The organism is Pseudomonas thivervalensis (assembly GCF_001269655.1).
Lineage (GTDB): Bacteria > Pseudomonadota > Gammaproteobacteria > Pseudomonadales > Pseudomonadaceae > Aquipseudomonas > Aquipseudomonas thivervalensis.
Genome location: NZ_LHVE01000009.1, coordinates 56,763 through 114,433, shown reverse-complemented (window position 1 = coordinate 114,433; position 57,671 = coordinate 56,763). Strand labels below are relative to the sequence as shown.

The 57,671-nt window shown below is 59.9% G+C and carries 49 protein-coding genes (1 of these 49 only partly in view); 18 read left to right on the top strand and 31 right to left on the bottom strand.

Features of this window, described 5'->3' with window-relative positions; all coding sequences use genetic code 11:
• On the top strand, window positions 1-202 hold the 3' portion of the coding sequence (locus tag AD659_RS12890) for a hypothetical protein (protein ID WP_053121740.1). It extends 503 nt beyond the left edge of the window; the window shows 202 of its 705 coding nt (coding positions 504-705); its start codon lies off the left edge, out of view; the stop codon is at window positions 200-202.
• An 87-nt stretch (window positions 203-289) separates the two neighbouring features.
• Here AD659_RS12890 and AD659_RS12885 read toward each other — a convergent pair whose 3' ends face one another.
• The 3 genes from AD659_RS12885 to AD659_RS12880 form a co-directional block, all read right to left on the bottom strand.
• Window positions 290-1,456: an alpha/beta hydrolase gene (locus tag AD659_RS12885; RefSeq protein WP_053121738.1), complete on the bottom strand. Its 1,167-nt coding sequence runs from the start codon at window positions 1,454-1,456 to the stop codon at window positions 290-292.
• A 47-nt stretch (window positions 1,457-1,503) separates the two neighbouring features.
• Window positions 1,504-1,668 carry a hypothetical protein gene (locus tag AD659_RS30220; RefSeq protein WP_248842654.1) on the bottom strand — a complete coding sequence of 55 codons (165 nt, stop codon included), beginning with the start codon at window positions 1,666-1,668 and terminating at the stop codon, window positions 1,504-1,506.
• 263 nt (window positions 1,669-1,931) lie between these two features.
• Window positions 1,932-3,155 (bottom strand): LysR family transcriptional regulator, encoded by a 1,224-nt coding sequence (locus tag AD659_RS12880; RefSeq protein WP_053121736.1) that lies wholly within the window; start codon window positions 3,153-3,155, stop codon window positions 1,932-1,934.
• 153 nt (window positions 3,156-3,308) lie between these two features.
• Between AD659_RS12880 and galB the strand changes: the two genes are divergently transcribed.
• The 13 genes from galB (at window position 3,309) to fnr (ending at window position 20,746) form a co-directional block, all read left to right on the top strand.
• Window positions 3,309-4,043 carry a 4-oxalmesaconate hydratase gene (gene galB, locus AD659_RS12875; RefSeq protein ID WP_053121734.1) on the top strand — a complete coding sequence of 245 codons (735 nt, stop codon included), beginning with the start codon at window positions 3,309-3,311 and terminating at the stop codon, window positions 4,041-4,043.
• Window positions 4,040-4,756, top strand: coding sequence for a 4-carboxy-4-hydroxy-2-oxoadipate aldolase/oxaloacetate decarboxylase (locus AD659_RS12870; protein ID WP_014338902.1), 717 nt, complete (start codon window positions 4,040-4,042; stop codon window positions 4,754-4,756). Before galB ends, AD659_RS12870 begins: the two co-directional genes overlap by 4 nt.
• Before the next feature lie 5 nt (window positions 4,757-4,761).
• Window positions 4,762-5,853, top strand: a complete 1,092-nt coding sequence (locus AD659_RS12865; RefSeq protein ID WP_053121732.1) for a 4-oxalomesaconate tautomerase — start codon at window positions 4,762-4,764, stop codon at window positions 5,851-5,853.
• Entirely contained in the window at window positions 5,850-6,776 is a 927-nt protein-coding gene (locus AD659_RS12860; RefSeq protein ID WP_053121730.1) for an NAD(P)-dependent oxidoreductase, read from the top strand. Before AD659_RS12865 ends, AD659_RS12860 begins: the two co-directional genes overlap by 4 nt.
• Before the next feature lie 28 nt (window positions 6,777-6,804).
• The gene (locus AD659_RS12855) at window positions 6,805-7,689 is read left to right on the top strand and encodes a LysR family transcriptional regulator (RefSeq protein WP_053121728.1); all 885 of its coding nucleotides are present in this window, start codon (window positions 6,805-6,807) and stop codon (window positions 7,687-7,689) included.
• Between the two features lie 113 nt (window positions 7,690-7,802).
• On the top strand, window positions 7,803-8,666 hold the full coding sequence (locus AD659_RS12850) for an amidohydrolase family protein (RefSeq protein ID WP_014338898.1): 864 nt from the start codon (window positions 7,803-7,805) through the stop codon (window positions 8,664-8,666).
• Between the two features lie 53 nt (window positions 8,667-8,719).
• Window positions 8,720-10,033, top strand: a complete 1,314-nt coding sequence (locus tag AD659_RS12845; protein ID WP_044059285.1) for a dicarboxylate/amino acid:cation symporter — start codon at window positions 8,720-8,722, stop codon at window positions 10,031-10,033.
• An 84-nt stretch (window positions 10,034-10,117) separates the two neighbouring features.
• Complete coding sequence (locus AD659_RS12840) at window positions 10,118-11,347, top strand: OprD family porin (RefSeq protein ID WP_053121726.1); 1,230 nt, start codon at window positions 10,118-10,120, stop codon at window positions 11,345-11,347.
• A gap of 1,035 nt (window positions 11,348-12,382) precedes the next feature.
• Window positions 12,383-13,456, top strand: a complete 1,074-nt coding sequence (locus AD659_RS12835) for an HlyD family secretion protein (RefSeq protein ID WP_053121723.1) — start codon at window positions 12,383-12,385, stop codon at window positions 13,454-13,456.
• On the top strand, window positions 13,453-16,197 hold the full coding sequence (rbbA, locus tag AD659_RS12830; protein ID WP_053121721.1) for a ribosome-associated ATPase/putative transporter RbbA: 2,745 nt from the start codon (window positions 13,453-13,455) through the stop codon (window positions 16,195-16,197). Before AD659_RS12835 ends, rbbA begins: the two co-directional genes overlap by 4 nt.
• 2 nt (window positions 16,198-16,199) lie before the next feature.
• A complete protein-coding gene (locus tag AD659_RS12825) occupies window positions 16,200-17,324 on the top strand; it encodes an ABC transporter permease (protein WP_053121718.1) in 1,125 nt (374 codons plus the stop codon).
• A gap of 356 nt (window positions 17,325-17,680) precedes the next feature.
• Window positions 17,681-19,840, top strand: a complete 2,160-nt coding sequence (locus AD659_RS12820; protein ID WP_053121717.1) for a methyl-accepting chemotaxis protein — start codon at window positions 17,681-17,683, stop codon at window positions 19,838-19,840.
• Window positions 19,841-19,993: 153 nt separating this feature from the next.
• Window positions 19,994-20,746: a fumarate/nitrate reduction transcriptional regulator Fnr gene (gene fnr / locus AD659_RS12815; protein WP_053121715.1), complete on the top strand. Its 753-nt coding sequence runs from the start codon at window positions 19,994-19,996 to the stop codon at window positions 20,744-20,746.
• Between the two features lie 45 nt (window positions 20,747-20,791).
• Here the strand turns inward: fnr and AD659_RS12810 are convergent, their stop codons facing one another.
• The 3 genes from AD659_RS12810 to AD659_RS12800 form a co-directional block, all read right to left on the bottom strand.
• Window positions 20,792-22,222 (bottom strand): MBL fold metallo-hydrolase RNA specificity domain-containing protein, encoded by a 1,431-nt coding sequence (locus AD659_RS12810; RefSeq protein WP_053121714.1) that lies wholly within the window; start codon window positions 22,220-22,222, stop codon window positions 20,792-20,794.
• A gap of 92 nt (window positions 22,223-22,314) precedes the next feature.
• A complete protein-coding gene (locus tag AD659_RS12805) occupies window positions 22,315-23,205 on the bottom strand; it encodes a universal stress protein (RefSeq protein WP_053121712.1) in 891 nt (296 codons plus the stop codon).
• A gap of 123 nt (window positions 23,206-23,328) precedes the next feature.
• Entirely contained in the window at window positions 23,329-24,222 is an 894-nt protein-coding gene (locus AD659_RS12800; protein WP_053121710.1) for a universal stress protein, read from the bottom strand.
• Window positions 24,223-24,470: 248 nt separating this feature from the next.
• Here AD659_RS12800 and AD659_RS12795 point away from each other — a divergent pair, with 248 nt between their 5' ends.
• Window positions 24,471-25,034 carry a GNAT family N-acetyltransferase gene (locus tag AD659_RS12795; protein ID WP_053121708.1) on the top strand — a complete coding sequence of 188 codons (564 nt, stop codon included), beginning with the start codon at window positions 24,471-24,473 and terminating at the stop codon, window positions 25,032-25,034.
• A gap of 49 nt (window positions 25,035-25,083) precedes the next feature.
• Here the strand turns inward: AD659_RS12795 and AD659_RS12790 are convergent, their stop codons facing one another.
• Together AD659_RS12790 and AD659_RS12785 are read right to left on the bottom strand one after the other, a co-directional pair.
• Entirely contained in the window at window positions 25,084-25,995 is a 912-nt protein-coding gene (locus AD659_RS12790; protein ID WP_053121706.1) for a universal stress protein, read from the bottom strand.
• Window positions 25,996-26,100: 105 nt separating this feature from the next.
• A complete protein-coding gene (locus tag AD659_RS12785; RefSeq protein ID WP_053121704.1) occupies window positions 26,101-27,345 on the bottom strand; it encodes an MgtC/SapB family protein in 1,245 nt (414 codons plus the stop codon).
• 479 nt (window positions 27,346-27,824) lie between these two features.
• Here AD659_RS12785 and AD659_RS12780 point away from each other — a divergent pair, with 479 nt between their 5' ends.
• Both AD659_RS12780 and AD659_RS12775 read left to right on the top strand, forming a co-directional pair.
• Complete coding sequence (locus AD659_RS12780) at window positions 27,825-28,748, top strand: universal stress protein (protein ID WP_053121702.1); 924 nt, start codon at window positions 27,825-27,827, stop codon at window positions 28,746-28,748.
• 60 nt (window positions 28,749-28,808) lie between these two features.
• Window positions 28,809-29,954 (top strand): HAD-IC family P-type ATPase, encoded by a 1,146-nt coding sequence (locus AD659_RS12775; RefSeq protein ID WP_053121700.1) that lies wholly within the window; start codon window positions 28,809-28,811, stop codon window positions 29,952-29,954.
• A 188-nt stretch (window positions 29,955-30,142) separates the two neighbouring features.
• Here AD659_RS12775 and AD659_RS12770 read toward each other — a convergent pair whose 3' ends face one another.
• The 8 genes from AD659_RS12770 to AD659_RS12735 all read right to left on the bottom strand — a co-directional run bounded on the left by AD659_RS12770 (window position 30,143) and on the right by AD659_RS12735 (window position 39,410).
• Entirely contained in the window at window positions 30,143-31,324 is a 1,182-nt protein-coding gene (locus AD659_RS12770) for a hypothetical protein (RefSeq protein WP_053121697.1), read from the bottom strand.
• Window positions 31,325-31,490: 166 nt separating this feature from the next.
• Window positions 31,491-32,729, bottom strand: coding sequence for a serine hydrolase domain-containing protein (locus AD659_RS12765; RefSeq protein ID WP_053121695.1), 1,239 nt, complete (start codon window positions 32,727-32,729; stop codon window positions 31,491-31,493).
• A 6-nt stretch (window positions 32,730-32,735) separates the two neighbouring features.
• A complete protein-coding gene (locus tag AD659_RS12760) occupies window positions 32,736-33,692 on the bottom strand; it encodes an ABC transporter ATP-binding protein (protein ID WP_053121693.1) in 957 nt (318 codons plus the stop codon).
• Window positions 33,693-33,716: 24 nt separating this feature from the next.
• Complete coding sequence (locus tag AD659_RS12755) at window positions 33,717-34,748, bottom strand: ABC transporter ATP-binding protein (protein WP_053121691.1); 1,032 nt, start codon at window positions 34,746-34,748, stop codon at window positions 33,717-33,719.
• The gene (locus tag AD659_RS12750; RefSeq protein ID WP_024616670.1) at window positions 34,748-35,632 is read right to left on the bottom strand and encodes an ABC transporter permease; all 885 of its coding nucleotides are present in this window, start codon (window positions 35,630-35,632) and stop codon (window positions 34,748-34,750) included. Before AD659_RS12750 ends, AD659_RS12755 begins: the two co-directional genes overlap by 1 nt.
• A complete protein-coding gene (locus tag AD659_RS12745; protein ID WP_053121687.1) occupies window positions 35,629-36,645 on the bottom strand; it encodes an ABC transporter permease in 1,017 nt (338 codons plus the stop codon). The genes AD659_RS12750 and AD659_RS12745 overlap by 4 nt, the downstream gene beginning before the upstream one ends.
• Window positions 36,646-36,814: 169 nt before the next feature.
• The gene (locus AD659_RS12740; protein WP_053121685.1) at window positions 36,815-38,359 is read right to left on the bottom strand and encodes an ABC transporter substrate-binding protein; all 1,545 of its coding nucleotides are present in this window, start codon (window positions 38,357-38,359) and stop codon (window positions 36,815-36,817) included.
• A 223-nt stretch (window positions 38,360-38,582) separates the two neighbouring features.
• Entirely contained in the window at window positions 38,583-39,410 is an 828-nt protein-coding gene (locus tag AD659_RS12735; protein ID WP_003173151.1) for a helix-turn-helix domain-containing protein, read from the bottom strand.
• A gap of 347 nt (window positions 39,411-39,757) precedes the next feature.
• Between AD659_RS12735 and AD659_RS12730 the strand changes: the two genes are divergently transcribed.
• Window positions 39,758-40,492: an EthD domain-containing protein gene (locus AD659_RS12730; RefSeq protein WP_053121683.1), complete on the top strand. Its 735-nt coding sequence runs from the start codon at window positions 39,758-39,760 to the stop codon at window positions 40,490-40,492.
• Between the two features lie 41 nt (window positions 40,493-40,533).
• On the opposite strand, the gene AD659_RS12725 is transcribed toward AD659_RS12730, so the two are convergent.
• From AD659_RS12725 to AD659_RS12655, 15 genes are all read right to left on the bottom strand, one after another.
• Entirely contained in the window at window positions 40,534-41,667 is a 1,134-nt protein-coding gene (locus AD659_RS12725; RefSeq protein WP_082343552.1) for an FAD-dependent oxidoreductase, read from the bottom strand.
• A 314-nt stretch (window positions 41,668-41,981) separates the two neighbouring features.
• Window positions 41,982-43,451 carry an NAD-dependent succinate-semialdehyde dehydrogenase gene (locus tag AD659_RS12720; RefSeq protein ID WP_053121682.1) on the bottom strand — a complete coding sequence of 490 codons (1,470 nt, stop codon included), beginning with the start codon at window positions 43,449-43,451 and terminating at the stop codon, window positions 41,982-41,984.
• A gap of 16 nt (window positions 43,452-43,467) precedes the next feature.
• Window positions 43,468-44,484, bottom strand: a complete 1,017-nt coding sequence (locus tag AD659_RS12715) for a dihydrodipicolinate synthase family protein (RefSeq protein WP_053121680.1) — start codon at window positions 44,482-44,484, stop codon at window positions 43,468-43,470.
• A gap of 28 nt (window positions 44,485-44,512) precedes the next feature.
• Window positions 44,513-45,523, bottom strand: coding sequence for an ornithine cyclodeaminase family protein (locus AD659_RS12710; RefSeq protein WP_053121678.1), 1,011 nt, complete (start codon window positions 45,521-45,523; stop codon window positions 44,513-44,515).
• 99 nt (window positions 45,524-45,622) lie between these two features.
• Complete coding sequence (locus AD659_RS12705; protein ID WP_082343551.1) at window positions 45,623-46,573, bottom strand: LysR family transcriptional regulator; 951 nt, start codon at window positions 46,571-46,573, stop codon at window positions 45,623-45,625.
• The gene (locus tag AD659_RS12700; protein ID WP_053121675.1) at window positions 46,570-47,301 is read right to left on the bottom strand and encodes a FadR/GntR family transcriptional regulator; all 732 of its coding nucleotides are present in this window, start codon (window positions 47,299-47,301) and stop codon (window positions 46,570-46,572) included. The genes AD659_RS12705 and AD659_RS12700 overlap by 4 nt, the downstream gene beginning before the upstream one ends.
• A complete protein-coding gene (locus AD659_RS12695) occupies window positions 47,298-48,083 on the bottom strand; it encodes a cyclase family protein (protein WP_053121673.1) in 786 nt (261 codons plus the stop codon). The genes AD659_RS12700 and AD659_RS12695 overlap by 4 nt, the downstream gene beginning before the upstream one ends.
• Window positions 48,070-49,077: an NAD-dependent epimerase/dehydratase family protein gene (locus AD659_RS12690; RefSeq protein WP_053121671.1), complete on the bottom strand. Its 1,008-nt coding sequence runs from the start codon at window positions 49,075-49,077 to the stop codon at window positions 48,070-48,072. Before AD659_RS12690 ends, AD659_RS12695 begins: the two co-directional genes overlap by 14 nt.
• Entirely contained in the window at window positions 49,068-50,060 is a 993-nt protein-coding gene (locus AD659_RS12685; protein ID WP_053121669.1) for a fumarylacetoacetate hydrolase family protein, read from the bottom strand. Before AD659_RS12685 ends, AD659_RS12690 begins: the two co-directional genes overlap by 10 nt.
• Entirely contained in the window at window positions 50,057-50,629 is a 573-nt protein-coding gene (locus AD659_RS12680; protein WP_053121667.1) for a cupin domain-containing protein, read from the bottom strand. Before AD659_RS12680 ends, AD659_RS12685 begins: the two co-directional genes overlap by 4 nt.
• Window positions 50,630-50,692: 63 nt before the next feature.
• Window positions 50,693-51,646: a PDR/VanB family oxidoreductase gene (locus tag AD659_RS12675; protein WP_053121665.1), complete on the bottom strand. Its 954-nt coding sequence runs from the start codon at window positions 51,644-51,646 to the stop codon at window positions 50,693-50,695.
• Window positions 51,646-52,689, bottom strand: a complete 1,044-nt coding sequence (locus AD659_RS12670) for an aromatic ring-hydroxylating oxygenase subunit alpha (RefSeq protein WP_053121663.1) — start codon at window positions 52,687-52,689, stop codon at window positions 51,646-51,648. The genes AD659_RS12675 and AD659_RS12670 overlap by 1 nt, the downstream gene beginning before the upstream one ends.
• Window positions 52,686-53,759, bottom strand: a complete 1,074-nt coding sequence (locus AD659_RS12665) for an aromatic ring-hydroxylating oxygenase subunit alpha (protein WP_053121661.1) — start codon at window positions 53,757-53,759, stop codon at window positions 52,686-52,688. Before AD659_RS12665 ends, AD659_RS12670 begins: the two co-directional genes overlap by 4 nt.
• Window positions 53,760-53,807: 48 nt before the next feature.
• Window positions 53,808-55,010: an MFS transporter gene (locus AD659_RS12660; protein WP_053121659.1), complete on the bottom strand. Its 1,203-nt coding sequence runs from the start codon at window positions 55,008-55,010 to the stop codon at window positions 53,808-53,810.
• A gap of 126 nt (window positions 55,011-55,136) precedes the next feature.
• On the bottom strand, window positions 55,137-57,668 hold the full coding sequence (locus AD659_RS12655) for an efflux RND transporter permease subunit (protein WP_053121658.1): 2,532 nt from the start codon (window positions 57,666-57,668) through the stop codon (window positions 55,137-55,139).
• Window positions 57,669-57,671 lie beyond the last annotated feature (3 nt).

Genomic DNA, 57,671 nt, shown 5'->3' with positions numbered 1-57,671 from the left:
TTTTGATCCAACCCTCGGCGATACCCGGCCTGACCCTGCCTATCGCACCCGTTGGCCACTCGTCTCATGGCTACCAGAACAGATCGCGGTGCACCTGATCAATCCCACCGGGGCTCCCGAAGCCGAACAGCCCAGCCAGACCAGTTACGCACCTGTTGCCCGGGCCTTGTGCAATGCGATTTCGAGCAACGCACGGATGTAACGGCCGGCCCGCCATCGCGAAACGAGCGCGCCGGCGATATTGCGGGAGCTATGGCTGGCTGGGAACCGCGATCAAATGTCAGGCGCCCTACTCAGCCGCCGCCAACACCTCACGAAGGACATTGGATTGCCACCGAAAATAAGGGTTGTAGGTCAGCCGCGCATGGATTTTCCCTGGCTCGCTGTAGCCCCAATCCGAATACCAGACCTCTTCGCCCGCCTCGCACCGGGCCACTTCGTCGGCGTTGCGACTGTTGCGGCAGAACCGCAAGGAGCCTGAGCGACCGTAGAGCGGGTTCGTTGGCGAAAACAGGATGCCCATGTGGGAGAATTGGCTGATTCGTTCATCGACGATGCGGTCGGTACGCGCCAGGATGCGCGGGTCAGAGGCCGCCCCGCTGCTTCCGGCCGGCTCCGCCTGGCCATACCAGATCAACCGGCTGGCGGCATGGGTAAATCGGTGTTTGAACAGCTCCCGCACGTAGCGCACGTCGACCACTGAGTCCTGTTCGGTCAGGACAATGACGACGGGACGGTCAAAGTCTTCGTGTTCGATGAGCCGGCGAACCGCGACGCTGCTGCGGTAGAACTGGGCGAAGCCGTTGGTGGGGACGTTGTGGTAGCGCACCGCCGATTGTTGTGGCTGGAAATTATCGGGGGCCAGTATCCAGGTTTTGAAATGCGCCAGCCAAGGCGTGGCCCAGTCGTAGGATTCACTCGATCGAAAGGCCGGGGAAAACAGCAAGAGGCCCCTGATGCTCGGATCTTTGACGGAGTAAGCCAGCGCCAGATTGGCGCCAGTTGAGAAACCGCCCAGGTAGACGTCTGGAAATTCCTTGTGCAGCAGCGCGACTTGCTCTTCGACCAACTGCTGCCATTGTTCCAGTTGCACATCGATCAAGTCAGCCGGCTGGGTGCCGTGCCCCGGCAACAACGCAACGCGCACCACGAAGCCTTGTGCAGCGAGGTCCTGGGCGATGTCGACGAACGACCAAGGTGAATCCCCCAGACCATGCAGCAAGAGAATGGCTTTGCTGGAGGGCGCATCGGGGCGCACTTCGTAGGGCGCGTTCCAGGCCAGTTCGTCGCTGCGGTTGGCGGTCTGGAACACCCGCCGCGCCTCGATCCATGCCCGTGACGCCTGCGTGTAATCTTGAAACGTCGCAGGCTCCGTCCGGGCGTCGGTCGCGCTGGGTTGCCGGGCACACCCTGCCATCAGCGCCAGGCACGCCACGGTGGCGGCGACGCCCAACATGAGCGGACACCACGACGGAAAAACATTGCTGATCTTTGCTGAAACCTTCAACGGTCACTCCCCGCTTCGCTGCCCAAACCGTTCGCCTCGTCACGTTCATCACCGGGCGAGAGAACGCCATGGTCGCCATCGGCAAAACGCAGTACCCGGCCCGACTCATCCGCCAGCAGGACCGAGCCATCATCAAGACGCGGGACGTTGGTCAACGTCACCGGCTGCAGGTGTCGAGACGCTTCCAGGTCTCGCCGCGATCCCGGGACTCGAAGGCCTTGCCACGCAGTCCGAACGCCAAGATCGAATGGTTGTCGGTCGCTGCAAGACCGAAGATCGTTCCTATAGACGCTTACAAACGATCTATATGGAACTCATGGATAAGTAGGCTTTATTCATGAGTAAGCGGTGTACTTACAAGGCAGCGTCAGCAAAATCGAATCCAATGGGCGCTCCGGGCAGTGCTGCGAGGACTACTTCGGTTTCAAATCGAAGCGTTGACTCTCATCGAGGTCTCATTCACGACCTGCCGAATCCTGTCCATTAATGCCAGCGCCGCTGGCGATTGAAGTGCCTCGGCCCTGGAGATCAGACCGATCGGTCGCGTCGTGTGGTCAAGGGCAAGCGGCAGACGTACCAAATCACCGCTGGCCATTTCATGTTCCAACTGATGAGCCGAAACGGCGGCGAGCATGTCTGAGCGCAACAACACCCCTCGCAGGATTGCCAGATCGGCCGTTTCGATCACAGGGCTGGGGGCGGCGATGCCGACGTGGATGAAAAATGCGTCCAGCAGCTGTCGTGCCGGAGAGCCTGCACGAGGCAGGATCCAGCGGGCGGCGCTCAAGTCGTCATAGCCAAGAGATCGCGTCAGCCAGGGGTGGTCACGGCGTACCAGAATTACCATTTCTTCTTGCAGCAAGGCCTCGCTATGCAAGTCACTGGCGTAGGCCGACGGGCGTAGAGCACCCAGGATGAAATCCACATCCCCCGCGCGCAACTCCCCGGCCAACAGATCGAACGGGCTTTCGTTGGTCACGATCCGTATATGGGGGTGCTCCGAAGTCAGGCGCACCACGGCTTCAGGCAATATTCCCGTGCGTCCAAGCGGCAATGCCCCCACGTGCACGGCGCCTTGAAGGGAACCACCCAGCGCGGCGATGTCAGCGTCGATATGACGAAGTTCGTTCAGTGCTCGACGCACCCGCAACAACATCGCCTGGCATGGACGGGTCGGCAGCAAACCATGGGGTGTGCGTTCAAACAGGTTGCAACCGCTACCTTGCTCAAGGACTTTGATGGCGGCACTGATTGCCGGCTGCGATACCCCATGGATGCTCGCGGTAGTTTGCATATGGTGCGTCTTGCAAAGCGTCACGAAGACTTCCAGACGGCGCGTCTGGTACAGGTAAAGCGGTTCAGGGGTATGTCCCGGCATCTGCCCCAGCAAAGGCACAACAGCCTGCAACTCCTCCACGGTACGACGAGCGCGGGGAAGCATGCCTTCACCATAGTCGGTCAGACGCATACCGTTGACGTTACGCTCGAACAGCACGACTCCAAGACGTTTCTCTAAGGCCAGGATGGAGCGCGTCACGACAGGTTGAGCACGAAAAAGCACGGTAGACGCCTTGGATACACTGCCGTAGTCGACGATATGAAGGAACGCCCGAACCTGCATGAGATTGGGAAGTTCGAGACTGTTCATGAGCACCTATAGGGTTTCAGAGAAGTGGTTGCACAGCATGAAGAACTCGCCTCGATAAGTAAAACGCATGCCTCTTACAACCGAACGCATTATTCATCGCCGCAACCAAGTGCGAATGTGGCCCTACCTAATAGCCGTAAGAAGAGCCCTTCAATGACTCCTACAACAAAAACCGCACTGGTCGTCAGCGCCCATTCCGCCGATTTCGTCTGGCGTGCCGGCGGTGCCATCGCATTACATGCAAGCCAGGGTTATGCCGTTCACATCGTATGCCTGTCCTACGGAGAACGAGGTGAATCGGCCAAGCTTTGGCGCAAAGGCGAGATGTCCGAAGACAAGGTCAAATCCGCCCGTCGCAGCGAGGCCGAAGCAGCGGCACAGATCCTGGGCGCCACGGTGGAATTCTTCGACATCGGCGATTACCCGATGCGGGCCGATAAAGAGACGCTATTCCGTCTGGCTGACGTGTTCCGCCGAGTGCAACCAGCATTTGTCCTCAGCCATTCGATCAAAGACCCTTACAACTACGACCATCCGCTGGCGATGAACCTGACCCAGGAGGCACGCATCATCGCCCAGGCAGAGGGTTACAAGCCCGGCGAAAAAATTGTCGGGGCCCCACCGGTCTACAGTTTCGAACCGCACCAACCGGAACAGTGCGAATGGCGCCCGGATGTGCTGCTGGATATCACTGAGGTCTGGGACAAGAAATATGCCGCCATCCAGTGCATGGCCGGTCAAGAGCATCTCTGGGAGTACTACACCCGTGTCGCCCTGCAGCGGGGCGTACAAGCCAAACGCAATGTCGGCATCACCTCCACCCGAAACATCGAGTACGCCGAGGGCTACCAGAGCATCTTCCCACGTGTAACGGAGAATCTGGCATGAGCGCGCTGATCGGAAAAACCGGCATCGTCGTACGCAACATTCCCCGTGCCGACAGCACGTTAATTGATGAACTGGATCGCTTCGGCGTCGCCACCGTGCATGAGGCCCAGGGCCGTAAAGGCTTGTTGGACTCTGCCATTCGCCCGATCCAGCAAAACCAGAGCACCACGGGAACGGCGGTGACCGTGTTGGTCGCACCCGGCGATAACTGGATGTTCCACGTCGCGGTCGAACAATGCCAACCCGACGACATCCTGGTGGTCGCTACATCGTCGCCCTGTACCGACGGCTACTTCGGCGACTTGCTCGCCACGTCGTTGATGGCCCGAGGGGTACGTGGCCTGATCATCGATGCCGGAGTGCGGGATACTCGAACCCTCAGAGAGATGGGTTTCAAGGTATGGTCACGGGCGATTCATGCCCAAGGCACCGTCAAGGAAACGCTAGGTTCGGTGAACGTACCAATCATCTGCGCCGGCCAGTGGGTGGAGCCCGGTGACGTTGTGGTCGCGGACGACGATGGCGTGGTGATTGTCCGTCGGGAAGAGCTGCCAACGGTCCTTGAAACCAGTCGCAAGCGCGCCAGGCTCGAAGAGGAAAAACGCCTGCGCATGGCAGCCGGTGAATTAGGCCTGGATATCTACAACATGCGGCAGAAACTCGCCGATCGTGGGCTGACCTATTACGACAGCCTCAGCGATCTGCAAGGATGACCCGTATGAGCCAGACTCGTATTCCCTGCTTGATGATGCGCGGCGGCACATCCAAGGGCGCGTACTTTCTTGCCCACGACCTCCCCGCCGAAGGGCCGCTGCGTGACCAGGTATTGTTAGCCGTGATGGGATCACCCGATACCAGACAAATAGACGGTATCGGCGGCGCGAACTCGTTGACCAGCAAGGTCGCGATCATTCGCCGCTCAGAGCGTCCTGACGCCGATGTCGATTACCTGTTTGCCCAGGTGCTGGTGGAACAGGCCCAGGTCGATTACGGCCAGAATTGCGGAAATATCCTGGCAGGGGTTGGACCGTTCGCCATCGAACGTGGCCTGGTGAGCGTCCAGGGCCCCGTTACGTCGGTACGGATTTTCATGGAGAACACCGGTCAGATCGCCATCGCCCATGTCCCCACCCCGGACGGTGCGGTCAGTTACGCAGGAGAAGCTCGCATCGACGGCGTTCCCGGCACCGGCGCCCCGCAGATTATCGAATTCGAGGATGTTGCCGGCTCAAGCTGCGGTGCACTGCTGCCGACCGGCAACCCCGCAGATCGTTTCGACGGCATTGATGTGACCTGCATCGATAACGGCATGCCGGTTATTTTGATTCGAGCCACCGATGTCGGTCGTAGCGGCTACGAAAGTGCCGAACAGTTGGACGCCGACAGCGAGCTCAAAGCCAGGCTCGAATCCATCCGCCTGCAGGCGGGCCCATTGATGAATCTGGGGGATGTCAGTCAGCGCAGCGTACCGAAAGTATCCTTGATTGCCGCCCCTCGTGATGGCGGCGCGATTTGCAGTCGCACCTTCATCCCCCATCGTTGCCACGCCTCGATCGGGGTGTTCGGTGCGGTGAGCGTAGCCTCCGCGTGCCTGGTTCCAGACTCGGTTGCCAGCTCAGTCGCCCAGGCGACGCAGACCAACGATCGCGTGCAGGTGTCTGTAGAACATCCGACAGGAGAGTTCACCGTGCAACTGCGCATTCACAACGGTCAACTGGCAGGTTGCGGCCTGCTGCGTACCGCCCGGTTGTTGTTCGACGGTGATGTACTGATTCCCCGCAGTCTCTGGCAGAACGAGGTAAAACGATGAAACCGACCATCGTGACGCTGATCGGCTTCGGCGAAGCCGGCAGTATTTTGGCCCAGGACCTCGCGGCGGCCGGCGTGACGGTATTCGCCTATGATCGCCTACAAGAAAACCCTCGTACTCGCGCCGCTCTGCACGACAAGGCCCGGCGCAGCGGCGTAACGCTATGCGACAGTTGCGCCGAAGCCATTGCCCTCGCCCACTGGGTCATCTCGGCAGTCACCGCCGACGCTGCGCTGGATGTCGCCCAAGCGGCGGCAGCGTTGATGAGGCCTGATCAATTGTTCATCGACATCAATTCCGTAGCTCCGTCCACCAAACGGGTTGCGCTCGCATCCATGCAGCTACGCGGTGTCGGCTACATCGATGCTGCCGTTATGGCACCGGTGCCACCTCAACGGTTGAAAACCCCCATCCTATTGGGCGGAATAGCTGCTGTGATGCTGGCAGAGCGGCTCACTGAACTAGGCATGAACGTTCGCCCGGTGTCTGAAGAAGTGGGTGTCGCATCGGCAATCAAAATGTGCCGCAGCATCATGATCAAGGGCCTGGAGGCACTGACAACCGAGTGCCTGAGCACCGCACGACAGTATCAGGCTGAACGCGAGGTGCTCGCCTCATTGCATCAGAGCTTCCCGCAGATGGGCTGGGACGGCGCTCTGCCACACTACTTGATCAGCCGCGTGGCGGAACATGGCCTGCGTCGATCCGAAGAAATGAAAGAAGTGGCAAAAACCTCGAGCGACATGGGGGTGGTGCCGAACATGAGCCAAGCGATCGTCAACGCCCAGCGTGGCCTCGTGGACGCTATGGTGGATGCCGACGTAGATTACCCAAGCTTGGAGCCATTCGACTGGCTGCGCTTGATCGATACCCTCTACGGTCGTCCGCTCACTCGCGAAAGCCTTCTGGAGAAAAAGCAGTAACATAGGGTTTTTCGTCGAGATCGGCCCCATGGACCTAAAACAGCTCGAATGTTTCGTACGAGTCGCGGAGTTCGGAAGCTTTACTAAAGCCGCTGCGGTATTGAACATTTCCCAGTCAGTGGTCAGCCGCCAGGTTCGGCAACTTGAGGTCGAACTCCAGGAACACCTCTTGCTGCGCAATGGCCGTGGCGTGCTGCTAACGGCTTCCGGCCAACGGTTGTTCGACCACGGAAAAGGCATCCTTCGCCAGGTACAAGTAGCTCGCGAAGAGCTGCGCGAACAACGTGACACTTTATCAGGCAAAGTAGTGATCGGGCTTCCTCCCAGTATTTCCCGGCGCCACACTGTGGCGTTGGTCTCGGCGTTCCGCGAACGATTTCCGGGTTGCTCGCTAGGGATCAAGGAGGGATTGAGTCACTCGATGCGCGAGTGGCTTTTGCTCGGCCGCCTGGACTTCGCGCTGTTGTTCAACCCAGCCCATAGCGCACAGTTACATTACGAACACATCCACTCAGAGCCCTTGATGTTGATCGGGGCCAGCGGTTCAGACTTGCCTGAAATAGTTGCCATGGGCGATTTGGGGCACTACCCGTTGATCATTCCCAGCGAACCTCATTCGCTGCGTCGACTGGTCGAAACGCAGGCCTCACGCCATGAGGTCACACTGGATGTCTGCCTGGAAATCGACAGCATTCCTTCACTACTAAAGCTGATCAAACTCGGCATGGGCTACGGCGTATTGTTCCGCTCTGCCCTCGCCGAGAGCGACGTGCTTCCCGACGGCTTGAAAGCGGCGCAGATCGTGGAACCATCCATTCCTACCCACCTGTTTATTGCGACCTCGGAGCAGCGGCCGTTGACGCGTCTGGCTGAGAAGACATTGGCCATGGTCCGTGAAATCTGCATACCGTGAAGATACGCATGCAAAAACTGCATAGCTGCTAGAACTCAGACTCTGTTGTTCGACACGTTTGCAACGACGACCATCAGTCATCGCTTTCAAACGTAGAACAATAAGGACACCCAATGAAAAGTTGCCTGGCTCCGGACCCCAACCCCACCAAACCTGTTCAAACATTGCCAACAGGTGCCTGGGACGCGCACTGCCATGTGTTCGGCCCCGCCGCGCAGTTCCCTTATGCCGCCGACCGCAGTTACACCCCGCCTGACGCGCCCTATGAACAGTTGCGAGCCCTGCATGACCACCTGGGGTTCAGCCGCGCCGTGATCGTCCAGGCCAGCTGTCACGGCAGTGACAACCGCGCGATGCTCGATGCCATTGCCCGTAGTGAAGGACGTTATCGTGGCGTGGCTATTGTCGACGGCAGCGAAACCGACGCCCAACTTGCCGAAATGGACGCTGGCGGCGTACGTGGGGTGCGTTTCAATTTTGTCGCGCACCTGGGCGGCGCACCCGACCTGGAGGTGTTTGATCGCACGGTGGAACGACTCGCCCCGCTTGGCTGGCATGTGGTGTTGCACCTGGACGCTCAGGACATTCTGACTTACGCCGAGCGCCTGGAACGCATTCCCGTGCCGTTCATCATCGATCACATGGGCCGCGTCAAGGCTCAAGACGGGATCGAACAATCGTCTTTTCTGGCCTTGCTCGATCTCATGGAAAATCCATTGGCCTGGGTCAAAGTCTGTGGCGCTGAACGGGTGTCGATCGGTCGCCGGCCCTTCGATGACGCAATCCCGTTCGCCGAGCGACTGATCCAGGCAGCCCCGGATCGAGTGCTCTGGGGAACCGATTGGCCGCACCCGAACATCAGCAAGGACATGCCTAACGACGGCGGCCTGGTGGATTTGATGTTCCGCTTCTGCACCGACCCGGTATTGCGCCAAAAGCTATTGGTAGACAACCCGCTGAAATTGTACGGACGCTGACAGCAGGACCCTTTGCCACACCTCCAACAATAAGATGGCAGCGAGTAAACCTTATGAGCCCTATCCCTGTGCCCGCGCAGGTCGAAACACCGACCAGCACTCACGTAAAAACCAAACAACCCTTTTACCGTGCGATGTATTTCCAGGTCCTGCTGGGAATCATCGCCGGTGTGCTGGTCGGTCACTTCTGGCCTGATTTCGCCGCCGACCTCAAACCGTTGGGCGATGCGTTCATCAAACTGATCAAAATGATCATCGGCCCCGTCGTTTTCTGTACGGTGGTGACCGGTATCGCTGGCATGCGTGATCTGAAAAAGGTCGGCCGTGTCGGCGGCAAGGCATTGTTGTACTTCGAAGTCATTTCAACGGTCTCACTGCTGATCGGGTTGATCGGTGGCCACTTGTTCAACCCCGGCGGCGGCTTCAACGTTGACGTCAACACGCTCGATGCCAAGGCCGTCACCGGCTTTGCGGAAAAAGCCCAGCATTTGCACATGGTCGATTTCCTCATGGGCATCATCCCTACTACCTTCTCCCAGGCCTTCACCGAGGGCAACGTGCTCTGCATCCTGCTGGTTTCGGTGTTGTTCGGTTGCGCGTTGTCAGCCATGGGAGAGAAAGGCAAACCGGTGTACGACATCGTCGAGGGCTTGTCGGGGGTGTTTTTCCGCATCGTCCACATCATCGCCAAACTGTCAGCCGTGGGTGCATTTGGTGCCATCGCGTTCACTGTCGGCACCTACGGTGTCCAGTCGCTGCTGCCACTGCTCAAACTGATTGGCAGCTTCTATTTGCTCTGCATATTTTTCATCATCGTTGTCCTTGGCAGCGTCGCCCGGTTGTGTGGTTTCAGCATTCTGCGTTTCCTTGGCTACATCAAAGAGGAACTGTTGGTGGTGCTGGGTACCAGCTCTTCAGAGGTGGTGATGCCGCAAATCATGGACAAAATGGAACGCCTGGGCTGCTCCAAGCCCGTCGTGGGCCTGGTGATTCCGACCGGATATTCCTTCAACCTGGATGGCACCAACATCTACCTGACGATGGCCGTGCTGTTCATTGCCCAGGCGTTGAACATTGACTTGAGCCTGTCGCAACAGTTGACCCTGGTGATCGTGGCGATGCTGACATCCAAGGGCGCCAGTGGCGTGTCAGGCGCCGCGTTCGTCATGCTGACCAGCACCTTGATGGTGATACCGGTCGTGCCCGTCGCCGGTATGGTGCTGATTCTGGGCATCCATCGCTTCATGGGCACAGGGCTGGCCATGACCAACCTCGTGGGCAACGGTGTAGCGACCTTGGTGGTTTCCGCCTGGGAAAAAGAGCTGGACCGCAAAAAGCTGGCTCAAGAGCTGGGCTGCAAGGCTTAACACCTCCCCCCTCACAACTTTCCGTCGCGTTTCTGTTCGGTCCAGTACCGAACAGCGACCCGTCGTGTCAGGAATATAATAAAAATGAACCGTAACCTCTCTATTGCATTGTTCGTACCCGGTGTTTGCTGGAGCATTTCCACGCTTGCCCAAGGCTTTATTGAAGACAGCAAGGCAACCTTGGAAGCACGCAACTTCTACTACAACGGCGACTTCCGGGATGGCGTCGGCGTGTCCAAGCGGGATGAATGGGCACAAGGTTTTTTGCTTAACTACGCGTCCGGCTTTACACAGGGCACTGTAGGATTCGGCATCGATGCCTTGGGATACGCTGGTTTTCAATTGGATTCCAGCCCAGACCGTACCGGTAGCGGCCTGTTACCACGACGCGCCTCCGGTGAAGCCGCTGACGAGTACTCAAAGGGTGGAGTGGCGGCCAAGGTCAGGTTCTCGAAAACAACCATGAACTACGGCATTGCATTGCCCAAAGTTCCGGTGCTGCAATTCAATGGCAGTCGCCTGTTTCCCCAGACGTTCCAAGGCACCCAACTCAGCTCCAGCGAGATCGAACACCTGACCGTCAATTTCGCGCAGCTCGATAAAACCGTCACGCCGGACTCTACCGATAAACGTGATATCGGTATTGCGGCCAAAGATGGGCGTTACAAGGCAACAGGTGTCGGAGACCGTTTCCGTTATGGGGGTGGCAGCTATGAACTCACGCCGACACTCACGGGAAGTTATTACTACGGTGAGTTGGACGACGTGTATCGCCAGCAATTCCTCGGACTGGTTCACACCACGCGTCTTGGAAAAGGCAAAGTGACCACCGATGTACGTGCGTTCTCCAGCCGCGATATCGGCGCCGCAAAAGCGGGTGAAGTCGATAACCGGGCCTATTCCGCCGCGGTGGGCTACAACCTCGACAGCGGCCACAGCGTAATGGCCACCTACCAAGTCATGAAGGGCGCGACCGGTTTCCCTTACATCAACAACCCCTACTTGCCCAACTACGTGCAATACCACGACTTCGGTAGCGCCGGTGAGCGCAGTTGGCAAATGCGCTACGGCTACAACTTCGCGGCAATGGGTATTCCTGGCCTGACCTTTTTCACCGCTTACATCCGCGGGACAGGCTTGGATAAAACAGGCGCCGAAAAGGAATGGGAGCGCGACATCGATGTGACCTACGCTTTTCAAGACGTCCTGAAAGGCCTCTCCGTCCGCTGGCGTAACGCAACCTACCGCAGCGATGATGGTCGTGACATTGATGAAAATCGGTTGATCGCCAGTTACGCATTTTCTTTGTTTTAAATAACGATCGAGTAGGAGGCGGGGTTGCCCCCGCCGTCCTCTCACACCACCGTACGTACGGTTCCGTATACGGCGGTTCCTGCCTACTGACACAACTACGTCAGCGAGCTTGGTTCCGTTGATGTGTCGCCTGCGGTATCTAAGCGCCCAGACCTCCTACCTCCCGATGGTCTCGACCCCGCTACGCGGAGTTTCTGCTTTACGCTCCACAGAGATCACACCCGACTATCCACTCATGGCAGGTTCAGCCCTTCATTACTCCGGTTTTGAGCAACTACTACGGCCTCTGCTGACTTCTGTCGCCCATCCCGTCATCTCGCGACGCCGGTAGCACATGGCAGGCTAGACAGATCTCCCAGGGTAATTCGCGCGACCTTCCTGCTTATGCCTGTCGGATCTACGTCACAGCGTTCCGTGCAAGTATTGGGCTTTGGCAATTGTGGCTATCTTACCCCGCTGCACCGCCTCATCCGCTTCCTGTTCGTCAGGCCAGCATTTTGCCTCGAGCTTCCTTCAGATTCGCAGTCACCCACGACACCCTTGCCTCTGGCTAACACTTCCCCTTGCCGGGGTGTGTAGAGAACTTTCACCTCCAAGTCACCAGCGTGGCCACCACAGCCAAGCTGGTTGCGCTTACGCGCAACGCGCCATGCCTGGCGCACCACAGAAAAAGCCACTCATCCGAGTGGCTTGTTCTGAATCTTGGAGCGGGAAACGAGACTCGTACCTGGTGTCCGACTCGTTGAAATCCAGGGGGTCTATTTTCCTGCTGGGGCAGGAAAAGATTTGATTCTGGACTTGTTCCTTGGGGTATCAAGGGCAAAAAAACACAGCCCCCACCAAACCCCGTCGATCTCTGATCGCCCGGTTCCTTCCCCATTTGCAGTCCACCCTTCAGCATCAGACGTTGTCGCTTCCCCCGCTACCGATTTTTTCCTTTTAAAGCCGGATCGTTAACGCAGATCAACAAACGACCTTCTACTCCAGCCCTATCATCTCCCAGCGCCAACCTGCGCTGAGACCCGAGAGGCAGGGATGAACGACGTAACCGGCAAGTGGCTTAAACGAGGGGCTCTGGGGAGCCTGGTTGTCCTGGGCATTTTGGGTGCCTGGTACGTGTTCAAACCCGCTCCTATAGACCCTGATTTCGCCAGCGGCAATGGGCGGATTGAAGCCACCGAAGTGGATGTGGCGAGCAAGCTGGCCGGACGCATCGATACCCTTCTGGTCACTGAAGGTGAACAGGTCCGCGCAGGGCAAGTGCTGGCGCGCATGGATACCCAGGCGTTGCGGGCCGAAATTCTCCAGGCCCAGGCCCAGTTGCAGCGGGCCCGTACCGCGAAATTAACGGCGGCGGCTCTCGTAGCTCAACGGGAAAGCGAAAAGATCACCGCAAGGGCAGTGGTTGCCCAGCGCCAGGCTGAACTGATTGCCACACAGAAACGCTTTGCCCGCACCGAGATCCTGGTGCAGCGCAACGCCCTAGCCAAGCAGCAACTGGACGACGACCGCGCGCTGCTGGACAGCGGCCACGCGGCGCTGGCGGCTGCCAACTCACAGGTATTGACGGCCCAGGCGGGTATTGAAGCCGCCAAGTCGCAAGTGGAAGAGGCTCAGGCCAGCATCGAGGCGGCAGCGGCGACCGAGCAACGCTTGCAGGCGGACTTGGCCGACACCGAGCTCAAGGCGCCTCGGGATGGACGCGTGCAGTACCGCATCGCCGAAGAAGGTGAGGTGATTGCGGCCGGGGGCAAAGTCCTGAACATGGTGGACCTGAGCGATGTGTACCTGACGTTCTTCCTGCCCACCGACCAGGCCGGTCGCGTGGCCATTGGCAGCGAGGTGCGTGTGATCATCGATGCCGCCCCGCAATACGTGATTCCTGCCAAAGCCAGCTACGTGGCCAGCGTCGCGCAGTTCACGCCCAAAACGGTTGAAACGGCCAACGAACGGGAGAAGCTGATGTTCCGTATCAAGGCGCGGATAGACCCTGAGCTGCTGCGCAAGCACCTCAGCCAAGTGAAAACCGGCGTGCCGGGCGTCGCCCATGTTCGGCTCAATCAACAAGCCCAATGGCCAGCCGAACTCGAAATCAAGGTACCCCAATGACGGGCAAACGCGCTTGGGTGGCGCGCCTGCAGGACGTGGGGCTGCGGTACGGCAAGACCCTAGCCTTGGACAGCATCACCCTGGACATTCCTGCCACCGGCATCGTCGGGCTGATCGGCCCGGACGGCGTCGGCAAGTCCAGCCTATTGGCGTTGATCGCAGGCGCGCGGGTCGTGCAGCAAGGGCATCTGACCGTATTGGACGGCAATATAGCCGACGCCCGTCATCGTCAGGCGCTGTGTCCGCGCATCGCCTACATGCCCCAAGGCCTGGGCAAGAACCTTTATCCGACATTGTCGGTATTCGAAAACCTGGATTTTTTTGCTCGCCTGTTCGGGCAAGGCCGGCAAGAACGCCGACAACGCATCGATGCCTTGTTGTCCAGCACCGGGCTGACGCCTTTTGCCGGGCGCCCCGCCGGGAAACTGTCGGGTGGAATGAAGCAGAAACTGGGATTGTGCTGTGCGCTGATCCACGATCCCGACCTGCTGATCCTCGACGAGCCCACCACTGGCGTCGACCCCCTTGCGCGAAACCAGTTCTGGGCGTTGATCGCCGAGTTGCGGGCACGACGGCCCCATATGAGTGTCCTGGTGGCCACGGCCTATATGGAAGAGGCTGAACGCTTCGACCATTTGCTGATGATGGACGCAGGCAAGGTCCTGGCCAGTGGTTCACCTGCACAGATCCGCCAGCGAACCGAATGTCAGAACCTGGAAGCGGCCTTTATCGCCCTGTTGCCGCAAAGTCGCCGGCGTGGCCACGAACCGCTGGTAATCACACCTCGTGTCCAATCCGCAGCGGAGGCGGTGATTGCCATCGAGGCCAAGGAGTTGACGTGCCGCTTCGGTGCGTTCACCGCCGTGGACAATGCCAGTTTCCGCATCGAGCGCGGGGAGATCTTTGGTTTCCTTGGCTCCAATGGCTGCGGCAAATCCACCACCATGAAAATGCTGACCGGTTTGCTTGCGGCCACTTCGGGGCAGGCCTGGCTGTTTGGCAAGCCGATCGACCCGAAGGACCTGAAGACTCGGCAGCGTGTCGGCTACATGTCCCAAGGCTTTTCCCTCTACACCGAATTGACGGTCCGGCAGAACCTGGTGCTGCATGCCCAATTGTTTCATGTGCCAGCGGACGAAATTGACCGCCGCGTCGCCGAGGCCGTCGAACGTTTTGGTCTCAAGCAAGACCTTGACGCCCTGCCCGATCGACTGCCGCTGGGTATCCGTCAGCGCCTGTCGCTCGCCGTCGCGCTGATCCATAAACCCGATGTGCTGATTCTCGACGAACCGACCTCTGGCGTAGACCCCATTGCGCGGGACGCTTTCTGGCGGCAGTTGCTCGACCTGTCGCGCAATGACGGCGTGACCATTTTCATTTCCACGCATTTCATGAACGAAGCGCAGCGCTGCGACCGGATCTCCTTCATGCATGCCGGGCGGGTACTGGTCAGCGGCGCGCCCGGGCAATTGGTCATCGATCGCGGGTTGAACAGCTTGGAGCAAACCTTTGTTTCCTACCTCGAACAAGCCGCCAGCGACGAAGCAGCCGCGATACAGCGCGAGGGGCCGAGCACGCAACCACCGACCCTCGAAGCCCCCCACGTCGCTTTCTCAAAGACCCGCCGCAATGGGTTCAGTAGCCTGCGAATGTTCAGTTACGCTCGGCGCGAGACCATGGAGATTCGCCGTGACCCGATCCGCCTGACGCTTGCGGCACTGGGCACGGTATTGCTGATGTTCATCATGGGCTATGGCATCAGCCTGGACGTTGAAGACCTGTCATTCGCAGTGCTGGACCGCGACCAGACCACCACCAGCCAAGCCTATGTGCGCAGCTTTTCCGGTTCGCGTTATTTTATCGAACAGCCCGGGTTGCATGATTACACCGATCTGGAGACTCGCTTGCAAAGCGGGGCGATTACCCTGGCGCTGGAAATCCCGCCAGACTTTGGACGCGACCTCAAGCGCGGCACCCAGCCGACCGTGGCCGCCTGGGTGGACGGTGCAATGCCCATGCGAGCACGCACGATAGAGGGCTACGTGAACGGCTTGCACAATGGCTATCTGGCAGAACTTGGGTATAGCGGGACGACCCTTGCCAACGTGGAAGTGCGTTACCGCTACAACCCGGATGTGGAAAGCTTGCAGGCCATGGTTCCGGCGATCATCCCACTGTTGTTGATGATGATTCCGGCGATGCTCACCGCGTTGGGTGTCGTACGGGAAAAAGAGATGGGCTCGATCATCAACCTGTATGTCACGCCCGTGACACGCCTGGAATTCCTGCTGGGTAAACAGTTGCCCTACGTTGCCATGGGCATGTTCAACTTTTTACTGATGTGTGCCTTGGCCGTCTGGGTGTTCGCCGTGCCACTCAAAGGCAGCCTTTGGGTGTTGAGCCTGGGCGCGTTGCTGTACATCGGCACTTCCACGGGGTTGGGCTTGTGGATGTCGACGTTCATGAACAGCCAGATTGCGGCCGTGTTCGGCACCGCCATTGCGACCCTGCTACCGGCCATTCAATTTTCCGGATTGATCAACCCGGTGTCTTCGCTGGAGGGCTTCGGCGCGATGGTCGGCAAGGTCTACCCTACCGCGCAGTTTCTCACCATCAGCCGAGGGATCTTCTCCAAGGCCCTGGATATGCAGGCGCTGGGACCGTATTTCCTGCAACTGCTGGTGACGGTACCGATCCTGATCGGCCTGAGCGTGCTTTGCCTGCGCAAACAGGAGCGTTAGCCATGCACAGCCTCATGAACATCCTGCGCCTGGGCATCAAGGAATTTCGCAGCCTGTACCACGACCGAGCGATGCTGATCCTGATCGTCTGGGCGTTCTCGTTCGGCATCTACACCGCCGCCTCGGGCATCCCCGAGGCACTGCACCATGCACCCCTGGCTATCGTTGATGAGGACCACTCGCAGCTGTCCGAACGATTGAACGCGGCGTTTCAACCACCCTACTTCCTGCCTGCCGCAGACATCACCGGTCAACAGGTCGATGCTGGGATGGACAGCGGTCGCTACACCTTCGCCCTCGATATTGCCCCAGACTTTCAGCGCGATGTTCTCGCAGGAAGACGCCCCAGCTTGCAGCTCAACGTCGACGCCACCCAGATTGGCCAAGCTTTTACCGGAGCAGGTTATATCCAGACCATCGTTGCCACCGAAGTGGCCAAATTTGTCCGTGGCGTGCGCGACACACCGCGCCCCCCGGTGGCCTTGGCCATGCGTATGCAGTTCAATCCCAACCTGACCCAGGCCTGGTTTACCTCAGTGATGCAGTTGATCGATTACGTCACCATGGTGTCGATCATCCTCACGGGCGCCGCGTTGATTCGAGAACGTGAGCACGGCACCCTTGAACACCTGCTGGTGATGCCGCTGCGCGCGTTTGAAATCATGACGGCCAAGGTCTGGTCCATGGGCCTGGTGGTGCTGGTGGCCACCGCCTTCGCCGTGTGGGTGGTCGTTCGAGGCTGTCTGGCGGTGCCCATCAACGGCTCGATCGGGTTGTTCCTGCTGGGAACCGCGTTGCATTTGTTCGCGACCACCTCCATCGGCATCTACTTGGGCACGGTGGCACGCTCCATGCCGCAACTCGGGCTGCTGAGCATCCTGATCCTGATTCCACTGCAGTTGCTTTCCGGAGGGGCCACCCCTCGTGAAAGCATGCCGGAGCTGGTGCAAAACCTGATGCTGGCCGCTCCCACCACGCACTTTGTCAGCTTCGCCCAGGGCATTCTGTATCGCGGCGCGGGCCTGGCGATTGTCTGGCCGCAATTCCTGGCGATCGCGTCTATCGGTGCACTGTTTTTCTTCGCTGCGCTATTTCGGTTTCGCCGAGCGATAACGCAAATGGCCTGAGTTCGGGCGAGCGGCAGCGGCTCATGCCCGCCAAAACCTGTACAAAAAAGATACCAAAGTACAATTTATTGATGCCTTTGTGCCATCAATAATCTACCTCAAACGTGCCTGATCCACCCGTTCATGAGAAGCCCGCCATTTACCGGGTCGCTCCCGCAAGTTCGAATCAAAATCAAAAAGAACGTGGAAAGGACCTCCCGCCAGGGCCAAGAAATAACGTCGCTACCTGCGCCAGCTGAGCCATCTACCTGGACATGTCGGGTTCGAACCAACCCAACGTTATTGGCCTGACCGTGCAAAACATAAGAGGTGTTGCCGTGATCTCGGCACGCCCGAAGAATGGGCTGGGAGGCTTTATGAAACTTAAATCGCTGCAAATAAGAATCTGCATGACGGCGGGCATCTGCCTGTTTGTTTCATCACTGAGCCTGGTGCTCTACGGGCTGTTCTCCGCCCGGTCCAACGAGCAATACGTCGCCGGCGAGGTCTCGGCCTTGGTTGAGCGTTCGACTATCCGCGAGATCCAGAACCTGGCGGAATCCCGGGCCAACGCCATCCAGGCCAAATTGCAGAACGCCCTGGATGCCGCGCGCACCATGGCCAACGCTTTTGCCGTGAGCAAAGCTTCGCAAAGTCCTCTGGTGATGGGGCGCGAGCAGATCAACAGCGTATTGCTCGGGGTGCTCAAGGATAACCCTGACTTCAACGGCACCTATTCGTGCTGGGAACCGGACGCATTGGACGGCCAGGACCTTGCGTTTCGCGCCGCCCAGGATGGAAGCAATCCGTCGACCGGCCGGTTTACACCTTATTGGACGCGCAGCGCAGGCGGCCACATCGCGGTACAGCCGCTGGTTGAATATGACTCCATGGACCGCCATCCCAACGGCGTGCCTAAAGGCGGTTGGTACAGCGGTCCCCGCGACACCCTGAAAGAAAGCGTGCTTGACCCCATTCCCTACGTAGTCCAGGGAAAAAATGTCTGGCTGACCACCCTGTCGGTGCCGATCGTGTCGAACGGCAAATTCTACGGGGTGGTCGGGGCCGACTTCGACATCGCCTTTATCCAGAAACTCAGCGAGCAAATGTCCGCTGAGCTTTACGGCGGCAAAGGTTCGGTATCGATCCTCAGTAACCAGGGTCTGGTGGTGGCAGACAGTCAACGCACCGACTTGATTGGCCAACCCATCAAGGCGTTGTTGCCTGAGGCTTGGGAAACGGTGTTGAGCGCCATCCAGAGCGGTCGCGGTAATGGCCTGCTGAACGCGCAAACCCAACAGATCGAAGTGTTGATGCCCATTGAACTGGGCCGCACCGGTAAACCGTGGGCGGTCCTGATTCGCCTGCCCAAGGCGGTCGTCATGAGCCAGGCCATTGCCCTGGAGCAAGAGCTGCAAGCGCGCAGTATCAACAACAGCATCTGGCAGGTCTCCGTCGGTTTGGGGATCTCACTGCTGGCGTTGCTCGCCTTGTGGTTCGCCGCTGCGAAAATCGTCGGCCCCATCCGCGAAGCCGCTGCCTTGGCCGCCAACATCAGCCTCGGGGACTTCTCGCGGCGCCTGGTGCAGAAAACCGAAGATGAGGTCGGGCAGTTGTCGGCAGCGTTGAACGACATGTCCGAGAGCCTGCAAAGGCAAGTGCGGGTCGCCGAACGCATTTCCGAAGGCGACCTGGACCTGGAGGTTCGGTTGTCCTCGCCTCACGACACCCTGGGTAAATCACTGGAAAAGATGGTCAGCAATCTCAATCAATTGATCTCACAGGTTCAGTCCAGCGCGACCCAGATCACCGGCAGCTCAGGACAGGTCACCGATCTGAGCCAGTCGTTGTCCGAGGGCGCAGCGAACTCCGCATCGTCCATTACCGAAATCAGCGCAGTCATGACCCAGATGGCCGCCCAGACTCGGGACAACGCCGCCAACGCCAAGAAAGCGGATGAGCAATCCCAGGCATCACGGGCCGACGCGGGAGAAAGCGATCAATTGATGGGTGAATTGATCGCCGCCATGGCGGAAATTGACGACTCGGGCAAAGACATCACGGCGATCATCACGACCATCGACAACATCGCCGCACAAACCAACTTGCTGGCCTTGAACGCCGCCATCGAGGCTGCCCGGGCGGGTGAACTGGGACGGGGTTTTGCCGTCGTGGCCGACGAAGTCCGCAGCCTGGCGGCACGCAGCGCCGAGGCCGCCCAGCAAACCGCCGCGCTGATTGCCGATTCTTCAAGCAAGACGCAACGCGGCATGGTCATCGCTAGCCGCACCGCCGAATCGTTGAAAAATATCGTCAATGGAACCGGCGCGGTTTCCAGCCTGGTGTCGCTGATTTACCAGGCCTCCAGCGAGCAGGCCTCCGGATTGCAGCAAGCGAGCATTGGACTTGAGCAAATCGACGAAGTGACGCAGAAAAATCAATCAAACTCGCTGGAGTGCGCGGTGGCGGCCAAGGATCTGTCGGAACGGGCCGCGCTCATGCAGCGGGAGTTGGGCAGGTTCAAGGTAAAACGGTAACCGGCAGCGAAAAGCCACATGCCAGATAAAGCCGGATAGGAACGGTTTGCAGGCCATCTGTCCCTATCGACAACCGGTATTGCTTTAGGCGACAAAGAAACAGGCATGGCGGAGTTGTTCCTCTATGCTTGCTTCAACTAAAGGAATATTTCCATGGCCGAGTCTGAACCACGCGTTCTGCAGGTACATGCCCTCAAGACCGCTTGCTCGAACTGCAGCGTGCTTGAACTGTGCTTGCCCATCGGCCTGACGGGCGGTGAAGTCGAGCGCCTCGACACCTTGATAGCCCAGCGGGTGAAGGTCAAGAAAGGCGCCGCGCTGTATCGCACCGGCGACCCACTGCGCTCGTTGTATGCGGTGAGATTGGGGTTCTTCAAGACCAGCGTCCTTTCGGTAGACGGTCGCGAACAAGTCACCGGTTTCCAGATGCAAGGCGAAATGCTTGGCCTCGACGCTATCAGCACCGATCACTACGCCTGCAATGCCATCGCCTTGGAAGACAGCGAAGTCTGCCCGCTGCACTTCAGCCACTTGGAAAAACTCGCCCACGATTTACCCTCCTTGCAGCACAACCTGAACAAACTCCTGAGCCAGGAAATCGTTCGCGATCACGGCATGTTGTTGATGCTGGGCAACATGAACGCCGACGAGCGCCTGGCGGCATTTCTGTTGAACCTGTCGCAACGGCTCAATATGCGCGGCTATTCCTCCCGGGAATTTGTCCTGCGCATGAGCCGCGAAGCCATCGGCTCGTACCTGGGCCTGCGCCTGGAAACCATCTGTCGGTGCATCGCCCACCTGCGCCAGGAGGAACTGGTGGACATGCATGGACGCAACGTCACGATCCTGGACTTGCCCGGTCTCAAGCAAAAGGTCGCCGGCTGCCATCGTCATGCCGAGCTGTAGTGCCTGCGCTGCATGACCACTGATCTCTATCAGTAGCCCCCAATATTAAGACGTAACGTTCGAGCCTCCGGCGCCCCCAGCCCCCCCTGTTGGAGCAAACCTGCTCGCGAAGGCCGCCGCTCCGAGGTCCACGCTATCGCGGTACTCCGGCACCGACACCGACCACCCCAATTCGTCGCAGATACGGTGACGCAAGACATCAGACGCATTGGGCTCGCCATGCACGACATAGGTGTGCCGTGGCGGAGTCTTGAAGCCCCGCAGCCACTGGATAATCTCGTCGGCATCGGCATGGGCCGACAGCGTTTGCATCGGCACCACTTCAGCATTGATCGGCACGTCCTTGCCATGAATACGCACCGAAGGCTCGCCCGCCACGATCCTCGCGCCTCGCGTTCCGCCGGCCTGGAAGCCGGGCATCAGCAACGTGTTGATGGGGTTGGGCGCCAGGCTCTTGAGGTGGTGCAGTACCCGTCCCCCGGTGGCCATGCCGCTGGCGGCGATGATCACCGCCGGGGTGCGTTGCAGGTCCAGGGCCATGGCGTCCTTGACCGAGCGCACGGGATGGGCGATGTGGCACATGCCTTCGCACTCCTCCTTCGACAACCGATGCTCGTCACCGAAGCGCTGGTACAACCGGGTCACGTCGATGGCCATGGGGCTGTTGAGGTAGATCGGAATGTCCGGGATTGCCCGGTGTTGTTTCAGGCGATACAGGTGGTACATCAACAACTGAGCGCGACCGACTGTGAACGAGGGCACCAGTGTGATGCCTCGGCGCAACGCGGTGCGGGTGATCACCTCGGCCAATTGGTCTTCAGGTGATTCGTGCGGGTGCCGACGGTCGCCGTAGGTGGACTCCACCAACAGCACGTCTGCCTGCTCGATGACCTTCGGGGCAAACATCACCGGATCCTCGGGTCGCCCGAGGTCGCCGGAACACACCAGCGTCACCCCACCGGCCTGCACCTGAACGGTGGCGGCACCCAGGATATGCCCGGCGCGGCGCAGCAAGATGGATATCCCCCGAGCGATCTCCACCGGGTGTTCGAAGGCTATCGGGCGCAGCAGTTTCAGCGCTCGTTCGGCATGTTCACGGGTGTACAACGGGAAGGCCGGTGCATGTTTGGAAAACCCCTTGCGGTTGGCGTATTCCGCCTCTTCTTCCTGCAAGCGGGCGCTGTCGCGCAGCAGGATCTTCACCAGTTCGCAGGTCGCTGGCGTGGCGTAGACGGGCGCGCGATAGCCATTGCGAACCATGACTGGCAGGTAACCGCTGTGGTCCAGGTGGGCATGAGTCAGCACGATCGCATCCAGGTCGCGCATCGGCAGGTCGAAGGGATCCCAGTTGTGCAGGCGCAACTGCTTGTAGCCTTGGAACAATCCGCAATCGATCAGGATGCGCTGTTCGTCGTGCTCCAGCAGATACTTGCTGCCGGTAACGGTACCGGCAGCCCCGAGAAATGTCATGCGCATGCCGGTGCTCCTGGACAATTGATGGGAACGCTATTGTTTGCCCACGTGGACGGTGATTCCCATCAATCATTTCGCCGTCAGGACCCATTACGTCAGACCGCCAGGACGCTGCACTGCACCTGATACAGGATGTGCTCTGTCGTGCTGCCTAGCAGCCCAAACGGATCGCTGTGCTGGGATCGGCCCATGACGATTACATCCAACTCATGCTCCAGGGCAAACTCACTGAGCGCGGACACGGGATGTCCCAGTAAAAACTGCCTGCGCCCGGCCGGCACGCCGAACAGATTGGCCAATTGCGCAAAGGATATTTCCTGAGTCCTGCGCAGTTCCTTGCTGAGCTGCGACAGCGAAAAGCCGCCGCCTCCCGCATCGCCCAAGTAAAGCGACGGCACTTCAAAGGCATGCACCAGATGCAACTCGGCGTCGCATTGCAACGCGAGTTCAAGGGCCTGGCGGATAATCCTGTCATTAAGCCCGCTGTTCTGTGCAAACGCACTGGAAGGGTCCACGGCCGCGACGACCTTGCGCGGCAAGGCGTGTCCGGCAGCGCCCACCAGATACAACGGAACGGGGCATTTGCGCAGCAACTGCCAATCCAGCGGCATGAAAAAGGCGCGCTTGAGCAGGGACTCATGCTGAACCTGCTTGATCAGCAAGTCGGGTTTGATCTGCGCGACGTGCTCCAGGATTCGCTCGCGCATGCCGTCCACCCACGTCATTTCGGTGGTGACCCGCAGGCCCCGGCGACGCATCTTGTCGGCCTCCTCTTCCAGCCAATCGCGCTGGTCCTGGAAATAGGTCTGCCGCGCTTCCTCACGCGGCTCTTCCTCAAGCAGCGACAGAATGTCCAGCGTGGGGATCAACGCCGTGACATGCAGATGCGCCTCGCTGGCAGCCGCCAGGGCGGCGGCGTGATGCAGGGCGGGCGAATGACGTTGTGCCGGGTTGAGGATCAACAACAGGCGCTGATACTGGCTCATGATGGTTCTCCAGGTTCGGGCTCAAAGTTGATTCTGGATCGCCTGCATGAGTACGACTTGATTTACATCAGAACCAGGCAAGCTGACGTGATAACAACGGACAAGCCAACGGCGCCATCGTGCTCATCCCCTGACCGCCAACAGGCTGCCCGGTACCGAATACAAGGCCCGCTCCGTCGTACTGCCGATCAACCGCTCCAGACCGACACGGTGGGCGGTTCCCATCACCACCACATCGGCCTCGTACTCATCGACGAATTCATGGATAACCGGTACCGGCAGGCCAAGGGTGAAATGTCGGCGATCGGCCGGCACGCCACACTGCTCGGCCAGGTTGATAAATGCCATGTGTAATGATTCACGCAGGGCATCGACATAATCGTCATCCCAGGCTCCTGCCAATAGCGACGCTTCGCCGTTGAACGCGACCGACAGATCGCAGGCATAGAGCAAGTGCAAAGCAGCGTCGCATTGCCGGGCCATTTGCGCCGCGACCTGGACAATGCGTTGGTTCAAGGCATTGGCCTGGGGATCGGAAGGGTCCACTGCGGCCACCACCCGACGCGGCAGGCCGTGCACCGCCTGGTTGACCAAGTGCACCGGCACCGGACAATCGCGTAGCAGATGACAATCGAGCGGCGTTGCAAACACACGCTTGAGCAGGGGTTCTAGCGTGACGTCCTTGATCAACAGATCGGGTTGGAACTGTTCGACGTAACGAAGGATGTCCAGCAGCGGATGAGTGGTCCAGACGACATGCGTCTCTACGTTCAACCCCTCCTCCTTGAGCAGCGCCGCCTCCTCCGCCATCCACCGACGATAGCGATGCAAATGACGCTGCACGTCCGTTTCGTCTGTTTTCTCACCCCACAAGTGGATGCGGGCCGGTGGCTGGACGAACACGCATAGATGCAGCGCCGCACCGCTCGCCCGGGCCAGGGCGCAGGCCCTGCGCATCGCTGCGCTGGGGTGCAAGTCGGGTTCGACGATCAATAGCAAACGCTGGTATTGCCCCATCGCACACCTCCATCAAGCGGTTCTTTTCCCAGTCGGCGCCGGACACTGGCCCCGCTTCGGCACTGTTTGCAGCGTGCGCCCATCCACAGTCCATGCGGTTTGATCTGAATCAAATGCAACGCATTCGATGATTGGGTGCGCCGGGGCTGATCCAGATCAGAACCGACGTCCACCACGGGCGTAGAACAACCTGGAACGCGAAGCTTTTTAGCGCACCGCATGCCTATATCCGAATGGAGGATCGACCCATGATCACAGTCAAAGACCACAACGAACGCGCCGCTGCGTTGTATGCCAGCATCAGTGGCAAGCACTGGATCCAGGCGCTTAAAGACGGCCGGCATGTGCTGATCCGACCGCTGCGGGATGAGGATCGCCAGCGCGAATATGACTTCATCAAGCGCCTGTCTCCGGAATCGAGGCACATGCGCTTTCTGTCGCAAATCAATGAACCCGGAGCGGTCATGCTCGATCAGTTGATGGATGTCGACTGCAAGACGCGCCTGGCCTATATCGCCCTGGTCCACGACAACGGTCAGTTGATCGAGATCGGTGTCAGTCGCTACTGCGCCACGTCCGAACACGAATGCGAGTGCGCGGTGACCGTCGCCGATCAGTGGCAGCACCTGGGCCTGGGGACGTTGTTGATGGAACATCTGATCGATGCGGCACGTAAAAACGGCTACCGGCAGATGTACTCCGTCGATGCCGCCAGCAACGCCGCCATGCGGGATCTGGCCCACAGCCTGGGGTTCGAGACCCGTACCGACCCCGACGACACCCGGCAGGTCATCCACCGCCTTTATCTCTAGCCACGATACTGCGCGGGTCTCTTCCATGGTCCCGCGCAGGTGGTTCCCGTCATGCCTGCGGCTTTATCGCCCAGACGCTGCAGGGTGCCCGTTGCAGCAATAGCTCGGCGGTCGTCCCCAGGCGCTTTTCCAGGCCATGATGGGCCGTGGTCCCCATGACGATCACATCCGTCTGATGATCAGCGGCGAACGTGCAAATGCTGTTCAACGGTGCTCCTTCGATGAAATGTCGTTGCTGCGGCAAGACCCTATGGCGTTCGGACAAGGATTCGAACACTTCATGCTGTGCCTCGCCCAATGCCTCATAGATACCGGTTGCCAGGGGCAATGCGCCAAAGCCCATGTCCGACGCATAGACAGCGGTCCAGTCAAAGGCATGCAGCAGTTCGACTTCGGCGTTGCATTGCTCGGCCAGCTTGACGGCTGCGTTGACGATCTGGTCATTGAAGACCAGGTCCTGTTCCTCACTGCGCAGCACGTCGACGATCGCCAGGACTCGCCGCGGACGAGGATTGCGCGCGTCAGTGACCAGATGCACCGGCACAGGACAGTCACGCAGCAAGCGCCAATCCAGCGGTGTAAAGAAGACCCGCTTCATGGCCGGCTCCGGCTGTGCATCCTTGATGATCAGCGTCAGCGGCAATTCCTTGATGTACTGCTGCAGGGCTTGAAAGGCGTCCTTGCCCCAGACCACTTCGCACGTCACCTCGACGCCGTGCCGGCGCGCCAGCTCGGCCTGTTGCCACAGCCAATGCCGATGGGTTTCCAGGTACCCCTCGCGGGCCTGCTTGACCTGGTCGGGCGCGAACAGACCGGCCACCGATAACAGTTCCAGGTAATCGATGGCGACAATGTGAAGCGGCAGGTCCAACACTAGCGCCAGCTCGGTGGCGCGGTCGAACGCCGGCGTACGGATCATGGCGTCAGGCGCCAACAGCAACAAACGGGGAGTCAGGGACATGGAAAACCTCGACGCGTGGCTTTAACCACTGAGTGGGAAGAAGATTCCAGAATGAACGCAGGGCAAATGCGGGACTTGATATTGATCAAACTGCCATCATCTGGGTCACAGATCCGGGAGCATCAGCCCGCCCCACATCGCCAGCGTCATCAGTAGCTGGCCGGGAATGACGAGCCCGGCGAACCGGCGTCCACCGCTGACCCAGGCCACCACGCATTTGCTCAGGGAGTTGCTGGTCAGGGCCATCAGGACGGGCACGGCGACGTCATCGAAGGGCAGCAACCCACCCTTCGCCAGGGAGGCAATGGAGGCGGTCGAGGCATGGGCGTCGACCAAGCCGCTGAAAATCGCCGTGACGGTCACCCCAGCCTGCCCGAACTCTGCAAGCATGGCCGACGACACAACCGTGATGGCCGTCATCGCCACGACTACCGTCAACGCCAGTTTCAGGCTGAAGGCCCCGCCGTGCTTGATCTCTTCGTCGACGCGCACCCTGGGCCGGGGAAACATCAAGACGCCGGTGTAGAGCAGGACCGTCAGCAACCCGCACAGCAACGGCCACCACATCCAGCGCAATAGCACCGGCTCCACCGCACCGATAATCAGCGCCATCTGCGCCAGTGTCGCCAGGTTGGCCAGCATGGCGGCCGCGCTCAATATCTTTACATTGATCGGCTCCTTCGCGGCGATGTGCCCCAAGGTCGCGACGGTCATCGTAGCGGAGGCAAACCCCGATGCGATTGCGCCGAGGGCATAACCGTAACGAGTGCCAAGGGTCCGGACCGCGACGTGCCCCAATGCCCCGACCGCCATCAGCATGACGGTCAGGGCACAGAGGGTGCGAAGGTTGATGGCGTTGTATGGCCCCAGGTAACGATCCGGAGCGAGCGGGAGTATGACCAATGCGGCAATCAACAGCATCAGGCCATCGCGCAACTCAATAGCGGTCAGTTGGCTGCGGGCAAAATGGTGAAGCGCCTGGCGGCTGGCCAGCAGCCCCGCCATCATCACGCCTACCGCGGTCGCCAAGGCCGGTGCACTGACGCAGAGCGCGCCCAGCGCCAACACGGCAAACAAGGCCACCTCGCTCGTGATGCCAGGGTCCTTGTCGAGGTTTTTCCAGTACGCCACGGTGACCAATGCCCCCAACGCAAGCGCGAAAAAACCTAGCAAGGGAGGACCGCCGATCCAGGCGGTGACGTACCCCAACAACGAGGTCACGGCAAACGTGCGCAGGCCGGCGAAATCGCGCCTGCCGTCCTCGCCCTTGCGCCGCTCGCGCTCCAGCCCCACGAGCAGGCCGATGCCCAGCGCCGCGCCGGCGTTGGCAAAACCCAGGGCTTCGATCATGACCACGGACTATGACAGATGCGCGGACATGCGATGCGATGGCGCTGGCACCTCCCGCGCCACGCACGGTCGAGCGAACGCACCTTGCGGCCAGGCATGGGGAGCGTCGATCCGCGCCTGCAGCGTTCTGGTGAACGCCTGCGCTTGCTCAAGGCTTTTGAAACCCACACACAACGCATCCAAGCGCACCACCCAGGACGTCCCTGGCTGCCGCTCTTCAATTCGAATAATCATGACCAACCTCCGATGACCGGTGGGCCTGCATGCCAGGATCAAGTCCTAGCGTGCGCGTCCATCGCGCAGGGCAGCTTGATCGGGATCAAACATTGCGCTGTCGCGCCATCATCGCTCGCGCGGGGCTTTGACGTGTGTTTGATGCAAATCAAGTCACCAAGCCTCACCGCGCTCATGATCGATACCAGACACAGCCCGTGCGGCAGTCGCACGGCGCCTACAGGTCCTTGCCCAGGAGGTTTGTCATGTCTACGCAATCACGCTTGATGCTGGTCGTTTCGTCACTGACGGAACACAGTCCGGCGTTCGACCGCGCCGCCGCACTGGCCAAGGCCGAAGGCGCCGCGTTGCACATCGTCGCCTTTGATTATCTGGAAGGCCTGGCCACGGCCGGGCTGGTCAATGAACAAGCACTGGAACAGATGCGCCTGGGCTACATCGAACGCCATCGGGATTGGCAGGAAGAACAGGCCAGGCCCCTGCGCAAGCTCGGCATCGAAGTCACCACCGAAGTGACCTGGGTCGAGCGCCCCTTGCAGGAAATCCTGATCCACCTCAAGGAAACGCCGATGGCCGCGCTGATCAAGACGGTGGATCCTGAATCCTGGATCTCGCGCCTGATGTTCACGCCGCTGGACGTGCACCTGCTGCGCGAATGCGAGGTACCGTTGCACTTCGTCAACAAAGTGGCCCATGCGCGCCCGCGCAAAATCCTGGCCGCTATAGACCCCTTCCACCGCGACGGGCGCTACAAAGGGCTCAACGACCGGATCCTGACCGAAGCCAACAAGCTGGCGACCAGTTGCGATGCGGAGCTGGAAGTCATCTACGCCTACGACCTGTCCTCCATCACCGCGGCCGAATACGGCTTTGGCAACGGCTCGACGTTCTTCTCTTCGACCCTGGCTCGGCAACTCTATGAGTCCCAGGGTGCAGCATTCGACGCCCTGGCCGAACGCAACGGCATCGCCCCGGAACAACGACGCATGATCATGGGCGACCCTGCCAAGGTACTCGCCAGCTACGCCGGGGCCCATGACATCGATGTCATCGTCATGGGCCGCGTGCACTACGGCGGTCTGGACAAGCTGATCGGCAGCACCGTGGAAAGCCTGCTGTACAAGATGCCGTGCAGCTTGTGGGTGATTGCACCGCAGCAGTTTGACTGAGGCCTGAAGGCCATCGCCGATGGCCTTTACAACCGCTCAGCGTTCCAGGAAACCCGGCTGATGAACCGACCCATCGAGACGCCAGCGCAGCAACAGCTCATCGCCACGGAGGTGGAGGCCTGGCACGCGCTGTCCGCCGAGCAGGTACTCGAACGGCTGGGTGTCAATGAGCAAGCCGGGCTGGACGCTGCGCAAATCCAGGCCCGACTTGCCCGTAGCGGCTTCAATCGCCTGCCGGAATCTTCCCGAAGGCCGGCTTGGCGGCGATTCCTCCTGCACTTCCACAACATCCTGATTTACGTACTGCTCGGCTCGGCTGTGATCACCGCGGTTCTGCAACACCTGTGGGATACGGCGGTCATTCTCGCCGTGGTGGTTGTCAACGCCGTCATTGGTTATATCCAGGAAGGCAAGGCCGAAAAAGCCATGGACGCCATCCGCGAAATGCTCGCCCCCCGGGCAATGGTGATTCGTTCAGGCGAACGCCTGGGCATTGCAGGCGACGAACTGGTACCAGGCGACATCGTTTTGCTGGAGGCCGGTGACAAGGTGCCCGCAGACCTGCGTCTGCTGCATGCCAACCGGCTCCAGGTCCAGGAAGCCATCCTGACCGGAGAGTCCGCCCCGGTGGAAAAACACACTGAACCGGTACGGCCGCAAGCGCCCCTGGGTGATCGCGCCTGCATGGCCTTCAGCGGCACGCTCGTTACGTGTGGACAAGCCACTGGGGTCGTCGTCGCCACCGCGACATCCGCCGAAATCGGGCGTATCAGCAACCTGCTGGCAGACGTGGAGTCACTGACGACACCGCTGAACATGAACGTCATCTCCGCCAAAGACATTGGCGAGTCTTACCAAATGCTCGAATCCGGTCGCGCCATCGCTTTTATGCAAGACGACGCATTGCTAGCGGGCGAGATGGCCAAGGCAAAGAACCCGGAAGACTGGGTGGTGACCGGCACCCCGCAATCCAACGAAATCTACGGTTGTACGATGCGCCGGGGGGATCCAGCTTTGAAAAAAATCGTGGATGACTCGATCAAATCACTCTTCGTCTCGGGCGAAATCAACGCCATCTATGATAAATGGTTCAATCAGCCCATCCCTCCCAGAGATTTGAATCTCAAATTTCCGATGAGCACTGAGCTCAAGACAATCATCGCCCATCCCAACGACCAACCAGCGCCGGAAAGGAATTTCCCCTAATAGTGGCCCCCGCCCCGCGACGAGGACAGCGAATCATAGAACGTCAGTTTGGCATTTGACGGGAACGACCACAGTATTTCAGTACGTCAGAAATACTGTGGTCAACTTGAGCGGCGATTACCCGAACGAGTCGCCACGAATAGAGTTGCTCGCGGAGAGGGCTTCAAGGCTATTGCCAGAAATCCGAATCAGAAATAATACCCAATATTCATGTACAGCTGGTTTTCCCACTGGTCACTACCCCCAGCCCCCAGACTTTGCGTGAGGCTGCTGCCACCGATGACCGGATCATTCTTGCCGTACAACCATTCCGTGGCGATCCACAGTTTGCTGAGGGAGAACGAGGTGCCGAAAATCATCCGTTGCGAGGTCTTGAAGTCGTCTGCGGATTTATCGAAGGCGCTGTAGTTGGCATACACCTGTACACCGCTGATCTGATCGAACAGGTACTTGCCCCCAACGTCATAGCTCACATCGGCCACATACAAGTTGCCGCGACTGGCAACGTTGTAAGTGGCGTCGTAACCGCCGAAAGTCACCAGCTCATCAGTGCCGGGGTTGCGTGGGGACATCTGCTGCCGCGCAGCCTGCAGTTGCACGCCCCATGGTCCGTTTTTACCGATGTAGTGCACCGCCACGGCATTGCGCCGGCCGTCGTTGTTGGTGTCGCGGTTCTCCAGGGATGAGGTCAGGCCAGAGATACCGACTTCAGACTTCCACGGCCCCAGGTCCAGCGCCTTGGCCACCCGCAGCACCATAGTATTGCGTTCCTGGTTATTGCTGCCGTCGATGACATAGCTGTCCGCTTCGGAGACAACGCTGGAGTAGGTTTCACCCTTGCTGGTGCCTTTGCCCTGCGAGGCCGGACGAAGGTAGTAACCGGCCTGAATATTCCAGTCACCGCTTTGCTGGATGTACTTGGCGCCAAGTTCTTCCACGTCTTCCAGCCCCACGACGTTGCCCAGGGTTTGATAGAACGTGCTGCCAAAGTACGGCTGCAAACCGAACGGCACCTGGTTCAGGCCGACCTGGATTTGCTGGTCGGGGTTGAACTTGTAGCCGATCCAGGCGAACTCGGCGAGCTGGACGTCCCCGACGTTTTCTGTGTACTGGTAAGGGTAGGCTCGGCCGTAGAAACGGTACTTGGCCTGGCCGATCCAAGTGTCGGAGTTGTACTTGGCGGAGAGGATTACTGTATCGAAGTTGAACTTCTGGATATCGCGATCCGGGTCATAGTCCCAACGCGCCCGGACGGCGCCGCCGAGATCGAGATTGTCGGTGACCTGGACCGCCTGCGCGTGTTCGGAAAGTGCGCCCAACAGCGCCAGCGGAATCAATGAGCGCAAGGCCCGAGTGGTGTTCAATTTCATGGTCGCTCCGTCTCTAAGTTTTATTTTTGGCAACAACCATCCCGGCCACGGCAAAGCGCGGTCTGGATGAAATAGGTATGGCCCGCCGAGACTGAAGCTGGAACAGCGTCCAGGTGCTAGCGGGTTAAACGGTGTTTGAAAAGCCGCAGTCGTTTAAACTTCGGTGTCAGTTGCGTTGAATTTCTTCAACCACAGCGGCACAAGCACGGAAGGTGTCCAACGTCCACTCGGGATTGATAAAGTCCGGCCAGCTGGAAAGTTTTACGATCGCCACTTCAGAAGCCGGATCCCAATAGATACTCTGGCCAAATACTCCGCGCGCCGAGTAGGTGCCCTGTTCACTGTCCAATACCCAGCACTGATTGCTGTAAGCCGCAGTCGGAAAGTGCTTGGTGTAGTAGCCGTAGAGGACTTCAAAAGCGGGGGTGGAACCACGTCCGCATGCACGTACAAATGTCTCTGGGACGATTTGCTGGCTGTTGAAATGCCCACCCTGCAAATACATTTGGGCAAAACGCCCGAGATCGCGCAGCGTGGCGCTCATCCCCCCATCGGCCAATGCAGTTCCAACACGATCAAGGGTGATATTTGCGTCTTGTTCCGCCCCCAGTCTCGACCAGATCTCCCGGCTCAATAAAACGGGGAGTCGCTCGCCACAGGCCCGCTCACAGACCCAGGCCAACATGTCGGTATCCACCGAGCGATACTCAAAGAACTGACCATGTTCACGGTCTTTACTCAGCGATTTCAACAAACCATAAATGCTGTCAGGAGACGCTCGCTCTCCCCGTTCACGCCAACCCGAGGCGATATCCAACTGAATGAATTCAGCATCCGGATCGGTGTAATCCTCTCTGAATCTGACGCCGGTGCGCATATCCAGCAGATCCTGCACCCGGGCATCGCCATAACCGCTTGCCGAAAGCTCGGGCACATAGTGGCTGACAGGCGCTTGGGGATCGATTCGGCCCTGGCCGATCAACCGGCCGACCAGGCTGCCAACGATGGTCTTGGAGACCGACTGCAGCAGATGCAACGTGTGCGGCTGCATACCGTTGAAATACTGCTCCGACACCACCTTGCCTTGATGAAGCACCAGGAAACCATCGGTGTAGCTATCGGTCAGGAAGGTCGCCAGGTCGGTATGCCCCCCATCGACCCGCTGGAAACGTACGTCGTCCAATGAGCGCTCGTTGCGCTTGAACTCAGTGATCGGCCCGGGACTGCGATGAATAGCGGCCACTGGAAACAGCTGGCTCATGTGCTGGAATGACCAACGGTTATAGGGCGGGCTGTCCCAATTGTGCAGGCCAATCTGCTTTTCCCGGGGCGGCGGATAGCCCTGCATCAGCCTTAGATCCTGGTAGCCAATGCCTGGAGCGGTCATGTCGTTTTTATTGTACATAGGGGTTCAGCTCTCATCGTTCAGAGGGTGGTGGCAGGAAAAGCGATGGCCGTGATCCTGGGTCTCGGCTGGCACCTCTCGGCGACAACGCCCAGTGGCCCGCGGGCAACGGGGCGCGAAGTGGCACCCGGTAGGCCGGTTCAAGGGACTGGGAATCTCGCCGCTCAGGATCTGCAACTGGTCACGGCGTTCCGGGTCGATGGAGGGCACCGAATTGAGCAGCGCACGGGTGTAGGGGTGACGCGGCCGACCGAACACCTGCTCCACAGGCCCGGCCTCGACAATGCGCCCCAAGTACATCACCAGCACCTGCTGCGCCAGGTACTCGACCGTCGCAAGGTCGTGACTGATGAACAAGTAGCTCAGGCCATTGTCGGTCTGCAGCGTCTTGAGCAATTGCAGCACTTGGGCCTGGACCGATACATCGAGCGCCGCCGTAGGCTCATCGAGGACCAGCAGTTTTGACTCCAGCGCGAGGGCCCGGGCGATAGCGATACGCTGCAACTGGCCGCCGGAGAATTCATGGGGATAGCGCTCCATGTGCTCCTCACCCATCCCCACATTTGCCAACAGCGAGAGAATGCGCGCGTGCAGGGCGTGGCCGCGCCAACCAAAGGCAACCTTCAGCGGCTCGGCAACAATCGCCTTGATTGTCATTTTTGGATTCAGCGAGGCGTAGGGATTCTGGAACACCATGCTCAAGCTCCTGCCCCGCGCCCTGGCATCAGTCGGCAGCGGCCGACCTTCGACCAGAATCTGCCCACTGTCGGCTGGCAGCAGACCGAGCAAGGTCGCGGCAACCGTACTTTTGCCACAACCGGACTCCCCCACCAGCGCGACCGTCTCACCGGCCTGAACCTCCAGGCTGATGTGGTCGATGGCGGTCACCAGGCCGTCGCGGCTGGCGTAGGTCTTGTGCAGCTGAGTGACGCTCAGCAGTGCGGGCTGTTTGTTGTTATTCATAGCCGTTTACCTTTCAAAGAAGCCTCACACCTTGACCAACGTGTTGTGGCAAGCCGCCCAGTGTCCCTCGCCGATCTCTACCCTCGGCGCAGCCTGAACGCATCGTCCAGTGGCGCGTTCACAGCGTGGATTGAAGGCGCAGCCTGCCGGAGGAACCGCCATGTTCGGCACCTGCCCGGGGATGAAGCCCAGGGGCTGGGATCCCTGCCCCAACTTTGGCACGGTGCCCATCAGTTTCAGGGTGTAGGGGTGTGCTGGTCGCTTGAACACTTGGCCCACCGGACCGCTCTCCACCACTTCGCCGGCATACATCACCGCCACCCGGTCACAGAGCGAAGCCATGACGCCAAGGTTGTGGGTGATAAACAGAATCGCCAGGTCCTGCTCCTGCGCGAGCTTGCGTAGCAAGGCGATGATTTGAGCCTGCACGGTGACGTCGAGCGCCGTGGTCGGCTCATCGGCGATCAGCAGTTTCGGTCGGCAGGCCAACGCCATGGCAATCACCACTCGCTGCAACTGGCCGCCAGACATTTGGTGCGGATACTTGGCCAGTGCCAGAGAGGGATCGGGCATGCTCACCGCCTCCAGCGAGTTCAGCGCCTCAGCGCGGATTTGTGCCTTGCTCAGTTGCCGATGGCAGCCGATGACATCGAACATCTGCCGGCCGACAGTGAAAAACGGATTGAGCGCCTTCATTGGATTCTGGAAGATCATCGCCGCGCCGCCGCCGCGCAAATCCGCTAGCTGCGATGCCGACGCACCGTTGACCTGCTGTCCGGCGACCTTGACACTGCCTCCCAGCCGAGCGGCGTCAGGCATCAATCCAAGGCAGGACATGGCGGTCATTGACTTGCCCGAGCCCGACTCCCCGACCAATCCAAGGATCTCGCCGCGCCTTACCTTGAGGTCGATGCCGCGTACGGCCTTTACGGTCTTGAACAAACCAGGGAAAGACACCGTCAGCCCTTCCACTTCCAGCACCCATTCTTGAGCTGCGTCGTTATTCGAAGCGGCAGGACGTTCGGGAGTAGACGGTTGCAAGGATTCGTTGATCATCAGCGCGTCCCCTTCTTTGGATCGAGCACATCGCGCAGCCCATCACCCACCAGGTTGACAGCCAGTACCAGGACAAAAATCGCGACGCCGGGAAACAGCACCGTCCAGGGATTTTCGAGCAACTGCGAGCGCGACGCCGCGGCCATCAGTCCCCATTCGACCATGGGCGGCTTGGCCCCCAGCCCGATAAAGCTCAGCGAGGCAGCGGCGAGAATGGTGTAGCCAAAGTCCATGGAGCCCTGCACGATCACAGGCGTGGTGGCGTTGGGCAGGACATGGCGAAGCAAAATACGGAAATGACTGACCCCCATGGAGCGAGCGGCATGGATATAGGTTTCTGAACGAACCCGTACTACCGCACCGCGCATGATCCTCGCGTACCAAGGGAACCAGGAGACTGCGAGCGCTAGCATGGCGTTGGCCAATCCCGATCCCAGCGCAGCGGTGATAGCGATCGGCAACAACAGCGGTGGAAAGGCCAGGAACACGTCCGAGACACGCATCAGCAGCGTATCAATACGACCGCCGAAGTAACCGGAAACAAGCCCAATCGGAATCCCGATCAGCATCGCGATCAGCGTCACGCTCACTCCGATGATCAGTGAGGTGCGTGCGCCATAAAGCACCCGGGAAAGAATGTCGCGACCAAACTCGTCGGTGCCCATCCAGTGTGCCCAGTTGGGTGCCATTAATTTTTGGGAAAAGACAATCTTGTTCGGTTCATAAGGCGCAAGCCAGGGGGCGAAGATGGCCGCCAGGATGATCAGCAGCAATAACAGCGCGCCAAATACAAACAACTTGTTATCGCAGGCAAAAGCCAGGGCCTTGATACGCCATGATGGGGCTCGCGAGGGCATGGACAGGGATACGTCTTGGATACTCATTGGACTCGCAACCTCGGATCAACAAGGTGATACAAGAGATCAACAATCAGGTTGATCGACAGATACGTCGTGGCTAGCACCAGGGTGGCGCCCATTACGGCGGGAAAATCATTCTGGGCAATCGAAAACACCACGAAGCCGCCCAGGCCGGGCCAATCGAAAACGAACTCGACAACGACTGCACCGCCGAGCAGGTAACCGAAGGTCAGGCCCACCACCGTCAGGAGCGGAATCATTGTCGCCTTCAGGGCATAGGCGTAGTGGATACGCCACTTGGGTACGCCGTAAGAAATGGCCGTACGGATGTACTCTTCGGAGAGCACCTCGACCATCATGTTGCGGGTGATCCGGGTGACAGTGGCCAAGGTCACGATGACCAGGGTGAGCACGGGGAGCGTCAGGTGTTTGATGGCGCTCCACAGCGCTACGAAATTACCGGCCAGCAGCGTGTCGATCAGGTAAAAACCGGTCACGCGCTCAAACGGGCTATCGAGGAGAATCGAAGCATCGATACGTCCTTGGAGGGGCAGCCAGTTGAGCTTGCCGTAGAACAACAATTGCAGACCCATGGCCAAGATGAAAACGGGAAATGCCGTCCCGGCGATGGACCCCGCTCGTGCCACGTTGTCGACCACTGAATTCTGCCGCGCCGCCGAGATGACGCCGATCGGCACCCCGAGTACAACCACCCAGAACATTGCCAGTAGCGTCAGTTCGAACGTCGCGCCAACCCGCCTGACCACCTCCTCCATCACCGGCCGCCCGGTGCGCAGACTGTTGCCAAAATCACCTTGCAGAAGGTCGCCGATGTAATTGAAATACTGGATAGGCAGAGGTTTATCCAACCCCAGCTTTTCTCGCTCGACGGCAATCTGCTCTGCCGTGGGGTGGTTCCCCAGCATCATCTCTACCGGGGATCCGGGAAGAGCTCGGCTCAGAACAAAGGTGATGGTCAACACGCCCAGAAGAATGAAGAACATCACGATCAGTCGCTGGGCTATATACTTCGCCATTTGCACTACCTTTTGTGGCTAATCAACTTGGCCCTGCCTTCTTGCGCCCAGCATAAAGCCCTCAAAGCGAACTAACTTTTGAGGAATGACCAGGCGAATCAACCAACTATCGGGTGACAGGGTAAATCAGGGGCCTACACCTACAACTTCACCGAGAACAACTCAGCATTCATCGATTCAAGTTGTAGTAGAGAATTGCCTCATAAGCAGGATTCAGGCTCTTTTCCATGCCCTTGATGTCTTTGCGAGAAACCCGTATCTGCTGCACGTCTGCGTACCAGATCGCAGGAGCGTCCTTGGCCAGTAGCTCTTGGGCCTGCTGGTACTTTTTAGTGGATTGCGCCCGGTCACTGCCTTCTAGCGCCACCGCCTCCTCGATCAACTGGTCGAAGCCTGGGTTGCTGTAGTGGGACAGATTGAACAGCGTGGGTTTTTCTGTATGAAACTCACTGAAAAGCCAATCGCTGGGTGTCGGATACGTGGGCCACCAAGCCATGGATTGCAGGTTGGGAGCGGTGTCCAGCTTCTTCGCCTTATCCCAGATCACACCCCACTCGCCGGGGCGTAACTCCACTTCTACGCCAACTTGAGACGCCGTCGCCTGGAACAGCTCAGCAGCGTTTGCATAGACACCGCTGATGTACTGCATCGAGACCTTCCAGTCCTGCTTGGGAACACCGGAGGCTTCCAATAATTGTCGGGCTTTTTCCAGATCGTAAGAAGCCATGGGCACGCTGGCATGCCCCCAGATACTGCTGGGCAAAGGTCCTTTGGGGACACTGCCGTAGCCATGCAGAATATCGTCGGTGACACCTTCATAGTCCCAGAGGTATTGCAGCGCCTGACGAAATGCCACGTTATCCGTAGGGTACTTCTGGGTATTGATCAAGAACTGGAAGTTCTTCCACGAAGGCGCGGTGCTCACCTTGATCGCAGGGTTCTCTCCCAACACCTTGAGCTGATCAAGAGGGATATCCCAGGCGACACCGGCCTCGCCATTCTTGATCATCTGGGTGCGGGTGGAGGCTTCGGACACGACTTTCACGATGACCCGATCGAATTGCCCTTCTTTCCAGCCCCCCCAGTAGCCATCGAAACGCTCGAGCACCACTTGCTGACCCTGTTCGACCTGCCCAAGCTTATAGGGACCGGTACCGATAGCGTTGGGAGCCATCATCCAGTCATGCCCCTTATCCACCGCCGCCGGGGCAATGATATAAGCAGCGTATTGACCTGCCGCGATCAGATTGGCCGGAGTGGGATTTTGAAACTTGAGCACTACCGTGTCGTCAGCGACGACCTCGACGGAGTCCAGGGCTTTCCATACATACGCAGCGCCCTGTTTCAGCGCCTTGACGTAATCGATGGATTTCTTGACCGCTGCGGCATCGAACGCCGAACCGTCATGAAACTTAACGCCGTGCCGCAGCTTGAAGGTCCAGGTCTTGCCGCTGTCGCTGCTTTCCCAGGACGTGGCGAGCCCAGGGGAAAACTCCTCGGCACTGCCCGGAGCGTTATAGACCAGAAGCGTCTCGTAGATATTGCCCAGCACCCGCACCTCTTCCGAAAACGCCGAGGCTGGATCCCAATCCTTGAAGGAGGCTCGATCAGCGACAACCAAGGTATTGGTGGCCGCACACACCAAGCCGCTGGTCAACGGCGCGGTAATGGAAAGCGCCATCAACCCTGCCATCAAGGTTCTTTTGAAGTTCATCGGTGTTCCTCTTATTTTTATGATGGGCGCAGCGGGTCACTTGCACGAGCAGGCGTTAATCCAGCTGGAATGAACGACGTGATTGGCCGTTCGTGAAACTGCCTGTTGAGCGGTGTGGCCCATTATTGATCTGCCGCACCGCCAGCTCAATTTCGCGAGCGCTAAGAAAAAAACGCCTGATGACGCTTGAAAGCGTCACCTAGCGTCTGTTTTTAAAGCGGGGTTAGAACAACGGCGGAACGAGGTTGAACTCACCCTCGGATGGGCGAATCAGTAGCCGCGCCCTCACCTCGCTGGGGATCTCAGGGGCATCAATCGGGAAGCAGCTGCAACTGGAAAGCGCGTTACGCCGATCGATCGATTCACCGAGGTACTCAAACACAATCTGCGCACCAAAAGGACGTCGAAAATTGTCGCCCGACACGCCGAGCACCAAGCCGTTGAGAAAGCGGAAACGACTGCGATAGGAGGGGTAAAGCGCTGACCAGATATAGCCCCGAGACGATAGGTACTCGCGCTCGACGATGTAAATCAGATCGGATGAGGCAAAGCAGAACCCCCTATATTTATTGATGCCGAAACTCTTCAGTTGGTCATCACCCAACCTCACTCGCTCGTAGGTTTTACTCAGGATCTTGTTGCCGGAACGGGTCAAGCGGGTAATCGACTTGATCACCTCTCCTGATCCGGAGGGCGACATCAAATAGACAAAGTAGTAACCCTGGTACTTCGACAGCTCCTGCGCGGAGCTTGGAAAAAAATCGGTGGGTACAGCACTGTCCGGCTCTCGCGCCGTGCGCTGTCTGTTGAGCAAAGCGCGGAATGACTCGTGCTCGGAGAATATTTCATCCTCATCCACCCCGAAAAAAGCGCATATCTTGCGAAGGGTGAAGAGTGAAGGCGTCGCCTGCGCCCCCAAGTACTTGTTGAACTGCTGGCGATTGATATCGAGGGAGCGGCAGACCATCGCCACCGATTTGTAGTACCCGCAGAGAAGGCGCAAGTTTTGACTGAAGTCTTGCGCCGACCGGGGTGAATTGGAACTCAGCATTTAACAGTATTCCTAACGCCACCATTGACAACACGCTGGACTAAACGTCGCTTGGATCACGGTTTTCAGAAGCTTGGCTTCGCCGCCTCGTGATCGACGTGAACATTGAGCCCGACCATAGCGCCTGGGTGGGGGAATGTTCAACAAATACCCTAGGCGATGAAGAAACAAGCCCTGCGCTCGTCAAGCATGTTATTGCACGATACCTACCAGCATGAATACCGATTGGTTTGCGGGACAATCCTGCCCTTATATTTTGGTGTTGAAAACAACTAGATGAATAACACCCGCGCACATTGCATTTAAGGTCCAAGACAGTCGCCCCTGCCAAAAACGAGAACGCGCTCATGATTAAGATCCTAGCCGCTGTACGCAGAAAACCTGGAATGACGCATGTTGAGTTTTTAAACTATGTAGAGCACACGCACGGGAAAATCGCTCAAGCGAAGCCTCTAGGCGTCAAACGGTACGTGCAGAACCATGTCATCGACGCGGCTTTCGGGGTTGACGCCGACAATGCCTACGCACAGTCCTTCCACAAAGACTCCATTACAGAGCTGTTTTTTGAAGACGTGCCAGGTTTGATTCGCACCTTCAGCGATCCCTATACCCAGCAAACCGTTGGCCCTGATGCAAAGAACTTCGCTGACCTTTCCGAGCAGCTCGCTCAATTGATGGATGAAGTGGAGACGGCTAGCACCGCTACGGCGCCTCTTCCGTGGAAGGTAATGATCCTGCTGAAGAAAAATCCAGCCATGGCGCTCGATCATTTTTTCAGCGCTTGGGACGCAGCTCACGAGAACATTACCCGGGAACAGCCCGACTTCCAGAACGCCCTACGCCGGTATGTTCGCTCCCGGTACCTGCCCGAGGGTGACAAGGTGACGGCCTATTTCGGGCCAAACATCGCCGTATACGAAGGTGCCTCTAGCCTTTGGTTTGAAAATGAAGCGGATTTCTCGACCTTTCGCCAGTATCAGCGAGCGCTGTTTCAAAAACTTGCCGAGGACGGCGTGGCGCTGACATCGGCGTCTTTTTTCGCTTACGTCAAAGAAGTCGTTATTTTCGATCACCGCTCATAGAGGCCTGCATCGCGACCCTCCAACTGAAGGGTCGCGATCACTCAGATTGGCTCAGCCAACGTCGCAGTGGACTCTCGCATGATCTGCGCATGCTCTTCCTTGTCCCCACCACTTTTCTCTATCTCGCACAGCCGCGCGGAGTTCTCGACCACGAGTTGGCAACGCTCCCAGCGCCGCGTTTCGAACCGGCTCAGGGCCGTCTGTAGGTTGCTATTGGCGAGTAACTCTTCGGCAAGCACGATGGCGCTCTCAATACCGATGCCAGCCCCGGAAGCCAGATGCGGCGTGGTGGCATGCACCGTATCGCCGATCAGCACGATACGGCCCTTGTGCCAGGGCAACGGCACCAACAGATTGGCCAGCGGACGATAGTCGATATTGGCGCCCGCCTCGTACAGTTGCGGCACCAGCGTTTGCAGGATCGGGGCTGGAAACTCACTCAGCAGGCGCGCCATTTCACCCGGCCAACTGGCCGGATCGATCCACTCGGAAAATTCGCGGTTTTCCATGAGGAACATGTACATGTGCGTTTCGGAGATCGGATTGACGCCAACCTTGGTGCGACCCAGCCAATGACTGGGACGCACGATTTGCGGCGGACGCTTCAGCACCGCGCGCCAGACGCTCTGATGAATGGGTTTTGGCGAGGGTGCTTTCGGGAAAAAGTCCTTTCGTGTGCGCGAATGCACACCGTCAGCGGCAACGACCAGGTCATAGCGCTCAGTGGTCCCGTCGGTGAAAGACACTTCAACGCCATCGTCACGCTCGATGACGCTATCGTAGGTGATACCGAGGCGTACGCGGGCACCCACTTCCCGCGTCCTGTCGGCAAAGATTCGAGCCAGCACCGGGCGCAGGATACCGCCACCACAGGGAATCGGTTTATCGCTGACCGGCGGTCGAAGCGCCAACTGCACGATCAGGTCGCCAGCCGGTGAAAACACATCGAAATTGGTCGACAGGTACCCTTCCCCAGCGACCCTTTCCAGAATCCCAACCGTATCAAGCGCTCGCAGCGTGGGCCCACTGAGCGTAATCCCCGCTCCCAAAGGACACCACAATGGATCGATTTCGACGAGGTCCACTTCGACGCCCTGGCGGGCGAGCTGGATAGCTGCGGTCATACCGGAGAACCCTCCCCCAATCACCAGGACCTTACTGACTGCTGCAATCATCACGCTCTCCTAATTATTCTTATTCATTCGGGCAGACATTGCACGGCGCACCGACGAGCTCTGCGGCGCTATCGCGTCAATGCCGCAGGAACATGGAATGCCGACGAAAAATGCCGGATCAGCCACGAGACTATCGAATCGGCTATCAGCGCTGAAATCGCTTTGCACAATCCGAGGTATCGCTGGCGGCGATGGGTCTCGCAGGTAAGCCGGGGACATTGCTCGGAGTGCCTGCCTTGCGGCAGAACAAATACAAAAGCCGATGAACGACGGCTCACACGAACCGCCATCCACCGGCCTTCAACGACGGTTGCTCAAACGCTTTCCAAGCCATCCCAGCAGAGGTATTTCACTTCAAGGAATTCGTCGATCCCAAGGTGTGAACCCTCTCGCCCAAGCCCGCTCTGCTTCACGCCACCGAAAGGTGCGACCTCATTCGAGATCAAGCCACAGTTGATGCCCACCATGCCCGATTCGATGCGCGCGGCGTTGCGCCAGATACGTGCCGCATCACGGCTGAACAGATATGCCGCCAGGCCAAACTCGCTGTCGTTGGCCATGGCAATGGCTTGGTCATCGGTGTCGAAACGCACCAATGGCATGACCGGACCGAAGATCTCTTCGCGAGCAACCCGCATCCCATGGGTCACATCCGCCAACAAGGTGGGCTCGAAGAAACACCCGCCCAGTGCATGGGGCTTGCCGCCAGACAGCAATCGAGCGCCTTGGGCCAGCGCATCATCAACCAGCGCCTGGGATTTTCGTACCGCCGCGTCATCGATCAACGGCCCGACCTGTACACCCGGCTCCAGACCATTTCCCACTTTCAGGCGTGCCATGCGCTCAACGATGCGCTCGGCCAATGCGTCATAAACCCCGGACTGCACCAGCACCCGATTCGCGCCGATACAGGACTGCCCACCATTGCGAAACTTCGCCAGCATCACACCGTCAGCCGCCGCATCAAGATCAGCATCGTCGAAGACAATGAACGGGGCGTTGCCGCCCAGCTCCATGGAGCATTTCTTGACCGTCTGTGCCGCTTGCGCCAGCAGCAGCCGGCCCACTTCCGTGGACCCGGTAAACGTAAGCTTGCGCACCAACGGGTTGGCTGTGAGTTCACCGGCAATATCGCGCGTGTCATTGCCCGTGATCACACTGAAAACACCCGCCGGCACCCCCGCGCGCAAGGCGAGTTCGGCGAGTGCCAGCGCGGTCAGGGGCGTCTGGCTGGCCGGCTTCACCACCATGGTGCAACCGGCCGCGAGGGCCGGAGCGGCCTTACGTGTAATCATCGCAGCGGGGAAATTCCAGGGCGTGATCGCGGCGCAGACGCCGATGGGTTCGCGCAGGACCACAATGCGCTGAGTGTCCTTCACCCCCGGGATCAGATCACCACGCACCCGTGTGGCTTCCTCGCCAAACCAGCGCACAAAAGACGCCGCGTAATCGACTTCACCCCGCGCCTCCTCCAGGGGCTTGCCCTCCTCCAGGGTAATCAGCGTGGCAATGTCCTCGCGATTTTCGACCATCAACTCATACCAGCGGCGCAACACCTCGCCACGGCGTTTGGCCGTCAGGCGACGCCATGGACCAAACGCCTCATGCGCCGCGTCGATGGCGTGCCGGACTTCAGCTTCGCGGCAACGCGGCAATTCGGCCAGCACCATTTGATCCACCGGATTACGCAACGTGTACCGACCGTGGGGCGTCTCGGCCAGCCACTCACCGGCGATATAGGCACCGTCGCGCCACAGCGTAGGATCCTTAAGTAAATGCTTCACTGTGCAACCCTCCTCATCAGCACGGATGACGCCCGATCATGAAGGCGCTGTCAGGATCCGAAGTCACCGGCAACCCCGACGCGACCAACCCTTGACGCAGCGACTTCATGAAGCGATCCGGCACGCGCATCGCTGGGGCACGCAGTGGGCCGCCGTTGAAGCCGGCGAGCCAGTCCTGGTATTTCCACATCGTGCGGTTGAGCACCCCGGTGCCGCCGGCATAGCTTTGCGCGGCGGCGCCGTTGGCGCTGCGTGCCGGATTGACCTTCCAATACAGCTCCATCGCCTCTTCGAAACGCCCCGTGCGGGCCAGCTCGAAGGCTTTCGGGTAGTAGTCGCTCATCCAGGCGGTGTTGCTGGTGCCGGAAAACTGCAGCTTCATCAGGCTCATCAGGGGAATGGCGTCGCCTTCGATCGGGCAACTGATCACCACCTGATCGCGGAAGTGGTAGTACATCTCGCAAATGCCCGCCGGCAGCGGGAACCCTTGCTCGGACTTGATGGCCGCGATATTCGGACAATCAGCCAACAGCCGACGGACCAACTCCAAGGACATCCCTGCCGGATGCACGCGCTCAAAGCCCCAGAGCGGAATCGGGAAGAGCATGACGGCCAGGTCCGTGGCATCGCAGAACGACTTGGTGTAGTCGTAGATTTCCTGCTCGCTGGTCGGCCAGAACTGCGGTGGATAGGAGAGCAGGACGATGTCGGCGCCGGCATTCTCGGCGAGCTTCACCGCCTCGATGTTCTCGGCAAGCGTGCCAAAAGCTGCGTGGAAGAACAGGATCAAGTTTTTCCCCGACTCACGGGCCCAGGCCGTGAACTGCGCGTTCTCCTGGGGAGAGATCGCCAGTTCGCTGCACAGCAACGTGGCGCTGTAGCCCAGGCCGACCGTATGTTCAATGTCGTGGCGAATGCCACGTTCGTTGAGTCGCTTCAGATCGGCACTGAAACTTGGAATGGTGACAGCCGAGCAGCCCACCAGGTTTTCCCGCGCCCAGGCACGGGCATCCGCTTTCTTGTATGTGGCCATGATGATGTTCCTTCGAACAGTGGAGGGGTTATTTCGAAACAGGGACAATGCTGGCAGGCAGTTCGATGCCGAGGCCTTGTTGCCTGGCGCGCTCGTACAGCGCTTGTGCGATGACGACGTCCTGCAGCGCTGAGCCAACTGACTTGTAGAGAACGATGTCGCTTGCGTGCTGGCGCGGGTTGACACGACCCGCGACGAGATCCGATAGCGCAACCAATTTGTCGGCGACATAAACGCCGGCACTGATCGCCGCAATGGCGTCACCCGTATCGTGGAGAACCTCTTGCGGCATATCGGCGACGATGCAGACGGCTCGCTCCATCGTGACCGGGTCAACCTCCCGTTGCTCAGGCAAGGTGGAACCCAACGACACGACCGTGGCCCCCGGGCAAAGCCACGCGCCTTGCAGCACCGGAGACTCATCACGACTGCGGGCGGCACAAAGCACCACATCACAGTCCTGCACGGCCTCTTGCGCGCTGTTCACCGCCTGGATATCCAGCCCAGGCCTGAAGCTTTCGGCAAAGCGCTCGCGGCTCGCGGGCGTTGGGCTGAACACCCGGACTTGAGCCACATCGCGCACGGACTTGAGGCAGTCCAACGCGCCACGGGCCTCGAACCCCGAGCCAATCACACCCACCCGCAGCGCGCGCTTGGGCGCCAGCAAATCGACCGCCAGCGCAGCGGTTGCCGCCGTGCGCAAACCCGTGACCCGATTGCCATCGATCAGGGCACTGAGCGCCATGGTTTGCTGATTGAACAACGCGATCAGGTAGCTGGCGCAGCGCGCCCGCATGGAGGCTGCGATCAACTTGCAGCCCATATGGCCGCCAGCCGGGGGTACAGCGGTCAGGCTGCGCAGCCAGATGCCATCGCCCCGGGCCATGGAGCGAGGCGGCACCATGGCATCCGATGCAGGACTTGCATACGCCTCGGCGAGCGCGGCCACGGCGACGCTCCAGTCGGCGAGCGAGGCCACATCGGCGTCGCTGAGAAAAAGCGTCGGGGCAATGACTTGGGACTCTTGGGCGTGATGCATAGCGCTAACCTCGCAATCGGGGATCAGTCGTTGATTGACTGACACCCTACGAGGCGCGCCCCCCATCGAATACTGCTGGGGATGCAAAGCAGCTATCGCTTAAATCGATGGCATGGCCAGGCTGCAGATCAACCGTCGCACTTCACGGGAGGCACGGGTCAAGGGGCGACGAGGCGACTCGGCCAGCACGACAAAGCGTTCAAGCACCGGCTCGACGATGCGCGCTGACATCAGTCGTTGATCCAGTGAGCCCGGCAGCACAGAAGCAATCGCATAGCCGCCGCCGGCCGCCACGACTTCGTACTGGAGTTGGACGGAGTCGGCTTCCACGGCAACGCACAGCTCCACGCTTTGCTCGGCGGCCAAGTGATCGAGCCTGGCCCTCAGCAGATGCGGTCGCCCTGGCACGACCAATGGCAACCCCGATAGATTTTCCAGCGCAATGTCTCGATTTCCGAACAGAGGATCGGCGGCGGGTCCTACCAGATGCAGCGGTAGCCTGGCCAACAGATGGGCTTGGCCGATGCTTGCCTCGCTCTCGCGCAGCACCAGCGCCATATCCAGGCGACCATCGTGCAACTGCTCTTCAAGTTGAGCGCTCGCGCCCTCGATCAGGTGCAACCTCACCCCGGGCATTTGCGCGCGCACCGCAGAAAAAAGCGTTCCCGCAAACCGACGCACCGCTGAGGGCAACATGCCCACGACCACCTCGCCCACCGGCTTTCCACGCAGGTTTCGAATATCATCGGCAAGGCTTTCAGCGTTCGCCAGAAGATCCGATAGACAGGGCAGCAACTGCTCGCCAAATTCGGTCAGGACCACCCCGCGCCCGGTGCGATGGAACAGGCGTTCGCCACATTGCGACTCGAGCAGGGCAATATTGCGACTCACCATGGACTGCGGCATGTCCAGCAGTATGGCCGCTTTGCTGAGACTGCCAGCCGCCACGACCCGGACGAACAAAGTCCAGCGGGGATCGATGATGGTGAGCGCCGTGGCAGTAGGCTGCGTGGCCGTGTCCGGCACCGGGTAGCTCTGGTTATCCGTCATGTCATCAACTCTTGGCGGGCCTGGTGCAAGTATTCGCGACTGTCCTGGAGATGCAGGCGCATCGCAGCACGCGCGCATTCAGCGTCCTGTTGGAAGATCGCCTGGTAAATCTGTTCGTGCTCGCTTTGCATGCGCTGTTCGTAATGCAAAGGCTCATCGTGAAACAGACGCGCGGAATCCAGTCGGCTGCGGGGGATGATGACCTCGCCCAGGTTGAGCAGTGTGCTGGCGATGTAGGGGTTGCCGGTCGCCTGGGCAATGCCCAAATGGAATTGAAAATCCAACGCCGCCCGATCATTGACGCTGACATCCGGCTGCCCGAGCTGATCGAGAAGTGCCCGCAACCCCGTCAACTGATCCGTGTTGCGTCGCTGGGCCGCGAGCCCGGCGGCTTCGACCTCAAGACCGATCCGAAACTCCATGATCGCCAGCGAATCGGTGATGAGACCGATCGTCTCCGGGTCGATGAAGGCCCCCAACGACAGGGCGCTACCGCATACAAAGGTCCCGATACCGTGGCGTGTCTCAACCATTCCCGCGGCCTGTAGACGCGACATGGCCTCGCGCACCACGGTCCTGCTGACGCCATGCTCCAGCATCAGGGCCGACTCAGTGGGCAACTGTTCACCGCCACGCAGCCGTCCCTCGATAATGTGCTCCGACAGCAGCGCCTCAAGCCCCTGGGACAGGCTAGCGCGCTTTTTCCCACCGGCAGCCGGCACGTTCATTCCTCGAAAATCGCTACGGCGCGGACGAAACCGGCCGAAGCGTGCCTGATCTTGTAGGGGAAGCAGGACACCTGGAAACCATGGGCCGGCAGGCATTCCAGGTTGGCCAGCTTCTCCATCTGGCCGTAACCGATGTCGCGTCCGGCCTTGTGCCCTTCCCAGATGATCGAGGCGTCGCCTGTGGCGGCGAAGCGTTCGCGTGTGTACTTGAACGGCGCGTCCCAGCTCCAGGCATCGGTGCCCACCACGCGCACGCCGCGTTCCAACAAGTACAACGTGGCCTCACGGCCGATGCCAACCCCCGCGTCCAGGTACCCAGGCTGGCCAAACAGCGCGCCGGCACGGGTATTGACCAGGACAATGTCCAGCGGCCGCAGAACATGGCCAATACGCTCCAGCTCTGCTTGCACTTGGGCAGCGCTGACCACATGGCCATCCGGCAAATGACGAAAGTCCAGTTTGACGCCGGGTTGCAGGCACCAGTCCAGCGGCAACTCGTCGATGCCAAACGCCGGCTTGCCACCGTCCGTGGTCGAGGCGTAGTGCCAAGGGGCGTCCATGTGCGTACCGCTGTGCGTGGTGATCTGCAGGCGCTCGGCCGCCCAGGATTCGTCGCCAGGCAATTGCGCCTTGGACAGGCCGGGAAACATCGCGGCCATCTCCGGCCAGCCTTGCTGATGGTCCATGTAGTCGATTTTCGGCAGCAATGGCGGCGGATCGGTGTAGGGGTTGTTGTCCAGGGTGACGGACAGGTCCACCAGGCGGCGTTTAGTTGATTGCATTTTCGCTCACTCCAAGCGCCACCCGCCCACGCGCACGACGCGTCGGGGAAGCCGTGTTCAAACTGTTACGTATCAAGGCGCCGGCAGAACCGTCATGACGAAAGCCGAGGGCACGGGATTGAGGGGTTTTCATCGCAGGGAAACTGCCGAACAACGCTTGCAGGCTGGCATCCGGTGCGAAGTTGACCAGCGCGCGACGCTCTTGGCCGTAGGCTGCGGCCAGGGCATCGATGACCTGGGCAATGGACAGGTGCAACAGCGGCAGTTGCCAGACACGTGACGCGCCGAGCTCGGCCGCCGGCAATTCGGCGGCCCGCAGCAGGTTATCCACGCAACACCGCACGGACATCCACCACGCCCGCGCCTGCGGCGACACCGGGCAGCAATACGGTTCACCTTGAGCGAAGGCGTGAAGTAGATCGCTCATGAACGCCGAGCGCAGCCCATTGGGTTCACGTGGACGGGCGACGATACCGGGCAGGCGCACGGCACGACCGTCCACCTCGCCCCGTCGGGCAAGGTCATTGATCGCCATTTCCACCATCGCCTTGTGCGCACCGTAACTCAACTGCGGGTGCGGCACGGCACGCTCATCCATGCGAGCCGGCAGGTCGCCGCCGTACACCGCCACGCTGCTGGCGTACACCAGCACCGGCACGCCTGGCTGTCCGCGCAACTGGTCAAGCAACTCCAGGCTTGCCTGCAAGTTGACCTGATAGCCCAATGAATAATGCTGCTCGGCCGCGCCACCCGGGATGCTGACCAAGTGAAAGACCACATCGATGCCATCGGCCAAGGCCCGGCGCAATAACGCGGCATCGGTGACACTGCCGCAATGCCGGCGCAGGCGCTTATCCTCAGCAAACCCCACCAATTCCTTGTCCAGCAATATCAACGCGCTGATCGACCGGCCTCGCAACTCATTGGTTTGAAGCAATCGTTTCACCAACGCCCGGCCGACAAAACCATTGGCCCCGGTAATCATTACGCGCATGGGAGGCCTCCGCGCACGATGCACTGGTCTATCGCCCCGAACACCGACTGCCCTTGCAGATCGAAGACCTCCATGCGCACGCGGTCGCCAAAGCGCATGAAGGGCGTCTGTGGCGCGCCGTGCTCAATCATCTCAACGGCACGACGCTCGGCGATGCAGGCCGCGCCCACCGTGGGATCGGCATTGGAAACGGTGCCGGAACCGATCACGCAGCCGGCCCTGAGTCGCCGGGTCAGCGCCGCATGGGCGATCAACTGATGAAAGCCGAAATGCATGGCGCCACCGTGGGCATGACCGAACCACTGGCCATTCCATTCGACCCTCAGCGGCAAGTGCACACGCCCGTCGCGCCAGGCCTCGCCCAACTCGTCGGGGGTGATCGCCACCGGGGCAAAACTTGACGAGGATTTGGCCTGGATAAAACCGAAGCCGGTCTTCATTTCCCGAGGGGCGAGCGCACGCAAGCTGACATCGTTGACTTGCACGATGAGCCGGATATGGTCGGCGGCCTCTTGCGCCGAGCAGCCCATGGGGACCTCATCGACCAACACCGCGAACTCACCTTCGAAATCGATACCATGGGTTTCACTGGGCAGCACAATGTCATCGCGAGCGCCGAGAAAATCATCGCCAGAGCCCTGGTACATCAGCGGCGTGTGTTCAACGCCTTCGATCGGATCCAGCGCAAACGCCTTCTGCATCCGCTCGCCATGACTGAGGAAAGTCGAGGCGTCCAGCCACTGCCAGGCACGTGGCAAGGGCGCGGCGGCTTGCCGCGGATCAAAGGCGAAGGCACCGGCCAGCGTGCCTTCGTTCAAGGCGTCATACCGCAAGCGCAAGGCCGTTTCGACGTTCGACCAATGCTCGATGGCCTCCTGCAATGTCGTGGCGATATCGCTGGCCTCCACCGCCCAGGCCAGGTCGCGCGACACGACCAAGAGGCGACCGTCTCGGCTGTGATCTTTCAGGGTACTTAGCTTCATGCCGGTTCTCCTTGCAGCTCGGGGGCGAAGCGACCATCGAGCAGCACGAAGAGCATGCGGGCCATCTGCTCGGTGCGATTGCTCCAGGCATGATTGGTGCCGCGCTGCACGACGATGTCGCCGCGCTTGAGATGCACCTCCTCGCCATCGAGCACCAGCCACACCTCGCCCTCCGTGACCACGCCGTAATCGAGGGTTTCGGTGCGGTGCATCAGCTTGTGTTTCGAATCTGCTTGTCCCGTGCCGGCATGGGCCTGGCCAATTTCGGCGAAGGCCGCCGCGGCATCCTCGGCGCTGACTTGGTTCTGCACGCTGTCGGGCGGGATATCCACCACGCGAATCACACTGCCCAGCGGTGCCGGACTCAATTGAAGCGGTTTGCGGGTGGGGTCCTCGCCGTTATCCAGCACGGCCGGGCTCGCGCCACTGTTCCAGATCTCATGGAAAACCGTGCCGGGTACGGCCTTGAGCGGGAAGCTGTTGGGCGTCGGTCCGCTGAGCGCGACCACCGCCTGGCCCTGGGCATCGTGCCCGGTGACCACGCGTTTGAAACCAGGAAGCTGTTGCATGTTCGAGTCCTCAATCAGTTGGCGAAACGCGCCAGCGGGTAACGATGAATTCATGAGAAAACCTTAGAGATCGAGCACCAGCCGCACGCTCCTCGCACGGGAGCAGCAAGGCGTGAACTGGTCGTTGCGGGCTCGCTCGGCATCGGTCAAGAACATGTCACGATGCTCCGGCTCGCCGTCCAGCACACGTGTGATGCAGGTGCCACAGATGCCCTGCTCGCAGGACAAAGGGATGTCGATGCCGGCCTCCAGCAACACCTGGGCGACGCTGAGCGTGGCCGGTACTTGGAAACACTGCCCGGTGCTAGCCAGTTGCACCTCGAACCCGCCCGTCTCACGCACCGGGACAGCGGCGGCGGTAAAGTACTCACGGTGCAGTTGCGCTTCGGCCCAGCCCTGCGCGCGCGCAGTGCCGAGCACGTGTTCCATGAAGCCGTTAGGGCCACAGACGTACAGGTGACGGTCGGCGGCTGGCCCGGATAAAACCCGAACGGCGTCGAGACGCTGGGCGTCCTCGCCATCGTCCACATGAACCTGCACGCAATCGGCAAATGTCGAACGGCGGATGTACTCGATAAAGGCCATGCGTCCGGCCGAGCGGCCGCAATAGTGCAGCTCGAAAGGCGCGCCGATCCGCGCCAGGCGCTCGGCCATGCAGAGAATCGGCGTGATGCCGATACCGCCGGCGAACAGCACGCTGTGCCCCGCCCCATGCTCAAGCGGGAACAGATTGCGTGGCTCGCTGATGCGCAGCCGGCTGCCTTCGTGCACTTGCTGGTGCATGGCCTGCGAACCGCCGCGAGACGCTGGGTCGAGCAACACCCCCAGCAGGTAGCGGTGGCGTTCTTCCGGGTGATTGCACAGCGAGTACTGGCGCACCAGGCCATTGGGCAGGTGCACGTCGATATGCGAGCCAGCGCTGAAGGCAGGCAGCATGGAATCTTCGACCGGGGCCAGTTCGAAGCTGTAGATACCTTCGGCTTCGAGGCGCTTGCCAGTGACGATGACTTCAATCATCACTGGGCACCCGCAGGCTGCTCGGCAGCAATCATGCGGTCGAGGACACGCCGCGCGCGGACTGCTCCCGCATCACCGATCAGCAGGACCGGCTTCAAGTCCCAGAACGATGCAGCGCCCATCATGCGCTGCTGCGCCTCGAGCATTGGCAAGTCTTCATCGGCAAAGGGTCGGCTGATCGCGGCCGCCTGCTCATCAGCGAATCTCTCGGCAAATTCGCCCATTGCCTTGGGGAAACAGACTGAGAACCAGTAGTGAGTCGTGGTCTCGGTCTCTGGAGTGAACAAGTGCGGAATCGGTGTGGAAACGCCCTTATCCCTGGGGAGCCCGGTCGCCACGGCGCCGGAAAACAACAACATGTTCGCCGGAGCATCCCAACGCACATCGATCCAACGGTCCACCGGTGTGCCCTGAGGAATGTTCCAGGCGGTGTAGAGAAACTCCGGCATGATTTCCGCAACCGTCTGGCGGTTGGACCAAACGGTGTTGCCCTCCTCTTGCACGCTGGTCAACGCGCTCTTGACGCCATCGCCACCCAACGTAGACGGGTGCAAAAATTCGATATGACTCAGGTCCATGATGTTGTCGGTTTCCAGCACGTAGTTGGCTCTCGCGTGCAGGTAGCGTTTGCCGACATACCAATGGGCTTCATCCATGCAACTGAAATCCGGAATCAGCGTCGCATCGGCCAGTTGTGCATCGCCCATCCAGATCCACAGCAGGCTGTAGCGCTCAACCAGCGGGTAGGCCTTGACCTTTGCCGCCTTGGGGATTGCACCATCACCGTGAGGGTTATGCACACAGGTGCCGCTGCCATCGAATTCCAGGCCGTGGTACGGACAACGCACCGCATCGCCTTTGAGGATGCCCATGCCCAGGGGCGCGAAACGGTGGGGACAGCGATCGGCAATGGCTTGGGCATTACCTTGGGTGTCGCGAAAAAACACCACGGGTTCATTGAGCAAGGTTCGTTGGAACAACTCGCCAGCCTTGATCTCGTTTCCCCAGGCGGCCGCGTACCAGACGTTGCGTAGAAAGCTCATCGCAGTTCCTCTTTTTCATAGTTTGCTGACCGACTGGCTTGCGTCTCCGCGCGCTCGGCTTCAATCAATCGACGCAGAACACGTCGACAGCGCACGGCCCCTGCATCGACTGGCAGCAACACAGGGTTGAGGCCAAGCAGTTCAACCTCACCAATCTGGCGCTGTTGAGCCTCGACCATGGGTTTGTCTTCACCGGCGAAAATACCGATCAACATCTCTTGGACGAAGGCATTCAACGGCGCATTTTCCTGCTCGAAACTGCGCGTATTGGCAAAGAAGTAATGGGTATTGGCCGCGTCCTGCGGGGTCATCAGGTGCAGGTTCCATGTCACCGGTCCCTCGTCCCTGGGGCGCCCTGGCGCCGTGGCGCCACTGCCCAGCAGCATCAGGCCCGGGGCGTGCCAGATGACTTCGGCCCAGACGTCTGCCCGGCTCGGATCTTCAAGGTGGGCACCGAACGCCGGCGGGGGCACATCGTCCGGCGCCCACCAACTGATGCGTACGCGATCGTTGGGCAATTCCTCGATGGTGGCTCGGGTGTGTGACAACGCCCCGCCACCGAGCGTATCCGGGTGCAGGAAATCAACATGGCTCAGGTCCATGATGTTGTCGGACAGCAACTCGTAGTGCGCACGGGTCGGCAAATACCCATGCCCTTTGGCATGGGTGGGCGCCTGCTCGAAAAAGGAAAAATCAGGAATCAAGGCATCGCTGGCCAGGTGACGATCGCCCGGCCAGACCCAGATCGCCCCGTGGCGCTCAACGGCCGCGAAACCGCGAACACAGGCGGCCTTGGGGATGTTTCCTTCGCCATGGGGATTGTGCGTGCATTGGCCACTGCCATCGAAACGCAGGCCGTGGTACGGGCACTGGACGCTGTCGCCGACAATCTTGCCCATGTGCAGCGGGGCAAAACGGTGCGGGCAACGATCGGCGAGCGCCTGGATCACACCCTGGCTATCGCGAAAGAACACGATGGGTTGCTCGACGATGGTTCTGCCCAGCATGCCACCTTGCGCCAGCTCGTCTGCCCATCCAGCGATGTACCAGGTGTTGAGCAAATAACTCATGATGTTCTCCTCGTTGTTCTTGTTTTTATGAAACGTCGAATGGGCAGGTCAGTGCTCAGGGTCTGCGTCAACCGCAGTGGGAAAAGCAGCCCCGCTGCCTCGCAACCGAAGACAGGCCAGGGCTACCACCAGCTGAACGCCCGCGACGATGCCCAGTGCGGCTGGCAAGGCGCCGATTACCCCGCCGGTGATCGCCAGCACCACCAGCGGGCTGGCGAACTCACCGGCGAAGAACATCGCCGTGAAGCCGCCGGCGGCGCGGCCGCGTTGCTGGAAGTCGACCTGGGCCATGATCCAGGTGAGCAGGGTCGGCATCATCAGGCCGATGCCCAGGCCGTTGATCAGAACGGCGATCACTACCAGCCCGTGACTGTCGGCCACCGCCAGCAGCCCGCCACCCATCCCGGCCGCGACGAAGGCCAGGAGCATCTGCCGGTGCGCTGGGACACCACTGAACAGACGGAAGCTCAGGGCGCCGACCAGCACGCCGAACTGACTGGCGCCCATGGTCAAACCGATCTGCTGCGACCCTTCGACGTGCAACAGGTTGAGCAGATAACCGACTTGTACCGGCACGATGAACAGGCTCAAGCCCGCCAGGAAAGACAAGCCATACAACGGTGCCAAGGTGCGCCAGGGAAATGCCCTGCTCACCGGCTTCTTCTCGATGGCTGCATGCCCACGCGGCTCCCAGAGCAACCAGGCCATCAGCGGCAGGAACACCAGCCCCAACCCATAGAGGGCAAACGGGGTGCGCCAGCCGTGCTCACCGAGCACGCCACCGACGGCAATGAAAATTGCCGCCGACAACGACGTCGCGACCATTTGCAGGGCGAACATGCGTTCACGCCGCGCGCCGCTGTAGTAGTCGCCCATCATCGTGGTGCAACAGGTCATGATCGCCGCCTCGGCCACCCCGATGCCGGCGCGGCTGATCACGATGACCTGCAGCGACTCCAGCCACAGCGGCAGGACCCCACAGATGGTGTAGAACAACATCGCACCGATCAGCAACGGCTTACGCCCGAGCCGGTCGGCGATGATCCCGGCCACGGGTGCCAACAACGCAATCATCAACGCCGGCAGCGTCAGGGCGATGGGCACCAGCACCGCCACACCCGGCGTGTCGGCGAAGTGCTCCTGCATACGCGGCAGGACGGGCGCCAGCAGCACCGCGCCAAGTACCGGCAGGCAACTGCCGAGCAACAGCAACAAGGATTGCGGCAGTTGCGCCTGACGTTCAACGTTCATCACGCACCTCCGGTGGTTGGGTCGCGCAGAACGCCATGCCGAAGGCGCTCAGGCCGGCGATAAGGTCAAGCCATAGAGACTGCTGGAACAGAGATGCACGAGACATGGGAAAGTCCTTTCTTGTTGTTATGACGCGACAGGGTTAGCAGCCGCTGTCGTCGTTTGATCGTGTCCCGACGTCAGGCGCAGTGAGTGCCTCACACAGGCCCCCTCCTCGGCTACGGCCGGCATTAGCGGCAAGCTCATTGGGTGGCTGGGTCTGGCCTCGGTCGACCCCGCGCTCACCCGCTTGCTCGGCAACAGGAAGTGAGCCAGGGCTGGCAATAGAACCAGCGCGCCGACCATGTTCCAGACGAACATGAAGGCCAGCAGCACGCCCATATCAGCCTGGAACTTGATTGGCGAAAACATCCAGGTGGCCACGCCGATCGCCAAGGTCACGCCAGTCAGCATCACCACCTTGCCGGTGGACAGCAGTGCCCGGTAATACGACTCAGACAAGCTTGTGCCCTGGCGCATATGACCGAGCAGGATGCTCATCACGTACAGCGCGTAGTCGACGCCGATGCCCACGCCGAGGGCGATCACCGGCAGGGTCGCGACCTTGACGCCGATGTTCAGCCAGACCATCAGCGCCTCACAAAGGATCGATGTGAGCATCAGCGGAATCACCGCGCAAATCGTGGCGCGCCAGGAACGGAAAGTGATCAGGCACAGCAGGATCACCGCGCCGTAGACCCAGAACAGCATTTCGCGGTTGGCCTGCCTGACGACGATGTTGGTCGCGGCCTCGATCCCGGCATTGCCAGCGGCCAGGAGGAACTGGACGTCATCGGTATTGTTCGCCGCGGCGAATTGCTCGACGTGATCCACCAGGCGGCTCAAGGTTTGCGCCTTGTGGTCGGAGAGGTAGACGTACAGTGTCAGCAGGCTGCAGTCTTCGTTGTACAAACCGCGCGGTGCCCCGGCGGTGACCATGTTGAGCATCGCCTGGTTGTTCTGCAGCTCATACCATTTCGGGCTGCCTTCGCTCAGGCCCACCAGCATGCGGCGGTTGAGCAACGCCAGGGAATTGGTCGAATCCACTCCTGGCAAGGTGCGCAACTGCCAGTCGAGGGCATCGACCTTGTTCAGGATGTCATAGCGCGAACAGGCGCTGGCGGGGGTCTTGATCATGACCGCGAACAGATCGCTGCTGGCGCCGTAATGCCGGGTCAGGAATGCATCATCCTGGTTGTAGCGCGAGTCGGCCCGCAGCTCGGGCGCGCCCGCATCCAGGTCACCGACTTTCAATTGCAGACTGACCACGAACCCGAGCGTCGCCAGCGCCAGGCTCAGGGCAATGCACAACGCCGCCCAGCGACGTTGGGTGAACAGGTCGAGAAAACGCCAGAACCCATGGCGATGCTGGCCCGCTTGTTCGGCGTGCTCACTTTTCAGGCTCAGTCGCGCCGCGCGGACGCTGACCCCGACGTACGAAAGCAAGATGGGGAGCAGGATCAAATTGGTGAAGATCAGCACGGCCACGCCGATACTGGCGATCATCGCCAGGTCCTGGATCACCTGGATCTTGATGATCATCAGCACCGCGAAACCCACCGCATCACAGAGCAGCGCGGTGAGACCGGCGAGGAACAGGCGGCGGAAGGTAAAGCGTGCGGCGACCACCCGGTGCATGCCGCGCCCGATGTCCTGCATGATGCCGTTCATCTTCTGCGCCCCATGGCTCATGCCAATGGCAAACACCAGGAACGGAACCAGCACCGAATAGGGGTCCAGTTGATAGTCCAGCAGCGGCAGCAGGCCGAGCTGCCAGACCACCGCCACCAATGAGCAGAACACCACCAGCAAGGTGCTACGAATGCAGCGGGTGTACCAATAAAGCACCACGGTGGTGATCAGGATCGCCACGGCGAAGAAGATCAGGATCTGCCGCAGACCGGCAATCAGATCACCGACTTTCTTGGCGAAACCGGTGATGCGGATGTCGATGCTGTCGCTCTGGTATTGGCTGCGCAGCGACTCCAGTTGTTGCGACAACCGGGTGTAGTCCAATGGCTGCCCATCCGGGGTCCGCTGCAGCAGCGGTACCTGGATGATGCTCGAAGCCTGGTCCAACGCCACCAGCTGGCCGATTTCGTTGGACAGCTGCACATTACGTCGCAATGCCGCAAGGCTCGCGGCGCCGCCATCGTAGTTATCCGGAATGACCGGCCCACCTTCCAGCCCCGCCTCGGTCACCGCCACCCAGCGCGTGGCCGGCGTCCAGAGCGACTTCATGTAGGCGCGGTCGACACCTGGCAGCAGGTAGATCTTGTCGCTCAACGCCTGCAGGGTCTTGAGGTAGGCGCTGTCATAGATGTCGCCCCGCTTGTTGACCACTGCAATGCGCACCGCATTCCCCAGCCCGCTCAACTCCTGCTGGTGCTCAAGGTAGTTGGCGATATAGGGCTGATGGGTGGGAATCATTTTTTCGAAGCTGGCATTGAGCTCGACACGACTGGACTGCCAACCCAGCACCAGCGTGGTCGCCAGGCACAGCAGCAACACCCACAGCCGATGGTTGAACAATGCCCGTTCGAGCAGCGAGCCTGAGCGCGGATCAAAGTCATCGAACGTACTTGCACGAGACGGGGAAAAATTACCAGGGGACGTCATAAC

What these genes read in the sequence shown, in the direction of transcription:
- AD659_RS12885 (WP_053121738.1), bottom strand. Translation starts at nt 1,456, where the DNA reads ATGTTGGGCGTCGCCGCCACCGTGGCGTGCCTGGCGCTGATGGCAGGG.
- AD659_RS12880 (WP_053121736.1), bottom strand. Translation starts at nt 3,155, where the DNA reads ATGAACAGTCTCGAACTTCCCAATCTCATGCAGGTTCGGGCGTTCCTT.
- galB (WP_053121734.1), top strand. Translation starts at nt 3,309, where the DNA reads ATGACTCCTACAACAAAAACCGCACTGGTCGTCAGCGCCCATTCCGCC.
- AD659_RS12870 (WP_014338902.1), top strand. Translation starts at nt 4,040, where the DNA reads ATGAGCGCGCTGATCGGAAAAACCGGCATCGTCGTACGCAACATTCCC.
- AD659_RS12865 (WP_053121732.1), top strand. Translation starts at nt 4,762, where the DNA reads ATGAGCCAGACTCGTATTCCCTGCTTGATGATGCGCGGCGGCACATCC.
- AD659_RS12860 (WP_053121730.1), top strand. Translation starts at nt 5,850, where the DNA reads ATGAAACCGACCATCGTGACGCTGATCGGCTTCGGCGAAGCCGGCAGT.
- AD659_RS12855 (WP_053121728.1), top strand. Translation starts at nt 6,805, where the DNA reads ATGGACCTAAAACAGCTCGAATGTTTCGTACGAGTCGCGGAGTTCGGA.
- AD659_RS12850 (WP_014338898.1), top strand. Translation starts at nt 7,803, where the DNA reads ATGAAAAGTTGCCTGGCTCCGGACCCCAACCCCACCAAACCTGTTCAA.
- AD659_RS12845 (WP_044059285.1), top strand. Translation starts at nt 8,720, where the DNA reads ATGAGCCCTATCCCTGTGCCCGCGCAGGTCGAAACACCGACCAGCACT.
- AD659_RS12840 (WP_053121726.1), top strand. Translation starts at nt 10,118, where the DNA reads ATGAACCGTAACCTCTCTATTGCATTGTTCGTACCCGGTGTTTGCTGG.
- AD659_RS12835 (WP_053121723.1), top strand. Translation starts at nt 12,383, where the DNA reads ATGAACGACGTAACCGGCAAGTGGCTTAAACGAGGGGCTCTGGGGAGC.
- rbbA (WP_053121721.1), top strand. Translation starts at nt 13,453, where the DNA reads ATGACGGGCAAACGCGCTTGGGTGGCGCGCCTGCAGGACGTGGGGCTG.
- AD659_RS12825 (WP_053121718.1), top strand. Translation starts at nt 16,200, where the DNA reads ATGCACAGCCTCATGAACATCCTGCGCCTGGGCATCAAGGAATTTCGC.
- AD659_RS12820 (WP_053121717.1), top strand. Translation starts at nt 17,681, where the DNA reads ATGAAACTTAAATCGCTGCAAATAAGAATCTGCATGACGGCGGGCATC.
- fnr (WP_053121715.1), top strand. Translation starts at nt 19,994, where the DNA reads ATGGCCGAGTCTGAACCACGCGTTCTGCAGGTACATGCCCTCAAGACC.
- AD659_RS12810 (WP_053121714.1), bottom strand. Translation starts at nt 22,222, where the DNA reads ATGCGCATGACATTTCTCGGGGCTGCCGGTACCGTTACCGGCAGCAAG.
- AD659_RS12805 (WP_053121712.1), bottom strand. Translation starts at nt 23,205, where the DNA reads ATGAGCCAGTATCAGCGCCTGTTGTTGATCCTCAACCCGGCACAACGT.
- AD659_RS12800 (WP_053121710.1), bottom strand. Translation starts at nt 24,222, where the DNA reads ATGGGGCAATACCAGCGTTTGCTATTGATCGTCGAACCCGACTTGCAC.
- AD659_RS12795 (WP_053121708.1), top strand. Translation starts at nt 24,471, where the DNA reads ATGATCACAGTCAAAGACCACAACGAACGCGCCGCTGCGTTGTATGCC.
- AD659_RS12790 (WP_053121706.1), bottom strand. Translation starts at nt 25,995, where the DNA reads ATGTCCCTGACTCCCCGTTTGTTGCTGTTGGCGCCTGACGCCATGATC.
- AD659_RS12785 (WP_053121704.1), bottom strand. Translation starts at nt 27,345, where the DNA reads ATGATCGAAGCCCTGGGTTTTGCCAACGCCGGCGCGGCGCTGGGCATC.
- AD659_RS12780 (WP_053121702.1), top strand. Translation starts at nt 27,825, where the DNA reads ATGTCTACGCAATCACGCTTGATGCTGGTCGTTTCGTCACTGACGGAA.
- AD659_RS12775 (WP_053121700.1), top strand. Translation starts at nt 28,809, where the DNA reads ATGAACCGACCCATCGAGACGCCAGCGCAGCAACAGCTCATCGCCACG.
- AD659_RS12770 (WP_053121697.1), bottom strand. Translation starts at nt 31,324, where the DNA reads ATGAAATTGAACACCACTCGGGCCTTGCGCTCATTGATTCCGCTGGCG.
- AD659_RS12765 (WP_053121695.1), bottom strand. Translation starts at nt 32,729, where the DNA reads ATGTACAATAAAAACGACATGACCGCTCCAGGCATTGGCTACCAGGAT.
- AD659_RS12760 (WP_053121693.1), bottom strand. Translation starts at nt 33,692, where the DNA reads ATGAATAACAACAAACAGCCCGCACTGCTGAGCGTCACTCAGCTGCAC.
- AD659_RS12755 (WP_053121691.1), bottom strand. Translation starts at nt 34,748, where the DNA reads ATGATCAACGAATCCTTGCAACCGTCTACTCCCGAACGTCCTGCCGCT.
- AD659_RS12750 (WP_024616670.1), bottom strand. Translation starts at nt 35,632, where the DNA reads ATGAGTATCCAAGACGTATCCCTGTCCATGCCCTCGCGAGCCCCATCA.
- AD659_RS12745 (WP_053121687.1), bottom strand. Translation starts at nt 36,645, where the DNA reads ATGGCGAAGTATATAGCCCAGCGACTGATCGTGATGTTCTTCATTCTT.
- AD659_RS12740 (WP_053121685.1), bottom strand. Translation starts at nt 38,359, where the DNA reads ATGAACTTCAAAAGAACCTTGATGGCAGGGTTGATGGCGCTTTCCATT.
- AD659_RS12735 (WP_003173151.1), bottom strand. Translation starts at nt 39,410, where the DNA reads ATGCTGAGTTCCAATTCACCCCGGTCGGCGCAAGACTTCAGTCAAAAC.
- AD659_RS12730 (WP_053121683.1), top strand. Translation starts at nt 39,758, where the DNA reads ATGATTAAGATCCTAGCCGCTGTACGCAGAAAACCTGGAATGACGCAT.
- AD659_RS12725 (WP_082343552.1), bottom strand. Translation starts at nt 41,667, where the DNA reads ATGATTGCAGCAGTCAGTAAGGTCCTGGTGATTGGGGGAGGGTTCTCC.
- AD659_RS12715 (WP_053121680.1), bottom strand. Translation starts at nt 44,484, where the DNA reads ATGGCCACATACAAGAAAGCGGATGCCCGTGCCTGGGCGCGGGAAAAC.
- AD659_RS12710 (WP_053121678.1), bottom strand. Translation starts at nt 45,523, where the DNA reads ATGCATCACGCCCAAGAGTCCCAAGTCATTGCCCCGACGCTTTTTCTC.
- AD659_RS12705 (WP_082343551.1), bottom strand. Translation starts at nt 46,573, where the DNA reads ATGACGGATAACCAGAGCTACCCGGTGCCGGACACGGCCACGCAGCCT.
- AD659_RS12700 (WP_053121675.1), bottom strand. Translation starts at nt 47,301, where the DNA reads ATGAACGTGCCGGCTGCCGGTGGGAAAAAGCGCGCTAGCCTGTCCCAG.
- AD659_RS12695 (WP_053121673.1), bottom strand. Translation starts at nt 48,083, where the DNA reads ATGCAATCAACTAAACGCCGCCTGGTGGACCTGTCCGTCACCCTGGAC.
- AD659_RS12690 (WP_053121671.1), bottom strand. Translation starts at nt 49,077, where the DNA reads ATGCGCGTAATGATTACCGGGGCCAATGGTTTTGTCGGCCGGGCGTTG.
- AD659_RS12685 (WP_053121669.1), bottom strand. Translation starts at nt 50,060, where the DNA reads ATGAAGCTAAGTACCCTGAAAGATCACAGCCGAGACGGTCGCCTCTTG.
- AD659_RS12680 (WP_053121667.1), bottom strand. Translation starts at nt 50,629, where the DNA reads ATGCAACAGCTTCCTGGTTTCAAACGCGTGGTCACCGGGCACGATGCC.
- AD659_RS12675 (WP_053121665.1), bottom strand. Translation starts at nt 51,646, where the DNA reads ATGATTGAAGTCATCGTCACTGGCAAGCGCCTCGAAGCCGAAGGTATC.
- AD659_RS12670 (WP_053121663.1), bottom strand. Translation starts at nt 52,689, where the DNA reads ATGAGCTTTCTACGCAACGTCTGGTACGCGGCCGCCTGGGGAAACGAG.
- AD659_RS12665 (WP_053121661.1), bottom strand. Translation starts at nt 53,759, where the DNA reads ATGAGTTATTTGCTCAACACCTGGTACATCGCTGGATGGGCAGACGAG.
- AD659_RS12660 (WP_053121659.1), bottom strand. Translation starts at nt 55,010, where the DNA reads ATGAACGTTGAACGTCAGGCGCAACTGCCGCAATCCTTGTTGCTGTTG.
- AD659_RS12655 (WP_053121658.1), bottom strand. Translation starts at nt 57,668, where the DNA reads ATGACGTCCCCTGGTAATTTTTCCCCGTCTCGTGCAAGTACGTTCGAT.